Here is a 57,149-nt window from a genome sequence, read left to right as displayed (position 1 = left end):
TCCACACCGAACACCAACACCGCATCCCGACCCGCCACGAGACACCGAACAGGGGAGTACCCTGACACCGCACCTCCCAGAGGCGACTATGAACCAAGGAGAAACGACCACATGGACCACCAACCGCCCATCGGCGCACACGTATAGGTTTCCGGCGGCCTAGTCCGCCGCAGCCTGGCCGAAGCAGCGGAAACCGAATCCGAAGTCATCCAAGTGTTCCTCGGATCCCCACGCGGATGGGCACCACCCCGCATCGACCAAGAAACAGCCGACCAGTTCCGCCACCGATGCTCCACCCAAAACCTCCCCGTCTTCGTACACGCCGCCTACCTGATCAACCTCGCCTCACCCAAACCCGACACACTCCAAAAATCCATCACGACACTCAAAACCACACTCACCGCCGCCGAACAAATCGGCGCACAAGGAGTAGTCGTCCACGCCGGATCCTCCATCGACGGCGACCGCCCCGCCGCCCTCGAACGACTCGCCACCGCCTACGCCACCGTCCTCGAAGACACACCCCAAAAAACCCGACTCCTCGTCGAACCCACCGCCGGCGCCGCCAACGCCACCGCCTCCACCCTGAAAAGCACCGCCGAATACCTCCACGCCATCGACCGCCCCGAAGTCGGACTCTGCCTCGACACCTGCCACCTCCACGCCGCCGGCGAAACACTCGACGACGCCGACGCACTGCACAAAGCACTGACCGAACTGACCGACACCATCGGACCCGACCGCATCGACCTCATCCACCTCAACGACAGCAAAGACCCGCACCGATCAGGCCGCGACCGCCACGAGACACTCGGACACGGCACCATCGGCGAACACGCACTGCGCAACATCATCACCAACCCCGCACTCGCCACCGTGCCCATGGTCGTCGAAACTCCCGTCCCACACGCACCGGACGTCGCCTACGCCAAACGACTGCGCTCGCCGACATAGGGAAACCCCATCCATCGACCACACCGCCCGGCCTTGAACCATCGTCGCCCCATTCCCGACCGGTCGTAGAGGCCACGAGAACCTCACCGGCATGATCACCGCACACACCGGATCGAACACGCCCCGGCGCCTCTCGGACTTGCGCCCATGCCCGCGGCTCCGAATGGGACGGCCGGTCGGGGCACGTTCAGCAAGCACTCCACGACCGCTGCGCCCGCGGCCCGAAATCGACGATCCCCAGCTTCAGGCCGAACCAGGCGATCACTCTCGCCGGCAGCGGTTTCGGTTGGCCATGCCCATGGACGTCGCCGGGCGCGCCATCCCCTGGACAACGAAGCAAGAAGACGAACCAGAACGCGACACGGCCAACTCGAGCCTCGACGGCTCCTAGCGAAATTGCCAGTCGATCATCACTGAATCACCCGCGTCGGTGCCACCCGCTGCCTGGTAGGCGGCCATAGCAGCCCGATTGGTGCGCTCGGTGAGGACCCACATCCCGAAACATCCACACTCTCGAGCGAGCGTTGAGAGGGCCTCGATCAGAGAACGCCCGACGCCCTGACCTTGATGCGACTCGACGACGCCGAGCTCGTACAGGAACATCTCAGTGCCCTTGTCGGGGTGAGTGGTCTCCACACCCGAAATGAAACCGACACCCCTCTCGCCGTCGAAGGCGACCAGAATATGGTGACCGGGTTCGTCGAGAAACCGTTGTGCGGCCTGTGGAATGACTTCCTGGTCGAACGCCGCCTCCGCAGCCCGGATATCAGCCATGCTCGTCGCGCGTTTGATGAACATCCCGTGTTTCACCGGGACACAGTAACAGCCGGCCATGCCTAACACACCTGAGTTTCCGGCGACCGAAGTCCAACATGATGTCACCCGCTCGCCAGGGCCGGATCGCTCCGAAGGTTGCGGGGCCGGCGTCGCGCACAGCGCCACACCGGCCGCCGTCGTCTCAGTGCGCGTCGGCGTCGAGTTCCTTGTGGTGGAAATTTCCGTGGTCCCAGCGCTCGCGCGGACCGGTCCCGCCGCTTTGCCAGGGGTGCGGGCCGGCAGGCGGCCGGTAGTTGACGCCGAGGGCCGCCAACCGGTCGAGGTGCGTGCGGTCGATGCGGTCGGACACCGGCGCGTCGGCGCGGGCGGCCCGGCTGCTCCAGGCAGCGTCGGCGAAGGCGGCCAGGCGAGGATGGAGAGAGTACTCGATGTCGCGGAGGGTCGGCAGGTACTCGGTGAAGATCTGGCATTGAGCGCCCAGGACGTCGCGGTCGTCGAGGCCGGCGGGCACGGGATCCCAGGCTTCGAGGCCGGCGATGTCGGTGTGCCCGTGGATGCGCAGCGGTTCGCGCGCATCATCCGATTCGTAGTGGTCGAGGTAGGCGTGCGTTTCAGGGCCGATGATGACCTGGTGTCCCCGCTCGACGGCGCGCTCGGCGTATCCGGCGTTGCGCCAGACGGTGACGATCGTGTCGGACGGAGCCCCGGCGGCGAGGACCTCGTCCCACCCGGCGATGCGGCGCCCGTGGCCGGCGAGATGGTCGGCCACGGCGTGCACGAACCAGCCTTGGACCCGGCGGAGGTCGTCGGTGCCGAGCTCATCGAGGAGACGTCGGGCGCGCGGGCTGCGGCTCCACTGGTCGAGGGGAATCTCGTCGCCTCCGATGTGGATGACGGGGGAGTCGAAGACGCCGACGACGGTGTCGAGGACGTCGCGAGTGAAGGCGAGGGCCGTCTCGGTGGGTTCCATGACTTCGGAGAAGACGCCGAAGGTGGTGGCGACGGGGCGGTGTCGACCCGTGCCGATCTCAGGATAGGCGGCGAGCGCGGCGCGGGTGTGTCCGGGCAGGTTGATCTCGGGGACGAGGAGGATGTGCCGGCGGCGGGCGTAGGCGTTGATCTCGCGGAGGTCGGCGAGGCTGTAGTGGCCTCCGTGGGGTGTGCGGTCGCCGGGGTTTTCCTGTAGGGCGTGCCCTGTGGTGGTTTCGGTGCGCCAGGCGGCGGTGCGGCGGAGTTCGGGGCGGGTGGGGATGTCGATGCGCCAGCCTTGGTCGTCGGTGAGGTGGAGTTGGATGACGTTGATCTTGTGCAACCAGGCTTGGTCGATGAGGGTGAAGAGGTCGGGTTTGGGGATGTAGTGGCGTGCGGTGTCGATGGTCAGTCCGCGCCAGGGGAGGCGGGGCCGGTCGGTGATGGTGGTGTGGGGGAGGGTGCTGTGTTCGATGGGTGCGCGGCGCAGGGCGTGCGGTGGGAGGAGTTGGAGGAGGGTGGTGGCGGCGCGGGAGACGCCGGCGGGTGTGGTGGCGTTGATGTGGATGCCGGTGTGGTCGATGGTGAGGGTGTGGTCTTCGTCTCCGGGTTGGGGAATGGCGGTGGGGTCGTGGTCGGTGGTGGAGGTGAGGGTGATGGCGGGTTGGTCGGTGGGTGTGGTGGTGACGGGGATGTGGTGGCCGGTGCCTTGGTGGAGGCGGGTGGCGAGGAGGTGCGCGGTGTCGTGGTCGCGTGGGTGTGCGGTGATGGCGGTGAGTGCGGTGACGTCGAGGTCGTGGCCGTGCTGTTGGTGGTGGGTCGGTTGGGGGATGAGGTCGTGGGCGGTCTTCATGGCGGGTCTCCTGTCCGGTGTCGCCCCTTACATTAAAGTTAATTTACTATTAGGGTGTGGAGAACGTCAACCCTTGCGCCCCGTGAAATTTCTGCCGGCCGAGCGCAGGGCTCACCACTGGGTGGTGGCCGCCCTTGGGCCGTAACGGGTTCGCTTGCTCTCCGATCCCTGGCCGCGAGTGGGACACGGGCATGGCTGATGAGGAGTCGGGCAGGGCGTTGGGTGAAAGGACTGTCCGGAGCGGAACGTCACTGTAGTAGTGGCGTCCGTCTTTTCTCACGGTCGTCGGCCCGCTCCACGTCTTGAGGGTGTGCCGCGGCCGCCAGGGGACTGGGAAGGTCAGGCCAGATTCCCGACGCCCAGCGCGATCAGGCCTGGCTGCTCTGTCCCGGTTGCGGGCAACGTCGGTGGGGTCGGTGCCACCGTCATCGCGTGGACGAGCCTGGTGCGCGGCGGGTTTTTTCGGGGGTTTCACACGTCTGTCGGGGTGATCGCTTACTGCGGTGAGAGTGACCAATCCGTTTTGCGACTTTGGTCCGAACGTGCTGTGATACCTTTTTTCGGATCGGACTGGGAGGGTGGCGAGGGTGAACAGAGACGGCCGATTTCTCCGAAACGCTGAGGAAGAAGAGGCGCAGCAGACCGCTACGCCGTCCGGGGAGGCGTCCGACGTCTTGGCCTCTTGGCTGCGGGGCGCGGCGGTGGGGGACAAAAAGGCCTTCACGGCATTCTACGGCGCGACCGGTCCACGCGTCTTCGGTCTTTGCATGCGGATATTGAAGAACCATGCTCAGGCGGAAGAAGTCGTGCAAGAAGTCTATTTCGAGGCCTGGCGGATCGCTGCGCGCTTCGACGCGCGCAAAGGTTCGCCCGAAGCGTGGTTGATGACAATGGCCCACCGCCGTGCCGTCGATCGAGTCCGGGCGTGGCAGGCGAGCGAGAACAGGGACGCCCGCTTCGCCGCCGAAGCCGAAACCGTCGACGCCCTGTCGGCAGCCGATAGGGCGTTGGACGATCTCGAGCACCGCCGGGTTCGCCGGTGCATGAAGACTCTGACCGAGCTCCAGCGCCGAGCCATTGGCCTCGCCTACTACCGGGGGCTGACGTATCGACAGGTCGCTGAGCTTCTGCAGGCGGCGTTGCCGACGGTGAAGACCCGCATCCGGGACGGATTGTCCAAACTACGCGACTGCCTGGGGGTGGCGAGATGAGCACCGACGTCCATTCACTGATCGGCCCCTATGTACTCGACGCCGTCGACGATGACGAGCGCGAGCTGATGGAACGCCACTTGGCCGAGTGTGATGTGTGCGTTCAAGAGGTACGCGAGTTGCGGGAAACGGTCACCCGCATGAGTGCCGATGTGACGACGACGCCTCCCGACCGGGTAGGGCGTTCGATCCTGGAAGGCCTCGACGCCATTCGGCAGGAACCACCGCTCTCCGAGCACAGCGTGGTTCGCTCCTACCGCCGTCGTTGGGGGCGGAGGACACACCGAACCGCGAGAATCTTGTCCATGGTCGCCGCCGCGATGGTGATAGCGATCGTCTCATCGTTGCTGACCACATGGCTGACCACCCCGCCGCTGGAGGAGAGCGACCGCATCGCCGCCGTCCTCGGCTCCCCCGACGTGCAGATCGCACAGGAAAACCCCGAGTCGGGGGGAACAGTGATATACGCGTACTCTACCGCGCTCGACCAGGGCGCGGCCATCGTCAATCAATTGGGAGAGCCCGGTGAGAACCGGACCTACCAGTTGTGGCGTATCGAGGGAGACGACGTGGCGTCGGCCGGAGTCCTACACGCAGGGGACACCTCGGCACGATTCCTGCTCACGGGATTCTCCCCTGATACGGTGCTCGGAGTGACCAACGAGCCGGCAGGTGGCTCGGCGAGTCCCACACTGCCGACAGTGGCGACAGTGTCGCTTCAGTGAGCACCACGGGGCGTCCCGGACTGACACCTGGGACGTCCCCGTATCTCACTTCTCTCCGCCCAGTCGTAAAATTTTCTCCCCCACCGCGCGCCAGTCATAGAGACTCCATTCTGGTCAGTGTTGAAATCAAGGAGAACCGGCGCACAACTGTCCTGGGGCAGACCGCCTCGATACACTCGTTGTCGAGTGGTTCAGTTTTTGAGGGCGGCCTGGGCTCCCTTCCAATCTGCGTACATGGGGTCTCGTGAGCGTTGTCCGAGCGCTTTCTCTCCAGAATTTCAAGCTCCTGTCTGGAGACTCCGCACTGTCCCGCCGCTCCTAAGGAGCGCAGCGAGTGCCACGGGCCGACCCTGTAAGCGATCGAACCGCTCCGCTACCGGTACGGACGGGGCGGCGACCCCGTCAAGCTCTGTCTCTTACCGGGAACCAAGCCGGACGAAGTCCCCTCAAAGATTGGCCTGACAGGCACTGACCTGGTGCCCCGGCACAGCGACAACCCGTCCCGCAGAACAAGGCAATCCTTTTTCCGGACCATGCCGAACTAGGGGTATGAGACCGAAAATCTGTGGAGGGCTGGCAGGCGTGGCCTGCGGCGGCGCCGCGGTCGCCGTGGGCCACCTGGCCGCTATGGCTTTCGCCAGAGAAGCCTCGCCGGTGCTGGCGGTTGCCGCCGTGGTCGTGGATGCCACGCCCGAACCGGTCAAGCACTTCGCGATCGAGACGTTCGGCATCTACGACAAAGTCGTTCTACTCGCCGGTATAGCGGTTATCCTGGCAGGTCTCTCCATCTTGGTGGGCATCCTGGCTCTCACGCACCCCGTCGCCGGTCCGGCGGCGCTTTTGGCCATGGGAGTGGTGGGAGCGGCCGCGGCTTTGTCAAGGCCCGCGTCAGAGCCATGGTGGGCATTGCCCTCCGTGGCCGGGACCGCCGCGGCGATGTTCGTCTTCATCTACCTGTATCGGCCGGCCGCTCCGGTCTCTGAGGGGGGTCCGGGAACGACGGTGGATCGCAGAAAGCTGCTGATCGCCGGTGCGGGTGTCGGGGCGGCCGGAGTAGCCGGCGGACTCCTGTCGACCGCCTTCACTCCCGACGGCGGACGGCCACAGGTACGTCTGCCCGATCCCGCCTCGACCGCCGCCGACCATAAGACGTTCACCGATCCCGGCATCGCACCGTTTCACACTCCCAATGCTGATTTCTACCGTGTGGATACCGCATTGACCGTACCGCGACTCGATATAGCCGACTATCGCCTGAGAATAGGCGGACGGGTGGACAACCCCCTGGAATTCGAGTACCGCGACCTGCTGGACATGAGGTTGATAGAGCGCGACCTTACCCTCACCTGCGTCTCCAACCAAGTCGGCGGGACCCTGGTCGGAAATGCACGTTGGCTGGGCGTGCCGCTGGAGGACCTCTTGGCCCTGGCCCGCCCACACGAGGGCGCCGACCAGGTCGTCGGACACTCCGCCGACGGGTGGACGTGCGGAACCCCCACATCGGTGTGCATCGACGGGCGCGACGCGATCCTGGCCGTGGCCATGAACGGAGAACCGCTGCCCTACGAGCACGGATTTCCCGTCCGCATGATCGTCCCCGGCCTCTACGGCTACTGCTCGGCCACGAAATGGCTGGTCGAACTCGAACTGTCCACGTTCGAGGACTTCGACGCCTATTGGGTACGACGCGGTTGGGCACCCACGGCACCGGTCAAAGTTTCCTCCCGCATCGACACCCCCAAACCCCTCGCCGAACTCTCCGCGGGAACACGCACCGTTGCCGGAGTCGCCTGGGCACAGCAGCGCGGCATTCGCGGAGTCCGCGTACGCGTCGATGACGGACCGTGGACCGCCACCGAGCTAGCTCCCGTCATGGGAACCGATACCTGGCGGCAATGGCGGTGGCAATGGGACGCCACCCCGGGCCGCCACCGTCTGGAAGTCCTGGCCGTCACCCACGACGACGAGACACAGACGGCCGAAAGAAAAGACACCTTCCCCGACGGCTCCACCGGCCGCCACTCTCTTGTGGTGACCGTTCGGTAGAAGGGGAAGGACCACATCACGATTATTGGAGGAGAACATCATGGCCACCACATTCCGAGCCCGCATGGCCGGCGCGCTACTGGCCGCCTCAGCGCTCTTCGCTACCACTGCCTGCAGCGACGATGGCGACGACAAGACCGAGGAGGAGTCCAGTGAAGAAATGACCGATCAACAACCGGCACCCGAATCCGAGGAGTCGACCGACACCGCCGCCGACGACGTGTTCGGTACCGCCTGCTCGGCCGTGCCGGAAGACGGGTCGGGCAGTTTCGAAGGCATGGCCCAGGACCCCGTCGCCACTGCGGCGAGCAACAACCCGGCCCTGTCGACACTAGTGACCGCTGTCGGCGAAGCCGGGCTGGGCGACACGCTTAACTCTGCCGAGGACATCACCGTGTTCGCCCCGGCCAACGACGCCTTTGAGAAGATTCCGGAAGAAGACCTCAACGCCGTCCTGGCTGATAAGGACAAGCTGACCGAGATCCTCACCTACCACGTCGTCGGGGAGCGCGTCGACGCCGGTGAACTGGGCGAAGGATCGCCTTACACGACGCTCCAGGGAGGAACCATCGACGTCTCCGGCAGCGGTGAGGACTTCACCGTCAACGGCGATGCAGCGGTCGTCTGCGGCAACGTGCAAACGTCGAACGCCACGGTCTACATCATCGACACCGTCCTGATGCCCTGACCCGCACCAAGTTCGTTGCCGCGGCTTTCAAGCCGCGGCAACGGCTATGAATGAGCCCTGGTTATCACCATGCCGGTTGGGAAAATACTCCATCTTCAAGCTGGTTATCCGGCCCGAAGGGGGGGAATTCCCCGCCCTGGAACCGGGCTCCGAAGGTCGCAGCCGAATTCCAACCGCAGCCAACACCAGGATCGATCTCACGCTCGATTCCGACTCACTTCCGGTCAGCCCATTGCAGCGGTGGACAGTTTTTCAGGTTGATCCCCTCCCTCCCGCTCTGCTTGAGTGCGAGCCGCGTCCAGGCGTGCGAAGATCGTTCCTCCGGAAACGCCGATCCGGCGGGCGATCGCCGAGATCGGGTTGTGGGGGAGCAGCTGCGGCAGCGACCACTTTCTCCGGTGTCATCACAGGTGGACGTCCCACGGCCGGGCCCCGCGCCCGGGCGCCGGCCAATCCTTGACAGGAGCCTTCGACGATCAACTCGCGCAGGGACTGGGAGAAAGCGGTGAAGACATGTAAGATCAACCGGCCGCCTGGAGTGGTGGTGTCGAGGTTTTCGTGCAGTGTGCGAAAGCCTATGTCTTCACTGCGCAGGTGTCCGACGGTGTGGATCAGGTCCGGCAGGGAGCGGGAGAACCGGTTGAGGGTGTGCACGACGAGCGTGTGGTTGCGAAACTAGGAGCTGGCCTGGACAGTTGGGCCACTGAGCCTTTCCGTGCAAGGTAACCGGTGCGCTCTGTGATCCTCCTTCGGGGCCTGATCCGGTGGAAGGCGACGAGGCAGGCCTTCATGACCGTGCCGATCTGTTCGAGATCAAGGCCGACTTTGTCCAGGCACTTGAACATGACCTTCAAGTCGGCGTTGGCCTTCTCTTCCAGCGCACGAGCGGCGCCATGAACTCGATTGAACACACGGCGTTCGATGGCCAGGTCGGCGTTCTTCGGCTTCTTGAACGGCGCGACGACGCTGTCGATGCTCTCGAACTTGAGATACCCGAGGTCGACCAGGATATGCAGTCGCTGCTCGTCAGCGACGCCGGTGTTGACCTGCCGCAGCGCCTCGTCCAGGCCATGGTGGGTGGCGGCGGTGGAGTCGAAGACGCGCCCGGGCAACGCGTCGGAGACCCACAGCGGGTAGCCATCGGGAGCGGAGAGGACCTGCTCGTTCACCCCGTGACGATGATGCTTTCCCGACCAGTAGAGGTCAACGCCCTTGGTCGGTCCCTCCTTCTTGTAGGAGCGGGTCGGGATAAGGGTGCCGTCGAGGATCAGGTGCTCATCGCCGGCCGCTCGGGCCGCCGCGATCGCCTTGGACAGGTCCGGAGCCTGGTCGGCGAGAACGTCGAGCCCTTCCCACAGGCGGTCATAGGCGCAGGTCTTCTTGATGTCGTTGTCACGAGCCAGCTGTGTGAGCCGAGTACCGTCGACCAGCCATCGCAGCACGAAGACGGCCTGCTGAAAACAGGTCAGCGCACGCGTGCCGGTTCGGGTGCCGATGCGGTGGCGGTGGGCGCGCAGTTGGAAGGAGAACCACGTGACGGCAGCACGAGGGACAGGTAGGACAGCGCGGTATGCGACACTGGAGGACACGGGAACCTCTTCGTGGTGTTGTTGATTAGCCAGAAACATCGTCCACGAAGGGGTTTCCTATTTTCCTACCAGGGGTTCATCACCGGCTGTGTTGACGTCCTTGCGCGGAAGAGCTCACTGAGCCAGGAACGATCAGTTCACCGATGTCCTCCGAGGGGCCCGGGCCCCTCGGACCAGGTAGGAATCGGAACACTTCCAGCACCCGCCGGACTGACGATGTCGACGACGTGGATGCTTCGGATTCCACCGAATTCCAGGGTGGGACTGGTACGGGCGTTAAAGGGTTCTGACCGGTGTTGAGACATATCCACTGGAGAGAGATGCGGGTGGGCCTAAACCTTAAGTGATCACGGGTTTTACGTTCGGGGTCTCGGTGCCGATGATCATCACCGGTACCGCTGCCCGGCGGAGGACGGCGTCGGCGACGTTGCCCATGATCGCCTTGGACAGCCCGGACCCGTGGCGTCCGACGGCGATCAGGTCGACGTCGCGCTCTTCGGCCAGGAGCAGGATCGTGTCGGCAGGGTCGCCGGCGGCGACAGTGCAGACCACGGCATTCCCGCCGAACTGCTCGGCCTTGGCAGTCAGTTCGGCGGTGGTGGCAGAAACAAGCGAAGCGGCTTCAGGGTCGTCGGGCTCGGCCTGGTCGAACCCAACCACGCGCACCAGTAGCAGCCACGCACGGTCGGTCCCGACGATGCGGGCCACTGATCCGAGCGCCCTGTCCGACTGGGCCGACCCGTCGAGTCCCACCAGTACACGGACGCGGTCGGACTCCTCCGAGTCGGTGCCGCTGCTGGCGATAGTGCGGGGTGAGCGCTCGTACCGCTCCGAAACGGCGGCGGCGAAGGCGGGGCCAAGGACGATCGCCAGCAGGATCCACCTGGGATCGCGGTATCCGTGCCGCGCCATCCACCACAGGGCGACGAGGCCGCTGGTGACCCACACTGCGACGAACACGATGATCGTCCACGCGCTTGAAGACATGGTTTCATGCTACGTGCGGCCGGGTGCTCCGCACCGGGGTTTCGGTATTCGTCAGATGTCGCCGACGCCCCTCGATAGGCGTCGCAGCCGTTTCTCGAAACCGACCACCAGACTCGTCACGAGCCCGGTGGCCAGGATGAGCAGCCAGGTGTCCGCTTTGAGCGGGGCGGTGCGAAACAGGGTGTTCATCGCTGGAAGGTACGTGATGGCCATTTGGCAGGCAGCCTGGATGGTGAGTCCGAGGAGGAGCCATTTATTGGAGAAGAGCCCGACGCGCCACGCCGAAGAGGTCATGGATCGGCAGTTGAACAGGTAGAATGCCTCGACGACGACGAACACGTTCATGGCGGCGGTCCTGGCCTCGGCGAGGTCGGCGCCGTGTGCGAGCTCCCAGTGGAAGAGCCCCCATGATCCGGCGACGAGGAGGCCGGACACCAGGAGGGTTCTCATGACCAGCGCTCTGGTCAGCAGAGGTCTGGCCGGGTCGCGGGGAGGCCGGGACATGATGTCCTTTTCCTTGGGTTCGAAGGCGAGCATCAGGCCCAGCGCTACAGCAGTGGTCATGTTGATCCACAGGATCTGGGTGGGAAGGATCGGCAGGGCCGTTCCGAACAAGATCGCGGCGAGGATGACCATGCCCTCGCCGACGTTGGTCGGCAGTGTCCAGGCGATGAACTTGACGAGGTTGTCGAAAACGCCGCGCCCTTCCTCGACGGCGGCTTCGATGGTGGAGAAGTCGTCGTCGGTGAGCACCATGTCGGCGGCGTCCTTGGCGACGTCGGTGCCGATGCTGCCCATGGCGATGCCGATGCCGGCGCGGCGTAGGGCGGGCGCGTCGTTGACGCCGTCGCCGGTCATGGCGACGATGTGTCCGCGAGCTTGGAGAGCTTCGACCAGGCGGAGTTTCTGTTCGGGGGCGACTCGGGCGAAGACGGTGGCCCGGCCGGCGGCTTCGGCGGCCTCTGACTCCGGCATGGAGGCCAGGTCCGCGCCGGTCAAGACTCGGCCGGGATTGCGCCCGTCGACCAGGCCGACCTGGGCGGCGATGGCGGCGGCGGTCCGGCCATGGTCACCGGTGATCATCTTGACCGAGATTCCCGCGGTATGACAGGCGGTTATGGCGGCGGGGACGGTGGCGCGGTGCGGGTCGACCATGGCTTGAATACCGGTGAAGACCAGGGTTCCCCGCAGTTCTTCCTCGGCGAATCGGGCGCGACCGGAGAGGCCAGGGGTTTGTACCGCGGTGGCGAGGACGCGCATCCCCTTGTCGGCGAGTTCGGAGACCTTCTGCATCGCGGTTTCGCGGTCCAGGGGACGGGTCTGTCCTTCGGCGTTCATTTCCGTGTTGCAGAGGTCCAGGATCTTTTCAGCGGCGCCTTTGGCCAGGACAAGGTACCCGCCGCCTTTTTCGTGGAAGAGCCCCGCCATGTACTGGCGTTCGGAGCTGAAGGGGATGGTGGCGGCGCGCGACATGAGGGCATCGACGGCCTCGGTCTGGAGGCCGGCCTTGGCGGCGGCGATTAGCATGGCTCCTTCGGTGGGGTCGCCGACCACGCTCCAACCTCCGTTGACCCGGGTCAGGGCGGCGTCTCCACAGGCGGACCCTGCCAGCAGAGTCCACCGCAGAGCGCGGTCGGCGTCCAGGTCGGCGCCTGACCCGTCGGCGCCCAGTAGGTCGCCTTCCACTGCGAGCCCGGAGCCGGTGACCTCGTAGCCGCGGTCCGGGGTCCAGACCGTTTGGACGGTCATCTGGTTCTCGGTGAGAGTACCGGTCTTGTCGCTGCATATGACGGTGGTGCTGCCGAGGGTCTCCACGGCGGGAAGGTGGCGGATGACGGCGCGGCGGCGCGCCATGCGGGCCACACCGATGGCGAGCGTGATCGTCACGGCAGCGGGGAGCCCTTCGGGAATGGCGCCTACGGCCAGTGCGACAGCGGCGGTGAACATCTCTGCGGGTTCGTTGCCCCGGTACAGTCCGATCGCGAAGGCGACGGCGGCGAGCGCGAGGATGCCGACGGACAACAGGCGGCTGAATCCGGCGAGTTTAGCGGTCAGGGGTGTCTGGAGCGGCACGGCGGCTCCGACGAGCCGGTGGAGGTGACCCATTTCGGTGTCTGGGCCTGTGGCGCAGGCGATTCCCTGGCCCTCACCGGACGTGACGAGCGTTCCCGAGTAGGCCATGCTGAGTCTGTCGGCTACCGGCGCCTCCTTTGAGACCGCCTGGTCGCTCTTGACGACCGGAAGGGATTCACCGGTCAGTGCCGATTCGTCGACCTGTAGCTCCTCCAAGCGTGTCAGGCGCAGGTCGGCCGGGACCTTGTCGCCGGCCGCGAGGCGGACGAGGTCTCCCGGAACGAGGTCTTCGGAGGGGATCAGATGCTCCTGTCCGCCGCGCACGACTCTGGCATCGGTGCGGATCAGGGACCGAAGGCTCTCCAGTTCGGCCTCGGCCTTGGACTCCTGGATGAGGCCGATGACCGCATTGACGGCGACGACGCCGAAGATCACCGACGAATCGACGATCTCGCCGAGGAAGGCCGTGATGGCACCAGCAGCGAGGAGCACGTAGATCAAGGGGTTGTGGAGTTGACCGAGGAGTCGTTGGAACAGTCGGATCTTCTTGGCGGCAGGGAGGCTATTCGGACCGAAGTCGGCGAGGCGAGCGTTGGCCTGGGCGTCGGTGAGTCCGGACCGCATGTCCGTATCCAGCGACCGTGTCACGTCGCCGACGGAAAGCCGGTAGTATTCCGGCGCTGCCGCGGCCTCGTTCGAGCCCGCGGCAGTAGCGTCCCCTCGCTCCGGTTCGCCCATGCTGCCAGTATCGTCGACGTGGTGCGATTCCGAGGGTGATCGCGATCCTCATACTCCAGCTCACAGCCGCTCGGGTGATGGACGACGATGAACTTTCACTCGTGGCTCCACGTGACCTTGCTGATCCGAGCCTGCCTGCGCGACCACTCTCCGCAACGGAGGCGATGAGAACTACTAACGGCCCAGCCTGCACTGTTCCCGGCTTCTAACCGGTCGCGACCTGCGATGCGATGGCGCATTCGCTCATAGGTGGCGTCGTCGATATCGCCGGAGGCATAGCGCCGATCGAGCACGTCGAGCGCCGACTCGCGTTCCGCCGGGTCACCGGCGGAACGGGCGTCGTCCTTGCGGTCGCTCCCGGATTGAGCCAGTCGCACCAGCCCCCAGACCATAGCTCCGAGTAGAACGATCCATACCAGGGGAAACAGCATCATCCAGCTCCAGGTTCCCCAATCTCCGTACATCATGTGAAACACCCCGACCCGTTCACGACCTGTTGTCTTTCATTCTCCTCCTGATCAGCCTCACGGTCAGAGGATCGCGGCCGCGCTGGCGCGATCCCAGGACGCCGGGAACAGCGGACGGTATTGAATCTCAGGGGCCCGTGCGGAAGGTCGTTCCGGGCGCCACAGTATTTCGTTTCTCGGCCGACGAGGGCATGGTCAAGAAGATTGTTAGTATCTTTCGAAGTGATGAAGCGTGTCGCGTCGGTAGAATGAGGCTGTTCCAATGCTGCAGGCCAATGATCGGAGGAGGTGCTTTCGATGGACAGGTTGACAGGCAGAGTCGCGCTGGTGACAGGAGCCGCCAGCGGGATCGGAGAGGCCACCGTACAACGTCTGGCATCCGAAGGCGCGGCGGTAATCGCCACCGACGTGAGTGACGAACACGGCGTGCTGGTGGCCGATCGGATTTCATCCCAAGGCGGACGCTGCGTCTACCGGCATCACGACGTCACCGACGAGGAGCAGTGGAGCGGTGCTGTGGAACTGGCCGCTGGATTCGGCGGACTGGACATCCTCGTCAACAACGCCGGTATCGCCGATCTCGCCACGATAGAGGAGACCGCGCGGGAACAGTACGAGCAAGTCATTGCGGTCGACCAGACCGGCGTGTTCCTCGGCATGAAGGCAGCCGGGCCGAAACTGAAAGAGTCCGGGCACGCCTCCGTGGTCAACATCAGCTCGATCTTCGGGACATCGGGCGGCTTCGGTACCGGCCCCGCCTACCATGCGGCCAAGGGAGCAGTGAGGACAATGACCAAGAACGCCGCCCTGCATTGGGCCGGCGATGGCGTACGGGTCAACTCGATCCATCCGGGGTTCATTGACACTCCGATGCTCGACGTGGTTCGAGGCACCGAGTTCGAGCAGGAGATGGTCGCTCTAACTCCGCTTGGCAGAATCGGGCTCCCCGCGGAGATCGCGGCGTGCGTGGCCTTTCTCGCCAGCGACGACGCCTCCTTCATTACCGGTGCCGAACTGTACGTCGATGGCGGATTCATCGCCCGATAAGCAGGTGTGTTCAAGCCTGCGCTCATAGCGCATAGAGCGTCAATTTTTCGCGATTCCATCAATGGTGCCCAGCCGCAGGATGGAAAATGTGGCTAAAGCCGCAGGCGAGCCGTCTGCTGACGGCTCCGGCGATCCGAGGGGAGCCTTGACATGGACATTGCGCGCGCCTGGTCGGCACTCGTAGCTCTCATTGCCGCGATCGCCCTGGCCAGCGGCGCGGCGTCCGCGCACGGAGGCGAAGATGCCGACCCGGATCCGGCCTACGAACTCGTCCGGCAGTCGCTTTCGCTGATGGTCAACACCCCCGACGACGCTGAGGGCATCGCCAACCGGGTCGATGAGGCCCTCGTGGCCGAGGACACCGAAGGTGTCGACATGGCCCTGGTCTCCCGGGCCTCTGAAGAGTTGGACAACGGTGATATGGCTGTGGCAAGAGAACTGCTTGAACGCTCGATAGACATCAGACCGTCACCAGAAGGATCGCCGCCGTCTCACGAACCGGCTCCCAATACGTCCCCCGTCGAGGATCCAGCGGACACTCCGGCGGTCTTGGACGAGTACCGATCTGACCGGTCGCTGGACGGCCTCGAAGGAGTCCTATTCGCCGCGTCATTCGCCGCCATTGTGTCCGGGGCAGCCCTGACCTGGCGAATGCGCAAGGAAGAATGGACCCGCCACTATCGCAGCGAACAACCCACCGAGGAGGAACGATGACGGGCCATTCGGGCGCCAATACACCGACGAGTGAGAACGCCCGAAAGCGACGTGGGCCGTTCGGCGCGCTCGACGAGCGCCTCGGTGTCGACGCGTTGCGCTACGCGGTTCCCGATCACGCCAACAACCTCGGCTGGAGCTTGGGCGGAGTCAGCGTGGTCACCTTTGTCATTCTGTTGGTCACCGGCGTCTACCTGGCGCAGTTCTACAACCCGAACACCGAGTCGGCCAATCAATCCGTCCGCGAGATCTCTACCGAGGTCTGGCTGGGCGAATTCTCCCGGTCGCTGCACTTCTGGTCAGCCAACGCGATGGTCCTCGTCGTCTTTCTTCACCTGCTGCGAGTGGTGCTCCACGGCTCGTACAAGCGGCCCCGCGAAATGAACTACCTGGTCGGAACGGCAATGTTCGCCCTGGCCGTTGCCGCTGTATTCACAGGGACCGTCCTCAAATGGGACCAGCAGGGGTTCGAAGCGCTCCAGCACAACATCAAAGTCGCCGAGCTGCTCGGGGGACTGGGCTTCTGGTTCACTCCAGAAGCGTCAGAGAACCTGCCTTTGCTTGTTCGCCTGTACGTAGCCCACATCATGCTCATTCCCGGGCTGATCATCATCCTGTTGATGGTGCACGTCCTGTTGGTCAAACAGCACGGGATCTCATCGCATCCCAAGAATACCGGGGCCAGATCCGAACGCCATGAACCGTTCACCTATCATGTTCGCCGTGTCGGGGCCTTCGGATTGATCCTCCTAGGTGTGCTCGGGGTGCTGGCGCTTCTCGTACCGCCGATCGTCGGCCCCACACCCGTGGAAGGAGTGGAGGTCACCAAGCCGCCGTGGATGTTCTGGTGGCTGTACACGTTGGAGAACTGGTTCGGACAGGGCGCGATCCTGTGGGGGAGTGTCGTGTTCGCGCTTTTGGTGGCAATGCTCCCGTTCGTCGACCGCGGCCCTGAACGTTCCTGGCGGAAACGCCCGATCGTCATCGGTGGCGCCGCGTTGGTCTTGGTGGTCTTGATCGTGTTGAGTATTCTGGTGTTCTTTGTAGAGCCTGGCCAGAATCTATGAGCAGCGGAGTTGCTTCGCCGTGTTGTTCGGGCCGCCTCGTGGCCGGATTATGACACGCCTCGTCTTCCTGCCATTCGAAGCCAGCGTTGCCCGCTAGCCCGTATAGCGGGCCGTTTGAAGCACGAAATCGTCGTGTCTGGAGTTAATGGGCTTAGAATACTCCACAGGAAGGCGGTGGCCGATTGAACACTGGGCAAACGTTCGCTCTGGTCGCTGCCGTATTGATGCTCGCGGCGGTTGTCGGGCTGCTCGCCGGCAAGTTCCGACAGCCTCTGATCGTCGCTTTCATCGGCGTGGGGATCCTCGTCGGTCCGGTTGGAACTGGATGGGTCGCCGGCGTACACGAAATCGAGCTGTTGGCGCACCTTGGCGTGACGCTCCTGCTGTTCCTAGTGGGGCTGCGACTCGATATTCACCTCGTCCGATCCACCGGGCCGGTGGCACTGGCGACAGGCCTGGGACAGGTGGTATTCACCGCTACCATCGGCTACATCATTGCTCTGGCGTTGGGAATGGGACAGGTCACCGCCCTCTACGTTTCGGTTGCGTTGACGTTTTCTTCCACGATCATCATCGTGAAACTGCTGGCTGACAAACATGAACTCGACGAGGCCCACGGCCGCATTGCCGTGGGCCTCCTCATCGTCCAGGACCTTGTGGTCATTCTGGTCATGATCGGGCTGACCGCCGTTTCCCAGAAGACCACTGACAATCTGGCGGTCGACCTCCTGGCGGTGATCGGCAAAGGCATCGGGTTGTTCACTGCCATCGGATTGGCGATGCGCTACTTCATCCCCTGGATGCTTCATCTGATGGCGAAGTCGTTCGAGCTTCTGGTGCTGTTCGCTGTCGCATGGGCGGTCTCTGTCGCATCGGTGAGCGCATGGCTCGGTTTCAGTACCGAGATAGGCGCGTTCTTGGCCGGAGTGTCACTTGCCTCGACACCGTACCGCGAAGCCATCGGCGCCCGCATGGTCAGTCTGAGGGACTTTCTCCTCCTCTTCTTCTTCATCGGTCTCGGAGCTCAATTGGAGTTCAGCGATACCGCACGCCAGCTTACAGAAGCGGGAATCCTCTCCCTGTTCGTACTCATCGGCAACCCGCTGATTGTGCTAGTCGTCATGGGGCTGATGGGGTATCAGGCCCGGGTGTCGTTCCTTGTGGGACTGACAGTGGCTCAGATTAGCGAGTTCTCCCTGATTCTCGCGGCGCTCGGTTTGAGCCTTGGGCACATCGACTCGGCCACGGTCAGTTTGATAACCGTGGTTGGACTGACAACGATCGGCGCGTCCACCTATATGATCCTCTACTCAAAACCACTGTTCGCCAAGCTTGAACCGTGGCTAGGTGCCTTCCAACGTCGAAAGGCCCGCCATGGATCCAGCCCGTCGGCAAGTTCAGGAGCTGACGTCCTGGTCTACGGCCTGGGGCGTTTCGGAAGTCGTGTCACTGAGCAACTCGCCTCAGCCGGTCGAAGTGTTATGGCCGTCGACCTAGACCCTGACGTTGTCAATGCCGGGAACCGCCGCGCGGTCACAACGATTTTCGGCAATGCAGAAGACATAGATTTTCTTGAGTCTCTCCCACTTGGCGAAATACGGTGGGTCATCAGCACAATTCCATCCGTGGATGTAAACCTGACGCTGCTTCACGCACTGCGTCATCACGACTACCAAGGACGGATCGCCCTGACCGCACTGTCCGCCCACGATGCCCACCGACTGGAGCAAGGCGAGGCCGACGTCATTCTCCGGCCCTTTTCAGCGGCGACGGCGACTCTGCTCGAGCACATCGCGGCAGACGCTGAGGGCGACGAGGAAAAGTAATACATACCAAGACTGACCAGAAGTGTCCGGTCAAACGCGCCGCCGGTTCACCATCCGCCGGCATCAGCCGTATAGTTGCCGCCACCGATTTCTCTGCCGCTTCAAACTCGGCTGTCTCGCGGGCGTGTAGTCTCGCGCGATCCCACGACGCTCGACTCGCACTCATTCACGTGGTGTCCGAAGACATCAGTGGTGAGCTGATCGATACAGCTCGTAACACCCTGGCCAGGACGGCAGCCGAATTCGGCTGCGCACAGGCAGACAGTCACGTCGCTGCAGGAAAGGCCGCCAGGGAAATAGCCAAGGCAGCCGAAGCTCTCGACGCTGACATGGTCGTCCTCGGCGCTCATGGTGAACATTGGTCGAAAGACCTGTTCACAGGTTCAACTGCCGAGGCTGTAGCTGATATCTGCGAACGTCCGGTTCTTATGGTCAGATATCGGCCCGCAGAACCGTACCGGTTGATGCTGGTCGGCATGGACCTGACCGGAAATGCCGTCGCGGCCGCTCAGTTCGCGATGAGGGTCACTCCTCGAAGTCGAATCGTCATCGCGCATGTCGCCATCGTGCTCGGTGAAAACCTCCTGCGCATCAATGGTGTCAGCGAACAAGAGGTCGATCAACTTCGCCATACGCAAGTTGTGGAGCTTCGTCCGAAGGTCGAGATGGGAGCAGAGCAGTTTGGTGCAGAACTGACCGCCACCATCGTGGAGTCCGGCCATGTCGAACTACGACTTGCAATGATTGCTGCGGACATCGGGGCGGACCTGCTCGTGGTCGGAAACCGTCGGCGGTCGAAGCTGGAACGCTCGCTATTAGGCAGCGTCACACGCAGTTCCATTCAACGATCGTGCTGCGACGTTCTCATCGTCCGCACAACCTGAATACCGGTTCCTCGGAGGACGGAGCTTTGCCCACAAATCCCACATCATCTGTGTCGTCGCGACGTCAACGATGCGACGTCCAGGTCCCGACCAGGGCGTGCTGGAGTTCCGGTTATGGTTTGATTCCGAGGGCGGGGAGGACCTGTTCGGGGTTCTTGGCGTTCTGTCGGCAGGCTTTGGCGATGTTGACAGCTCCGCTCAGTCGGAGGGCGCCGATGGCCAGGTTGCGGAGTCCGGCCAAGGCCCGTGGAGCGTTGCCGGTCGAGACGGTGGAGGCGTCTTCGCGGAAGGTGCGGTCTCGCACGTGGTGGGAGCGGTTTTCAATCGTCCAATGTCCTCTCGTGTAGTGGTTGATGTGTTCGGGGATGGCCAGGTGGGCGGGCAGGTTGGTGACGGCATAGACGGTCTCTCGGGTTTTCCTTCTTCTCTCTGGGTTTGCGGCGACGGTGCAGGCGGATGGCGATACTCGTTCCGGGCAGTCGCAGGGCCTCGACCGATTCGTCGACGCAGGTGATCTTGACTGACCGGGACTCCTTGCGGCCGTGCTCTTTGCCTGAGGCAGTGTGGCCGATGGGAATCGTGTTCCAGGGCAGGGCTTCAAGCTCCTGGTATTGGAGCTCTTGATTGCGCTTCACGATGGCGACGTAGTAGGCGTTCTTCTCTTCGTGGACCCAACGCAGTAGCTCTTTTACGGTGTGGAGGGCGTCGAAGGTGAGGACGGTGCCGGTCAGGTCGAAGGGTTCGAGTAGGGGTTTGAAACCGGTCGTCTCGTTGGTTTTCTTGCCGACTTCCTGTTGGGCGTAGGTGATCCCGTCGTCGTGGGTGACCAGGGACAGCAGGTGGCGGCGGTCGTTGCCCCGGGTTTTGGATCCTTTGAGGGATTTGCCGTCCAGTGCCTTCGCTGCCAGGGGCCGGCGCTTGCGCGGTGTCGGATCGGAGTCGTCCTGGTCCTTGTCTTGGTTCAGGGTGATCTGGTGGCGGTCGATCAGCCACTGGCATAGCGCCTGGTCAAGGGCTTCGGCGTCAATACGGGTGAGGATGGTGCTGATACAGGCGCGGGAGGGTGAGCGGCGTAGCCGGAAGGGGTGGAACCGGAATCCCAGCCGGTGGAGGACGTCGGCGCTCAGCGCTTCGGCCCATTCGGCGATCTCTGAGATGGTGGTGGCCCCGCAGGAGACGGCGGCAGCGGCGATGGCCAGGACCGATGCCAGCGGGTACCATCGGCCTCTGCGTGAGCGGGGATCAGGCACTGTCTCGAGGTAGCGTCGCAGGTCGGGAAGGTCGTCACGCTGGAGGTCACCCGCCTGCGACAAGACAGCGGGAACTTGCGAAGATGAGGACGAGGGCACGGCTTCTCCTTGAGCACCATACGAACTAGACACTCATATGATGCGGGGAACCGTGCCTGCTTCTATCTGCACCCCAACCGATCACGCTCTGTCACTTCAGGATGAAGCAGGAACTCCAGCACGCCCTGGGTCCCGACCGCATCCTTTTACCGAACGCTCAATTTCAGCCACCCCGCGCAGATGAGGAGACCCGATCAGCAGGGGAGTGGTCGCCAAAAGCAGGAATCACACCCCGTTTGACCTGGAATGACGCCCTGAGAAGGCCGTAGAAGCCCCAGGAGCGATTGATGCACACCCGAGAGTAAGGGTCTTCTGTGGCATGTGGAGCCAGAGAGGCTCTTGCCGGGCGTTGGGCGCCAGGCATCGCCGGCCGACGCGACAGATCGAAGCAGCAATGGAAACCGTACGTCCGTTGTGACAACTGCCTGAGATTTTGTGCCAACTTGAATGAGATCTGTGCCAGGTCAGATGAGACGCAACAACTCGGCCTCTGGTTTTTCTATTAATAATTACTTACCGGAAAATCAAAATAATAAATAGAAAATAAGGCTTGAGCAGAGAGTCCAAGTAACTTACGAGAAGTGTAGTTCCCGCAAGTTATGTATGATCGGCCCTGGGTAATGCTGCGTGCACGACGGACTGTCTCGTGGGTTCACGGGCGATCACCTCGGCGGCACCCTCGGAGCACTGGTCGGACGAGGGCGCCGCAGCTATTGGCCCGGGATCCCGCGCTCTCGTCACTGGAACCTGGCCAGTGGCACGAAGTTGTAATACACCCGTGCCGTGGGCGCGAACGACGCGTTGCGCCGCTGGGCTGCCTCCAGTGGCGGATACAAGGCCACGAGCATCAGCGGACGCGTTCACTGCTGCATGGCGACGGAGTCCGACTTGGTGCGCCTTCCGATGGCATGACCGACCGCATCGACAACCCGGCCGCTGGGCGCGGCACCGTCGTACTGCCGGTGTCCTGGTTGCAACAAGGCGCCCCTCGGGCGCACCAACAGCCATAGTGGACAAGTTGCGAGCAAGGCGCACCATGGGCGCCAACAGGGTTCATTCGACCCTTGGTCGGGTAAGGGTGCTCCCCTGTTCGTCGCTCTCCGTGGATCTCAGAGTGTTCATGCTGGTCAGAGGTGTTGAAAATCGGGGTTTCCGGCACGGGGCTTGTCGGCCTCCCGGTAGTATCCACGAAAAAAACAACGCTAAGGGTTTTGGGAGGGTCTGACTCCGGCGAAGCCGGAGGTGAGAGCCTTCTGTAGCTTGGCTCCTCGTGAGTACAGAACGAATCTTCACCAATGAGGAGCTCCAGCAGCTCCGCGGTTTTCCCGAGATCACCCACGCCGACCTGATCAAGTACTTCCGGCTCACTCCATCGGAGATGACGTTCCTTCGGCAGTTCCGCCGTCCCTCCAACGTCATCGGCGTGGCGGTCCAGCTCTGCACACTGCCGTGGCTCGGGTTCGTGCCCGACGACGTCACCGCCGCACCGGAACAGGCGGTCGCCCGTCTGGCCGACCAGCTGGTGATGCCGGTGGCCGAACTCAGGGACTACGGGACGCGCAAGCAGGCCCGCACCGAGCATCTGCACCTGGTCGCCGACTATTTGAAGTGGCGGGTGATCAATGAGGACGGCTGGAAAGAGCTCGACGAGATGCTGTTCTCCCGGGCGATGGAGCACGAGTCGCCCAAGGACCTGTTCAAGGTCGCCTGTGAGTACCTGATGGCGGTCAAGACCGTCCGGCCGGGAGTGACGACGCTGCTCAAGCACATCGCCACGGCCCGCGAGGCCGGGACGAACGCGACCTGGGAGCGGGTGGCCCACCTGGTCTCCCCGGAGCGGGCCGAAGAGCTGGACGCGCTGTTGCGCTATGACGCCGGCCTGGGTTCGAACCACTTGACCTGGTTGACGATGCCACCGATGCAGGCCAACCCGGCCGGGGTGAAGATGGAGCTGGCGAAACTGGATTTCCTGCGGCGCCTGGACGCCGACACCCTCGACCTGTCCGGTCTGCCGAAGGAGCGGCGCCGGTCCCTGGCGTTGAAGGGCCGCAAGCTCACCGGCCAGCAGTTGGAGCGCCGCGACGGACAGCGGCGCTACCCGATGCTGCTGACGGTGTTGGTCGAGTCGGCGATAGAGGTCCTCGACGACTCGCTGACGCTGTTCGACCAGGCGTTGTCGGGCCGCGAGTCCTTCGCCCGGAAGAAACGAGATGAGGCCCTGGCGGAGCGGGCAAAGGCCGGGGAAGGCCGCCAGCAGCTGTTGAACGAGATCCTCGAGATCCTCCTGGACACCAGCGTGGACGACGAGAACGTGGGGACGCTGATCCGCACCGGTATCGGGATGGAACGCATCCGCGAGGCCCACGCGGTGAAGTTCGATCGGCTGCCGCGCGACCACGGCCTCTTGGCGATGCTCGGCTCCTCGTGGACGTACGTGCGGCAGTTCGCTCCGATGGTGCTGGAGGCAATCCGGTTTTCCCCGGCCGTGGAGGCGACCGAACCGCTGGTGAAAGCCGTCGACATGTTGCGGGAGTTGAACGCGACCGGCGCGCGGAAAGTCCCCGATGGCGCTCCGGCCGACTTCGTGCCCGCCAAATGGGAGGGGTACCTGAAGCAAGCGGTGAAGGACAACGACACGACCGCCCACCGCCACTACTGGGAGCTGTGCGTCCTGCTGGCGCTGCGCGACGGCCTCCGGTCGGGCGACGTGTACGTGCCCGGCTCCCGTCGCTACGCCGACCCGTCGTCGTTCCTGATCACGCCCGAGGAGTGGGAGACGAAACGGTTTGACTTCTGCCTGTTGACCGGCATCCCCCGCGACGCCGACGACGCCCTGCCGCACCCACTCCGGACTCGTCGCCGTCAAGTACCACACCCCGAGATTCATTCTCGTATCCCAACTGCGCCAAGCGCTCGACGTCCCCACGCCCGCCGACCGGCACCCCGGCGACGCGTGGGAGGCCGACCCCGCTCTCGTACCCGCACCCCGCCTGCCAGCCGCCCGACGGATGATCCGGGTGGGGTACGCCCGCTGCTCCACCGCCTTCCAGGAACTCCAGCCACAACTGGAAGCCCTGACCGAGGCCGGGTGCGCGAAGGTCTTCTCCGAGAAGACCTCCACCCGCGTCAAAGAACGTCCCCGGTTCACCGAGGCGCTCTCCTACGTCAAGGAGCTCAAGCAGTTCCTCGGCGACGGACAACAGGTCGTTCTCACTGTCCACGAGCTCAAGCGCCTTGGCCGCGGCTCGGCCGAGCTGATCTCCACCGCCGACCTTCTGCGTGAGGCCGACATCGGCCTGGAGATGCTCACCGGACCGCTGCGCGGCGTCCACGACCCCTCCGGCCACGGCGCCGCGCTCTTCGCGTTCTTCGCCGGCATGGCCGAATCCGACCGCGACTACATCCGCGAGAGAACCCTCGAAGGCCAGGACACCGCCCGGCAGGCAGGAAAGCGCGGAGGACGGCCGTTCGTAACCGACGCGAACATGGCCGACTACGCCCGCGAACTGCGCAAGAAGGGCGTGGAGGCCACCGAGATCCAGCAGCGCCTGGTGATTCCCTCCGGGAAGAACAAGGGCCAGCACCCGTCCATGGCCACCGTCTACCGCCTCATCACAGGCACACCGAAGGGCGAGCCCACCGAGGAGTGAGGGCTCCGCGGAGACGCAGGATCCCTTAGCGTTGTTTTTTCGCAGATACTAACGTCCCAGGTCAGGGCGCAAGTTTCGAGCCTCGTGCGGCCTCTGGAGCCAACTTGAGATTTGTGTTAGTTGCAACACACTCGATCTACGTGGGATTTTGCTGAGGCAACGTCATGACGGAAGTTCGAAGAGTCAACGAACGCTTACGTTTTGGGCCCCTGGCCAGGCTTAGCGTTGTTTTTTTCGTGGATACTACCGGGAGGCCGACAGGGAATACGCCAGCGCTAGTCCGGCGATGGCTGTGGGGTTGTCGGTGATCGTGGGGGCCAGGAGCGGGAGCGCGATGAAGGTGATGCCGTCGGCGAGGTTCGAGGAAGCGTTGCCGAACCAGATGCGGCGGTAGTCGGTTCCGGGTTTCATCCTTTGGGCTCGGCGTGTGGTGGGGCATGGGTGGTCGGGGTGGTCATGGCGTGATGGTGTCAGGGAATGGCCGCGGAGGCGACTGCTTTTCGGTCGGGTGGGCGTATCCGGTGAGGGGTTCGATGTCGAGGAGGGCTGCGGTCTTGGTGTAGACGGTGGCGGCGAGGGTGTCGTTCCGGGCTTGGAGTGATGGGGTGTCCGGGTTGGACTTGGTGAAGAAGCCGCCGCTGGGTTGCGGCGGGGTCGGGGCGGTGGCGAGCTGTACGGGGGTTTGGACTCCCTGGTCGGGGGTGGTGGCGAATGGTCGCAGGAGCGGGGCGGTCAATCGCATCACTCCCCCGGCGTTGCGGTTCATGGCGGTGCCTTTGACCATGCCGGGGTTGGCGTTGTAGGCGCTCATGCCGTGGGGCAGGCGGTGTGCGAGTGCTCGTGTGGCCAGGAGTCCGAGGAGTTTGCTCGTGGCGTAGACGTTGATCTGGTGGTAGAAGCGGTTGCTCCATGAGGTTCCGTCGACGTCGGGGTCGGCGGGGTCGAGTTTGCCTCGTTTTTCTACGAACGAGGACATGTTGATGATCCGTGCTTGGGGTGTGAGCGTTCCTGTGGCCAGCAGTGCGTGTGTGAGCAGGAACGGGGCGTGGTGGTTGAGTGCGTAGGTGCGTTCGGCGCCATCGGTGGTCCGTTCGTATCGGGGGAAGGCGGCGCCTGCGTTGTTGATGAGGTTGTCCACGGGGTGGCTGCCGGCGGCGAGTTCGGCGGCCAGTGCTCGTACTTGGGAACGCTGTTCGAGGTCGCAGCTGTACGTGGTGACCGGGGCTGAAGTGTGGAGGCGTTCGGCGGCTTCCCGGGTGCGGGTCGGGTCGCGGCCGATGAGGACGATGCGGTGTCCGGCTTCGGCGAGTTGGTGTGCCATTGCCAGGCCGAGTCCGGAGGCGCCGCCGGTGATGACTGTGGTCGTGCCGTTCATTGCTGTTCCTTTTTCGGGGTGGTCGTGTCGTCGGTGGCTTGGCGGAGCAGGGTGTGCAGGCGGAGTCTGCTGTCGCAGTCGAGGCGGGCGAAGGGTGAGTGCTCGGTGGTGTGCTGGATGACGCGGTCGCGCAATGCGCATCCTTCGGGGGTGAGTTGGATGATCTTCACGCGGCGGTCGGTGGGGTGGGGTGCGCGGCGGACCAGTCCGCGTTGTTCCAGTCGGTCGATCATGGATGTGGCGGTGGAGGCGTCGCATTGCAGGCGGTCGGCGAGTCGGCGGGCGGTCATCTCGGGTCCGCGGCTGAGTCGCCACAGGGCGTCGGTCTGGGTGTCGGTGAGTCCTGCTTCTCGGGCCAGTTCCTTGAGTTCGGTGTGCACGTGGGCGCGTATCGCGAACAGGTAGTCGTGGAGTTCTTCGTTGAGTTGTCGATCGTCCATGACCGCCACTATACATGGAAAGTCCAATGATTGGTATTTCCATGCTCTGTTCACGGTGACCGGTTCTCGCGATCGGGTCAACAGGCTCGCGGCTCAGACGTTCACCACCGATATCGCCAAACTCTCCTGCTGCGCTGCATGACCTGATAACAGTCTTGTCTACCTCTCATGCGAGCTCGGGGCAGTTTTGCCGGTCGAATTTTCCTCGCCACAGGAGGGGGCGTGAGCCCACCTGATCTGTAGTTCGTCAGGGAGGGCGCGTGGGATCATGAGAACGTTTGCAAGACGGAGCAGAATGAAGATTCTCAGGTTCAGCACCAACAAACCCCACTCATCTACCGAAATAATTCGGCGTATCACCGCGTACTACTAGGTCATATAACGAGGCTTTTATGGTTGGTGGCGCATTTTGCGCGAATCCTGGTCCCACCTCTTTGCGGCGATCCCACACGGTTCTAACGCGTCGGTCCGGGTGTTACCATTAGCCAATGCCTGCGCTGCTCAATCCCGATGAACCGATGCCGGTCCGGTTGATGTCCACGGTCTGGGCCGACCGCTCCGGTCTCCACGACGACCTGGAGACCGTCGATGGCCTCCGCGAATGGCTCGCGGCCACAGGAGACTCGGACCCGGAGGTCGAAGTGTCCCCCAGCGAACGGGACCTGGAACTATACCGGCGGCTCCGCGATGCCCTGCGCCGCCTGGCCGCGCTGCGAACCGGTGATACCCGTGAGGCCGCGGTGTCGCCGACGCGGGAAGTGTGCCTGGCGGTCGAGGACGTCAATGCCGCGGTCGCGCAGGCGCCAACGTGGCCGCTGCTGGCCTTTGAAGACGATGAGTTGGTTCGCCGCTCGGCGGGTGAGGCCCCTATGGCGGAGCGTCGCCTGTCGTCGATCGCCGTGCGGGGCATCGAGTTGTTGACAGGCCCGGACGCTGCAGATCTGCGGTCGTGTTACGCGCCTGGCTGTGTGCTGTACTTCGTGAAGGACCATCCGCGGCGTGAGTGGTGTTCGGCCGGCTGCGGCAACCGTGCTCGCGCGGCGCGGCACTATGCGCGCCATCGGAAAGGCTTATCTGTAGTTCGCGGCCGTGGAGCCCCGTCTGTTCTCGTGAACGGGCGGGGCTTTTTCATTGGAGAGATCACAGCATATATAACGGTTGTAAGTGTTGCAAGCGTTAGGAACTCGCGGTAGCTTTCTATCTAATGGAAAAACCATTAGACCCTGCGGGGGTTTACTCCCCCGCCTGACTCCTACCGGAGGACCCCATGGGCACACCGACGCTCCAGACCGGCCATATCGGATTGAACGTGACCGACCTGGCCCGATCGACCGAGTTCTACCGCAAAATCTTCGACCTCGACGTCTTCTCCGAACAGGCCGAGGGTGACAAGAGGTTCGCCTTTCTCGGCCACGGCGGAGACATCGTCCTCACCCTGTGGCAGCAGAGCACCGGCGCGTTCGCGGCCGACAGGCCCGGCCTGCACCACCTCTCGTTCCAGGCCCCTGATATCGCGACCGTCCACAAAGTTGAGGGCACCCTGAAGGAGCTGGGCGCGGACCTGTTCTACGACGGGATCGTCCCGCACGGCGAAGGCGCCTCCTCCGGCGGCGTGTTCTTCGCCGACCCCGACGGCATCCGCCTGGAGGTGTACTCCCCCGTTGGGGCCGATGCCGCCGAGGCCCCGACGGCCGGCGCGCCGACGTGCGGATTCTTCTGATGCACCACGAAGGCGAGATAGCCGTGCAAGAACGCGCGGGAGTGGCCAAAGTCCTCGGCTCGGCACGGGTCGGCGCGGCCATCCCGCCGGTGGCCGCCGATTTCCTCGAACGGCAGCGTCTGGTCGTGATCGGCGCCGCCGACGATGACGGTGCCCTCTGGGCTTCCGCGCTGAGCGGGCCGGCGGGATTCGTCGCCGCGGACGGCGATCGCACTGTCGTCGCCGACCGGTACCCGGTCGGCGGCGATCCACTCGCGAGACTGTTCGAGACCGGCCGTGACGTGGGGATGATCGCGATCGAGCCTTCCACTCGCAGGCGGATGCGGATCAACGGCACTGCTGTGCGCACCGGAGAATGCCTTGTCGTCCACACCGAACAGGTCTACTCGAACTGTCCGAAGTACATCCAGGCCCGCACGCCCGATGATGGCCCCGGCGTTGGGACGGTCCCCGGATCGGCTCAGACGAGCTCGACGCTCACAGCCGCACAGGAGCGGTGGATAGCGCAGGCCGACACGTTCTTCATCGCCACCGCCGCGCCAGGGCTCGGCGCCGACGCCTCCCACCGCGGAGGCAACCCCGGGTTCGTGGCCGTCACCGGATCCGGCGGCCTGAGCTGGCCGGACTACGTCGGCAACTCGATGTACATGACACTGGGCAACCTCGAGCTCGACCCGCGCTGCGGCCTGCTGTTCCTCGACTGGGAGCGCGGCCGTGCGCTGCACTTGACCGGGCAGGCGCGAGTCGACTGGGATCCCGACCGAGCCGCGGCCGTACCGGGCGCGCAGCGGATGGTCGACTTCGCGCTCGACCGCGCCGTCCAGATCGACGGCGCCTTGCCGACGCGCTGGTCCTTCGAGGAGTACTCCAAGTTCAACCCGGTGTGAGAGGACTGGAACGCGTGGGATCTGAAGCGGCCTCCACGCGACGAACAGGGCGGTATCTCCGGTCGGGTTGGTGTTCTCGCGCCTGGAGGCGGGTGGCGGCGCCGACTGTGAGAGCGGCGAGAGGCCAGGGACGGCAGGTTCTGTAGGCGGCCGCAGGGCGGGATTAGCCGGCTGTCCGACTGGGACGGTCGCTGAGGGGGACGTAAGGGCGGGGTGTGGGAGCCGGTTTCGGTCCCACACCCCGTTGTTCTTTCTGTTCAGAGGCGGCGCCTTCGTGTGGCGGCGAGCCACAGGAGTCCTCCCGCGGTCAGGAGTGCGGCGGCGGTGAGAGCGCTCTTCGCTGCGGACTGTCCTGTGAGAGGTAGGGCGGAGTCGTCTCCCGGGGCCGGTTCGGCTTGGCGACGGACCAGGTAGTCCTCGACCTCACCCGGTCCGCCGGCACCGTAGTGGCGCCGTTCGACTGATTGCTCCGCACTGCTGTCAGTGCCGAATAGGCGTAGTCGCAGGAACGTGGTGGTGCCCTGTTCCAGGGGCCGGTCCCATTCCAATGTGGCGCTCGTGGCGCCGGGCGGGACGGTGGTCTCGACTTTCTCAGCGGCTTCGAATCCGCCGTCGACGGAGAGATCGAGCCAACCGGTCAGGGTCGCGTCGGCCCCTGTGGCGTTGTGGACCTCCACCGTCACACGCGGGTTCTGTTCGTTGACGGTGAAGTCCACCGGGTTGGCCGTTCCGTCGTGGGACGCCCAGGCGTCGGCGCGGTCGTCGGGTTTCCCGTCGGATGCCCGGTGCACTGTTCGCCCTATGTAGAGGTAGTCGACCGTTTCGTGGTGCGCTCCCTGGCTCGCGTTGAGCGTGTTGTAGGAGTCCGGTGCGTCGCCCCAGTTGGTCGCTGGTGTCCGAGGCGGGATGACTGTGGCGCAGTCGGGGTCTTCGGAGTCCGACGGGCAGTTGGATCCGTCGGCGGACACGGCGTTGGACATGGTGAACTCGCCGGTGGCGGTCACGGTGACGGTGTAGGTGACGGTGGCCTTCTCCCCTGCCGCGAGGCTGCCGGTCCAGGTGAGGACCGGTTCGGTGTAGGACACCGCGCCGTGGTCGGCTTGGGCGTCGCCGTTGTAGTCGGCGTGGTTGATGACGCCGGTCAGGTCGTCGGTGAACTCGGCGTCGGCGAGGTCTCCATTGCCGGTGTTCTCGGCGGTGATCGTATAGGTGACGGTGTCGCCTTTGTCGACCTCGGTCGTGTCGGCGGTCTTCGTCAACCGCAACTCCCCTAGCGGGACCTCGGTGGTGCAGTCGGGGTCGGTCGAGTCGGGCGGGCAGGGCCCGCCGTCGGGAGTGACCACGGCGTTGGCGAGGACCTTGTCTCCGGCGGGCGGCGAGTCGACGGTGACGGAGTAGGTGACTCGGACGGTCTGCCCTGTGGCAAGGTCGCCTTCCCAGGTGAGTTCGGGTTCGGTGTAGGTGACGGTGCCGTCGTCGGCGGAGGCGTCTCGGTTGTAGGCCGCGTCGTCGATGACGCCGGTGAGGTCGTCGGTGAAGGTCGCGCCCGGGTAGGCGACGGGTCCGGTGTTGGCGACGGTGACGGTGTAGGTCACCGTGTCGCCGGCCTGCGCGGAGTCGGGTGCGGCTGTCTTGGTGATGCTGTAGGAGCCGACCGGCACTTCGGTGCCGCAGTCGGGGTCGGTGGAGTCGGGCGGGCAGTTGCCGTCCTCGGCGGTGGTGACCGCGTTGGCCAATGTGCCGTCTCCTGAGCCGGCGGCTTTGACGGTCACGGAGTAGGTGACGGTGACCGTTCCTTCTGCCGGGACGTCACCTGTCCAGGTCAGGGTCGGCTCGGTGTACGAGGTCGAGCCGGACGTGGCGGAAGCGTCGGCGTTGTAGTCGGCGTCGTCCAGCACATTGGACAGGTCGTCGGAGAGCGTCGCGTCCGGGTAGGGCACTGGTGAGGAGTTGGTGATCGTCAGCGTGTAGGTGATCGTCTCCCCTTCCCTGGCGCTCTCGGCGCTGGTGGTCTTGTGGACGTGCAGTTGTGGCAGCCGTTTGGTCTCTGAGCAGTCCGGGTCGCCCGAGCCGGGTGGGCAGGTCGAGTCCTCCGGGCCGGTGACGACGTTGTCGAGCAGGCGGTCGGACTGGTCGCTGACTGCGATCGTGACGGTGTAGGTGACCGTGGCGGTCTCTCCGGCAGGGAGATCACCGGACCACGTCAGCGTCGGCTCGGTGTAGGACACGGTCCCCGATGTGGCGGAGGCGTCTCGGTTGTACGTCGCGTCGTCGAGCACGTTGGACAGGTCGTCTTCGACGGTGCCGCCGGTGTAGGCGGCGGTTCCCGGATTGGAGATCGCGATCGTGTAGGTGACCGTGTCGCCGTTCTTCACGTACTCGGGTGTGGACGACTTGGTGATGGCGAGCGCGGCGATTCCGGTCTCGGTGGTGCAGTCGAGATTGGTCGCGTCGGGCGGGCAGGATCCTTCGGGGTCGGTGACGGTGTTGGTGAGTGTCAGGTCGCCTTCGGGTGGCGTGTTCACGGTGACGGTGTAGGTGACCGTCACCGTGGCGTTGGCGGGGACGTTGCCCGTCCAGGAGACGTGCGGTTCTGTATAGGTGACTTGTCCGTTGGTGGCGGTGGCGTCGTCGTTGTAGGTTGCGTCGTCGATGACGCCGGTGAGGTCGTCGGTGAACTCGGCTCCGTTGTAGTCGGTGTCGGTCGGGTTGGTGACGGTGACTGTGTAGGTGAGGGTGTCTCCCGGTTTGGCCGTCGCGGGGTCGGAGGTCTTTCGTACCGTGTATGTCGCCAGTGGTGTCTCGTGGGTGCAGGCCGGGTCGGTGGAGTCGGGTGGGCAGTTGGAGTCGTCGGGTCCGGTGAGGGTGTTGGTGAGTGTGCCGTCTCCTGAGCCGGCGGGTTTGACGGTGACGGTGTAGGTGATGGTGGTGGTCGTCCCGGCGGGGACGTCGCCGGTCCATGTGAGTGTGGGTTCGGTGTAGGTGACGGTTCCTGTTGTGGCCGTGGCGTCGGTGTTGTAGGTGGCGTCGTCGAGGACTTCGGTGAGGTTGTCGGTGATGGTCGCGTTGTCGTAGTCGGTGTCGGTCGTGTTGGTGATCAGTAGTGTGTAGGTCAGTGAGTCGCCGGTTTGGGCGCGGTCGTGGTCGGAGAGTTTGGTGATCGTCAGCCCCGGTGTGGGGATGGTGGTGGTGCAGTCGGGGTCAGTGGAGTCGGGTGGGCAGTTGGATCCCGGTACGGTCGCGGTGTTGCGCAGTTGTTGGTCTCCTGAGCCGGTGTAGGTGACGGTGTAGGTCACTGTTGCCTGTTGGCCTGTGGCGAGGTCGCCGGTCCAGGAGACGGTCGGTTCGGAGTAGGTGGCCGTGCCGGTGTCGGCTGTCAGGTTGTCGTTCCAGGTGGCGTTGGTGAGGACGTCGGTGAGGTCGTCGTTCATAGTGGCGTCGTCGTAGGCGGTGGTGCCGGTGTTCGTGATGGTGACGGTGTAGGTGACGGTGTCGCCGATGGTCGCCGATGCGGGTGTGGCGGTTTTGGTGACGGTGAGTGCTTTGATGTTCTGGGTGGTGGTGCAGTCGGGGTCGGTGGCGTCTGGTGGGCAGTTCGAGCCGTCGGGGCCGGTGACGGTGTTGGTGAGTGTGCCGTCGCCCGAGAGTGGCGAGTTCACTGTCACCGCGTAGGTGATGGTGACCATTTCACCGGGTTCGATGTCGCCGGTCCATGTGAAGGACCGGTCGGTCGCGTCGAATCGTGATTCCCCTGTGGTCTGGGTGATGTCGTTCGCCCAGGTCGCGTCGTCGAGTACGGGGGTGAGGTCGTCGGTGAAGGAAGCGTCCGGGTAGGGGGCGCGTCCGGTGTTGGTGACGGTGACGGTGTAGGTCACCGTGTCGCCGATGGCTGGGTTCGTCGGTGTGGCCGTTTTGGCCAGGGCGAGGCGCGCGACCGGGGTCTCGGTCGCGCAGTCGGGGTCGGTGGAGTCGGGTGGGCAGTTCGAGCCGTCGGGGCCGGTCACTGTGTTGGCGAGTAGGTTGTCGCCGCCGGTGTTGGCGACGGTCGCCGTGTAGGTGATGGTGGCGGTCTCTCCGGCGGCGAGGTCGCCGGTCCAGGTCAGGGTCGGTTCCGTATACGAGACGGTGCCTGATGTCGCTGAGGCGTCGTCGTTGTAGGTCGCGTCGTCGAGGATGCCGGTCAGGTCGTCCGATACGGTTGCGTCGGTGGCGTCGCCTGTGCCGTTGTTGGTGATCTCCACGGTGTAGGTGATGGTGTCGCCGGGTGCGGCGTTCTCGGCCGAGGTGGTTTTTCTGATGGAGATGTCGCTGGTGTCGGTCAGGTCGGTGGAGGTGGCGCACGAGGCGAGGTCGGTGATCGGCCATGATCCGCCGCTCTCGGTCTGGATGGTGCCGACTTGGTTGTCGTGGGCGTAGCGGCCCACTTCTTGTGAGGCGCCTGTTTCGGGGTCGGCGCGGTAGAGGATGCCGGAGTAGTGGCCGAAGTAGACGTAGCCGTTGAGGTAGGCCATGCCGTAGTTGTTGAAGCCGTGGCCGGAGGCGGGGCCGGTGATGCGGACGACCTGTGCGGCTGTTCGGGTGGCGGGGTCGAATCGGTAGAGGTAGGTCGCCGCGCCGTAGGAGATGCCGAAGTAGGCGCCGCCTTTGCTGTCGAGGAACATGTCGGGCACGATGCTGCCAGCGTTGAAGACCGTGTCGGCGGGGTCGGCGGCGGTCATGGTCGTTCCGCGCGCGTAGACGGTGGTTTCGCCGGTTGTGAGGTCCATGGCGAACAGTCGGGGTGCGCCGCCGTTCTGTGCGCCCCACAGCATGCCCGATGAGGGGTCCATTCCCAGGCCGCCCCAGTTGGTGCCGGAGGGGAGGGCACGGGTCTGTCCGTTGTAGATTTCGTCGGTGGCGGTGTCGGTGCCGGAGACGTGTTTGTACAGGGTGAGGTTCGACGTCGTGTAGTTGGAGTAGAACGCGGTGGTCGCGCCGGTGTCCGGGTCGGGTCCGACGGCCATGTTGGTCGACCAGTAGTCGGGGGGCTGGTTTCCGGTTCGTTTCGACGTCACGGTGTTGTTGATCGTGGCGTTGTCGTCGGCGTCGTTCGCGAACTGTGCGCTGGAGCGGAAGTTCGAGTAGTACAGGTGGTCGCAGGACATGCGGGCGGGGTCGTTCTCGCTGGTCAGTGACCAGGCTGCTTCTTCGCGTCCGTTCGCGGCGGGGCTTGGTTCGGCGGATCGTTCCGTTGCCTGCGGCTCGGGCGTGTTCCCGGTGCCGCCGGCCGGGCAGGACCAGGCGGTGAGGACGTCGGTCGGGGCCGACAGGTCCGAGAGGTCGGTGCCGCCCCTCGCCGGGGGTTCGAGGTCGTAGCGTATGTGTTTTTCCTCGTCGGGGGCCAGTTCGCCTTCCCAGTGGAGGATGTCGTCGGTGAGGGCGACGGTGCCGCCTTGCGGGGTGCGCACTCCGCCCCAGTCGTAGTCGTCGAGCACGTCGGTGAGGTCGTGGGTGATCGCGAGGCGTTCGACGGTCTGGTCGGAGTCGTTCCGCAGGCGGAACGCGCCTTCGCCGCCGCCGTCCTCGCGGGAGGTGAACTCTCCTGGTGATGCGGCCAGCCCGGGTGCGCCCGGCGAGCAGTCCGGGGCGGTGGGGTTGGCGAACGCGGGGACGGTCGACTGGCCGGTTCCCACGAGGGCGAGGGCCGCGGCCGCGGCACCTGCTCTCGCGATGAAAGGTGGTTTTCTCATCGCTCTCCTCAGCGCATGGCGAGTGGCCCGCCCAGGAAAGAGCAGGGCAGGCTCGTCTTCTGGCGGAGCCTGCGACATCGCCAGGAGACGACAAGGGTCAACAGCCCGGTGGGAAGGGCGCGGCCTGATCCGCCGCACGATTCCATGATGGACCGACTGACGCTAGCACACGTGCGGCCTTCCGGCGGGCAACCACACGGCCCGCCGCGGTTTCTATCCTGTCGACCAGAGAACGAGCGCGCCGCCGGCCAGCACCAGGTAGACCCCGACGGTCACTGCCAGGCTGTAGCGGATCAGCATCGTGTCCTCGCCTTTCTCGCCCTCCCCCGCGATGGCGAGGGTGAGCAGGATGATCGGCATGGACGCGAAGACCGTGTGCCCGGCGGCGGAGTTCTGGACCGCCGAGAACAGCAGCGGCTGTCCCAGTTGCCCTCCGACGTTGGCCTGCAGCGGCATCATCAGCGCGTTGCCGCCGACTCCCGATCCGGTCAGGTACCCCGAGGCCATTCCCAACAGCACGGACGCGAACAGGAAACCCAGCACCGTGGTGACCGGGAGGGCCCGGCCGATCGTGTCGACCATCGAGCTGTGGACCATCAACTGCGCCATGAACGTGAATCCGGCCAGAGCGGTGACCGGTTTCCACGCCCGCCTGCCGGCCTGTCCCGCCAGATGTCCGTCGACCGCTCCCCTGCCGAGGATCAGCACGGTCGCCAGCAGCGCCAGGCCCGGTGAGGACAGGACGTCGAACGACACGTCGCCCGAACGGACGGTCAGGGCGTCGTGCGGGACTCCTGCGGCCGGCAGCAGCCTGACGAGGGCCACCAATCCGAACAGCAGGGCGTAGGGCCTCACCGCCTCCCAGGGCGGCAGCGGTATGCCGCGCCGTCCGGAGAACAGGAGCAGTCCGACGGCGGTGGTGGTGATCCCCGCGCCGACTCCGGCCAGCTCGACGACGCCGGTCGCGTTGAGTCCCAGCAGCGCGGTGGAGAACACGCCGCCGAGCAGCGCCCCGGACGCGACGGCGCTCGCGCGTTTGCCCTGTTGGGCGACCATGGCCGCTGACAATGCCCCGAACAGTGGGAACACTCCGGCGCTGACGGCGGCCGTTGCCAGGGACAGGTCGGTGGCGGGCTGCCCGGCGAGGGATGAGCCGACGATGGTGGCCAGTCCCAGGGTCCCCCACGGCATGATGTTCATGCTCAGGAGGGATTGTTTGACCGCTGTTGGGCGGTCGGTCATGGCCAGCAATAGCGGCACGGTCACCAGTAGGGACACGCCGAATCCCGTCAGGGACTCGAGTGCGGGGGCGAGGGCCACGACCACGAGTGCCGATTTGTGCGGTGGGGACATCGGCAGGCTGCGGGTCCATTCGATGAGTGTCCGGTCGACTTTCCGGCGGGCCAGTTGCTGGTTGAGGTAGAGGCCCGGCAGGATGACCGCCGCGGCACTGAGGGTGATGAGCGCGGCCGCGGCCGAGGCTCGTCCCCAGCCGTCTGGGCCGGTGGCGAAGGCGGGAACGGCCAGGAGGAGGACGGCGGTGGCCGCGAGACCTGAGAGTGAGGCCAGGTGGGCCGGGCGGCGCAGGAGGGCCGTCAGGCCCAGGACGATCAGCAGCGGTGAGACCGCGGCCAGTGTCGTGGCCATTTAGGCGGTGTGCTCCTTGTCCGTGCGGAAGTGGTCGAGCCAGAGGTCGTACTGTCTTTTGCCGGCGTCGGCCGCGAGGTGGGCGCCTTGGAGGACGCGGTGGATCTCTGCCGGGCTCAGGCGTGGGCGTTGGAATCGCACGCCGTCGGCCAGTTCGTCGGCGTGGCGCGGGTCGACGGCGACGTGGGCGGCGAAGTAGATCCGCCGGTCGGCCTCGTCGATGGCGAACCGGTCCATCGCGGTGAGGATGTGGGTGAAGTGCGGGGCGACCCAGCTTTCGAACACGAGGAAGCAGCCGTAGGCCTGTTGGGTGTAGGCGGGGCGCGACAGCAGCATGGCGTTGGTGTTGGAGGTGATCTTGGCGAACCACGGGTGGTTTTCGCGGTAGTCGTAGAACCCTTCCCAGCCGTTTTCGCTGCGGTCGATGAGGCGGCGCAGCCAGAAGGTGTGGAAGTTCTCCAGTCGGCCGCGGCCGCACTCGTCCCAGAGGTTGGCGGCGACGACGGCTTTCTGGGTTCCTTGGAGTCCGACGGTCAGCAGCGCGACTTCGTCGTCGACGATCTCGTTGCGGATGGTCTCTCCGCGCAGGAACTTCTCGAGGTGTCGTCGCGGCGCTTCGGCGGCGAGGTAGTCGAACAGGGGGTGGTCGACGCCGGGGTTGGTCGCGGCGAGGTGTTCGAGGTGGTCGGCGGCCTCTTCTTGGGTTTCGTACCGCGGCACGTGGGGGAACGGCAGCCAGTGGCGGAGGTATTCGCGTTCCAGCCGCACGCGGGCGGAGAACATCGAGACTTCGAGGCCGTCGTCGGCTGTCTCGTGTGCGGGGCTGTCGCGGTAGGTGAAGGTGTTGGGGTAGATCTCTGCGAGGGTCTGGTGGAGGAATCGCCCGTGGGCGTCGTCGCGCGGTCGCAGTGCGGTGAGTGTCGCTTCGCGGTCGTTGTCTTCGGCGCGGATGAACGCCTCGGTGTCGTCGTCCCAGCCGTCGAAGGCGGGCACCGGTGGGAAGTAGTGGCCGTAGAGGCGCTCTACCGTGTCGCGGGCGGGGGCGGCCAGTCGGTTGCCGAGGATGGACTTCGCCTGTTGGGCCGCCTCGTCGTCGAGTGTCTCGTCGTAGGTCATGTCGTGTGCCTCCTGTCGCGGGTCAGGCGAAGAATCCGGGTACGGCGACGGCGGTGCCGTCGTTGAGGGAGCGGTCGAGCACGTAGTCGCCGACGGCGATGTCGAGGACGCCGAGCCCGAACGGTGAGAACACGACCGGCCGGTCGGGCCTGGGCCGGTCGCGTCCGGTGAGCACGCCGCCGAGTGTCCCGTCGATGAAGTCGCGGTTGCCGGTGGCCTGTTCGGCCCTGTGCGGGGTGGTGTTCGCTTTGAGGCAGTGGTCGATGTCGTCGAGGATGTTGGCGGCCTCGAGGATCGTGTCGGGTGCCAGGTCGCGCAGTGAGATGTTGAGGACCAGCTGGCCGGGGTGGAACCGGTGGTCTTCGGGCACGTACGCGCTCGCGGCGGTGGTGGCGAAGATGACGAGGTCGGCGTCGAGTGCCTGTGTGAGGCCGACGGTGCGCACCGGCCAAGCGTGGTCGCGGTGTTTGTCTTGCAGCAGCCGTCCGGCTCGGGCTTCGTCGAGGTCGTGGCAGGCCAGTTCGGTGACTTCGATGTCGGTGGCCGCCAGGTGGTCGAGGACGGTCGCGGCGATGACGCCGGCGCCGATGACGGCGACGCTTCTGGCCCTGTTCCCGCCGAGGGTCTGTGCGGCGAGCGCGGCGGAGGCGGCGGTGCGGTGGGCGCTGATGTGGGCTGATTCGAGGCAGGCGAGGGGGCGGCCGGTTTCGTGGTCGTTGAGGATGAGGACGGCTGAGGCTCGGGGGAGTCCGTGGTCGAGGTTGGCGGGGAAGCTGGATATCCATTTGATGCCGATGCGGTGGGTGTGGCCGGCGAGGTAGGCGGGGAGGGCGATGACGCGGTCGTCGGGTTTGTCGGGGAAGCGGAGGAAGTGGCTGTCGGGGTTGACGGTGTGGCCGGCGTCGTGGGCGCGGTAGGTGTTCTCGATGATGGTTCTGAGGTGTGCGGGGTTGTCTTCGAGGGCGGTGCGGCATGCGGTGGCGGGGACGATGTGGAATTCAGACACAGGTTTTCTCCTTGTCGGCGAGGTGGGGGTGTTGGGCGAGCCATTCGTCGGAGTAGACGGTGGGGAGGTATTTTTCGCCCATGTCCGGTGAGATGGCGGCGATGCGCGCTCCGGTGGGGAAGCGGGTTCCGTGTCGGCGGACGGCGGCGAGGACGGTGCCGGTGGAGCCGCCGGCGAGGAGGCCGTAGCGGCGTGCGAGGGTGCGGCATTCGGTGATGGTGTCGGATTCGGGGATGAGGACTTTGTCGAATTTTTCGCTGTCGCGGTAGATTTCGGGGCGTCGGCTGGCGCCGAGTCCGGGGATGTAGCGGCGTCGGGGCGGGCCGCCGAAGGTGATGGATCCTTCGGTGTCGACGGCGATGATGGTGTGGGTCTGTCCGGTGGTGCGGCGGTATTCGAGGCATCCCATGAGGGTTCCGGAGGTGCCGGTGCCTATGAAGAGGGCGTCGATGGGTCCGAGTTCGTCGTCGAGGGCTTTGGCGGTGGTGTCGGTGTGGGCGCGGGTGTTGGCGGGGTTGGCGTATTGGTTGAGCCATATGAGGTCGGGGTCGTTGTGGAGGGCTTTGTGGATGTGGTCGATGCGTTGGTGGAGGAAGCCTCCGGCGGGGTCGGGGTGTTCGATGACGGTGAGGCGGGTGCCGAGTGCGGCCATGGTGTTGAGGGCGGAGGGTTGGGCGTTGGCGTCGGTGACGATGGTGAGCGGGTAGCCTTTGGCGGCGCAGGCGATGCTGAGTGCTATGCCGAGGTTGCCGGAGGAGGATTCGATGATCTTTTTTCCGGGTGTGAGGCGGCCGGTTCGTTCGGCGTCGTGGAGGAGGGCGGCGGCTGTTTTGGCTTTGATGGATCCGGCGGGGTTGAGGCCTTCGAGTTTGAGGTAGAGGTCGCGTCCGGGGAGGAAGTCGTCGAGGTGGACGAAGATGTCGTCGGTGATGATCTCGCTTGCGTCGTGGTACAGCATGCTGTCTCCTGGTGTGTGGAGAGCGTGGTGCGCGGAGGCGGGCAGGGTGGTGTGGCCCGGGGCGGGGTGGCGCTGTGCTGTGTCGGCCGTTTCGGCGTGGTGTCCGGGTGGTCCTTCGGGCGGGTTCGGTCCGCGCTATGTCACCTCTCAATATAGCGATTTATGTGGTTCGCGCAACCCTCGGTTTTCTCTCCGCAGGGAGCATGGCGGGGATGGCCTTCGGGGTGCGGAGGCCGGCTCTGGCGCGTCGGGGCGGTCGATGGTTCAATTGGTAGATTGTGGTCGGGAACACTCTCTAGGGTGTGTGCGGTGTCGGCACCACTCCCCTGGAGGGCGTTTCGTCCACCCGTCCCTCGTCTGAAGGAGAACCGTATGTTGAATCTCGCCATGATGCTGGAGGACAGTGCTCGTCGCCTGCCCGACCGCGACGCCGTCGTCTCGGGCTCGACGCGCCTGTCCTACGCCGCCGTGGAGGCCGCCGCGAGCCAGGTCGCCCACGTGCTGGCCGAGCGGGGCATCGGCCGCGGCGACCGGGTCGCGCTCTCGTGCCCGAACGTGGCGTACTTCCCGGTCGTGTACTTCGGGATCCTCAAATCCGGCGCGGCGGTCGTCCCGCTCAATGTCCTGTTCAAGTCCCGCGAGGTCGCCTACCATCTGGCCGACTCGGGCGCGAGCGCCTACTTCTGCTTCGAGGGCAGCGAGCAGCTGCCGATGGGCGCCGAGGGCCGTGCCGGGTTCGAGGAGACCGAGGAGTGCGAGCATTTCTTCCTCATCACGGCCGACCCGGCCGCCGCCTCGCCCATCAAGGAGGCTCAGACGCTCGGCCAGGCGGTGGCCGACTCGCCTTCGCGGTTCGCCGCCGCATCCGTCGAGGCGACCGATACGGCGGTCGTTCTCTACACCAGCGGCACGACCGGACGCCCGAAGGGCGCGGAGTTGACGCACGCGAACATGATCATGAACGCCGTCACCTGCCATAAACTGTTCGGCGTCGCCGAGCACGACGTGCACCTGGTGGCGTTGCCGCTGTTCCATTCGTTCGGGCAGACGGTGCAGATGAACGCCGGTTTCGGGTGCGGGGCGACGTTGGTTCTCCTCCCCCGGTTCGACGCCGACGAGGCGTTGGCTCTGATGGAGCGCGAGCGGGTGTCGTTCTTCGCGGGCGTCCCGACGATGTACTGGGGCCTGTTGTCGGCGCAGACGTCGGGGCGCGACCTGGCCGCGGTGGCAGAGAACCTGCGGATGGCCGTCTCGGGCGGTGCGGCACTGCCGGTGGAGATCATCCGGCAGGTCGAAGAGGTCTTCGACGTGCAGATCCGCGAAGGCTACGGGCTGTCGGAGACCAGCCCGGTGGCGTCGTTCAACCATCCCGGGCGCAAGCCGGGCCCGGGGACGGTCGGAGAACCGGTCTGGGGCGTGGAGATGAAACTGGTCGACGACGAGTGGAACGAGGTGCCCGAAGGCGAGGCCGGCGAGATCGCCGTGCGGGGGCACAATGTGATGAAGGGCTACCTCGGGCGGCCGGAGGCGACCGCGGAGGTGCTGCGCGAGGGCTGGTTCCGCACCGGCGATATCGGACGCCGCGACGAAGAGGGCCGTTACATGATCGTCGACCGCGCCAAGGACATGATCGTCCGCGGCGGGTTCAACGTCTACCCGCGCGAGCTGGAAGAGGTCATGATGACCCACCCGGCCGTCAGCCTGGTCGCGGTGATCGGGGTGCCGCACCAGCGTCACGGCGAAGAGGTCAAGGCCGTCGTCGTCCGCGAGTCGGGGGCCGACCTGAGCGAGGACGCGCTCGTCGACTGGTGCCGGGAGACGATGGCCGGCTACAAGTACCCGCGCCTGGTGGAGTTCCGCGACAGCCTGCCCATGACCGCCACCGGCAAGGTCCTCAAACGCGAACTGCGGTGAGACCGAGGGTGTGCCGGTTCTGCCGGGGACGCCGTCTCGTAGGGCTCCCGGTGGCGCGGGACGGGTAGGTTGGGGGCCTGTCACTGTCGTCCATTGTGCAGAAGGGTTACGGTATGCGCCGTCCTTGGAATGAGTTGGCCCCCGTCGAACTGTCGCACCCGGTCGCGTGCCTGCGACCGGTCGTCGAGGAACACCGCGAGGCGTTGCGCGAGCTGGCGCGCGATGAGTCGATCTGGGCGAACTTCACCTCGCGGCCGTCGACCGACGAGGATTTCGCGGCGTTCTTCGACACCATGCTGTCCGACCAGGCCGCCGGCAAGCGGTTCACCTTCACCGTCATGGACGCCCGCAGCGGCGCGGTGGCCGGCAGCAGCGCCTACGCCGCCCTCGACGAGAAACACGACCGCCTGGAGATCGGCGCCTCGTGGCTAGCCCCGGCCTTCCAGGGCACGGGCGTCAACCAGGCGGCGAAATACCTGCTGCTGCGCCACGCCTTCGAGGTCCTGCGATGCCGGCGCGTGGAGTTCAAGACCGACGTGCTCAACGTGCCGGCCCGCCGGGCGCTGGAGTCGATCGGCGCGACCGAGGAAGGCGTGGCCCGGTCGTTCAACTACATGCCCTCGGGGCGACGTCGCGACGCGGTCTACTACTCGGTCCTGGACTCAGAATGGGACCAGGTCGCCGAGACGATCCTGGCGCACCCGCGCCTGAAGGACTAGATCGCTTCGAAGACATTGTGGCGGGCGGCCGGCAGCCGATGCCGAAGGCCGCCCGCCGCACGAGGTCGACACAGCCGGAAGCCGGTGCGACGGCGCACCCAACCCGACGGTGACGACGCCGTCGGGCATCGCCCCGGCCGCTGACACGCAGTCACACCCGCCGGCCACACGATTCACAACCGGTGGCGGACAACCCTGTCCGCCCCCGGCTCCTCACCTCCGGGGCCGTCACTGTTGGACGTCGACACCCACAGCTCGCCCCCGACGACCGCCACGGCACGCAACCGCCCGAAGCGCCCCTCCCACATCGCTGACACACCCTCGACCCGCTCGCCGTCCACATCGACCACCCACAACCGCTGCCCGCGCAACGCCGCCATATAAAGAGTCCCATCGCTAAAGGCCAGGCCCGACGGTGACGCCTCCGACGTCGACCACGACCGCACCGGGTCGACCGTCCCCTCGACCTCACAGGCCCCCTCACACGCCGGCCACCCGTAATCACCGCCCGCCACGATCAGATTGAGCTCGTCCCACGTGTTCTCCCCCAACTCGGACGACCAGAGCCGCCCCTCCCCGTCCCAGGCCAGGCCCTGCGGATTGCGATGCCCCAGCGAATAGACCTCATTGCCGAACGGATTGCCCTCGACCGGCTCGCCCTCACGGTCGACACGCAGGATCTTGCCGTTGAGCGACCCCGGATCCCGCGCGAGACCCGGGTCCTGGGCATCACCGGTACCCGCATAGAGATACCCGTCAGGACCGAACGCGATCCGGCCCCCATTGTGAAACCGGCTCTTCGCGATCCCGTCGACGACCACACGATAACCCGACAGGCTCTCCCCGTCGAAGTCCATCACCGCGATCCGATTGCCCTCAGAAGCGGTGTGCATGAAATACACGTCAGTGACGGCCGACCCGTCCCAGTCGGGCGCGAGAGCGACACCCATCAACCCGCCCTCACCACCGGTCGCCTCCACCTCGGGAACCCTCCCCAGAACGGTCCGGTCCCCGCCGTCCACCTCGACCCGGGTCACCGTGAACGCCTCCCGCTCGGTCACCAACACGAAACCCGGATCCCCACCCGGTTCGGGAGCGATCCCCCACGGAATCGACCACCCCTCGGAAGCAGAAGCGCCCCCGCCACCGCCGCAAGCGGCCGCGACGAACACCAGAACGAGGAACACGGCAATGCGGACGGGTTTCATGGAGCCCTCCCGAAACAAGTCGACACCCTCACCGTAGAAGACACCACCACACCGCGCAAGCGAGCCCACCTCACAAGCCGCGCCACCCCAGGTCCGACAACACCAGACCCAGACACTCCACACAACGGCCGCGCTCGCCGGTCAACCCGCGAAAGGCACCCGCGCCACCACCGAGTACTCGGCACCCTCACCGGACAGCCGCGACCGGTACAACACCGCCTCCTCGGCACGCCACGCCGAACCCGCGAACTCGCCCAACCGCTCCACCTCACGCGACAGATCCACACGCCCCCGGACACGGGCAACCGTGACATGCGGAAAGAAACGCCGCCGCTCCACCTCCAACCCCACACGGCGCAACGACCGGCGCAACGCACGAACCAGACGGCCCAACCGCTCCACATCCCCCGCCAGGCCCGCATACACCACACCACCGCGCGCCGACCCCAACCGCCCGCCACCGGCCAGCACCAAATCCAAACCGGACACACCCGCACACACCGACTCCAACGACGCCACGACCTCCCCGCGCGAACCCACCGGAACCCAACCGAGGAACACCAACGTCACATGCCACTGCCCGGGATCGACCAACCGCACCGCATCCCCCACACGCGTCAGACCCGACCGCGACCGCGCCGCCGCCAAACCATCCTTCACCACCGGCGGCAAATCAAGCGCGACGAACAACCGCTCACCGGCCTCCACCGGCCCCCTCACCGGCCCAGATCGCGGCGAAACCACCGCAACGGCCCCTCCGGACCCTCATCGTCCACACCGCCGGGACGAAACCCCGCACGCAACGCCACACCCGCCGAAGCCTCATTGTCCGGATGCGACCGGATCACCGCACCCGACGCACCATGCGCACCGGCCCAGTCGCAGGCCAACAACACCGCCGCAGTGGCGATACCGCGCCCCCGCCACGGCGGGTACACGCAATAGGCGATATTGGCCTCGCCCTCGCCCAGAAACGGAAGCCCGAACTGGACGTCGACCGACCCCACCAGCGTCTCCTCCGCGCCGTGGCGGATACCGAAATTACGCACCTCGGCCTCCTCGGCCCACCGGCGCTCGCAGTCGGCCAGGTAGGCGCGCAGGCCCTCGCGTGTGGCGGGGGCCTGCGAGAGCCACCGGACGATCTGGTCGTCCTCGCCGGCCAGGTGCGCTTCGAGGTCGGCGGTGGTCAACGGTGTGAGGCTGATGGTCATCGCTACTCCCGGCCCTTGGCGGCCCCGTACTGTTCGTCGAGGTAGGCTTCGTGCTTTTTCGCGTCGCGGATGCCCGAGAGGGTCGCGGTGACGACCATCGCCGCGATGAGGAGGACGCCGATGGTGAACGACGCGATCATGACTGGTAGTGACACGCTGTCCATGATACGCCCGCCGGCGCGGACGCGGGTCTCTCCATTCGGAGGGGCCGGTGTAGCGCCGGGCGTAGGGCCGGTGATGAGATCCTGGAGGCCGTAGGAGCGAGAGGAGACGACCATGGAATGGCCCCGAGGAGTCGCCGCGCCGGCGCGGCGGGCGTTGGAGGCGGCGGGAATCACCGACCTCGAACAGGCCTGCCGCTACGGCCGCGCCCGGCTGGCCCGACTGCACGGCATGGGGCCGCGAGCGCTGCGGGCGTTGGAGGAGGCCGCGCACGAGCGCGGACTTTCGTTGCGGCCGTTATGGGATTGTGACCACCGCGCTCACAGGGACGGTCACCGGCGCGGCTACAGTGTAGGGATCGATCCCCGGTTCCAAGGAGTGGCAGTGTCCGAACAAACCCCGGAAAAGCGCCGGCACCCCGTCCGTATCGTCGTCGTCTCCCTCATGGTCGTGGCCGTGCTCGCCCTCGGCGGCATCGGCGCGGCCGGCTGGTACTTCTCCGGTGAGGTCATAGACGTCGACCACTCTCCGGCCGAGTACTCCCTCACCGTGACGGGAGTGGAGGACGGCCGGGTGACGCTCCCGGCCGACGAGGACACGCTGCGCCCCGGCACGTGGGGCCTGGAGTGGGATGGCGGGCGTGCCGTCATGGGTCCGGTGCGGGCGATCGAGGGCACCACCGTCACCCGCGAGGTCCTCGCCGTCCTCGAGGGCGACCTGGCCGAGGGCCTGGCGGTGTCGGTGGACCGCTACACCTACGGCGATGACCCCGAACAGGCTTTCGGGATCGACTACGAGGACGTGACCGTCTCGGGGCCTTTGGGCGACTATCCCGGCTGGTACGTCCCCGGTGAGGGCGACACGTGGGTGATCGCCGTCCACGGGCGCAACGCCTCGCCGCGCGAGACGTTGCGGGCGCTGCCGGCGATCGTCGAGGCCGGGTTCCCCTACCTGGCCGTCACCTACCGCAACGACGAGGGCGCCCCGGCCGCGCCCGACGGCAACCACCACCTGGGGGCCTCCGAATGGGAGGACGTCGCCGCGGCGGTGGACTACGCGCGCGGCGAGGGCGCCGAGGACGTCGTCCTCTACGGGTGGTCGATGGGCGGGTCCCTCGTCGCCGAGGCCTACCGCAACATGGACTCCTCGCCGGTGCGGGCGATGATCGTCGACTCCCCGGTCATGGACTGGGACTCCACCCTCGACATGCAGGCCGACGACCGGGACGTGCCCGGCGTGGTCACCTGGAGCGCCAAGAGGATCGTCGAGTGGCGCTCGAACCTCTCCATAGACGGGCTCGACCAGCGTTCCTGGGCCGGAGAGTTGGACGTGCCGATGCTCGGTTTCGTCGACACCGCCGACGAGACGGTCGACCACACCGCGACGCTGGAGTTCTTCGACGCCGCACCGCCGGACCTGGTGGAGGTCGTCGAGACCTCCGCGGGCCACACCGCGTCGTGGAACGCCGACAGCGAGGCCTATGAGCGGGCGGTCGTGGAGTTCCTGGGGCGTCTGCGCGCCTAGAGTCCGGACACGACGAGGGCGACGGCGCTGAACTGCGCGGCCCACGCCGCGACGGTGAAGGCGTGGAAGACCTCGTGGAACCCGAACACGTCGGGGACGGGGTCGGGGCTCTTGCGGGCGTAGACGACCGCGCCGAGGGTGTAGAGGACGCCTCCGGCCAGCAGGAGCGCCACCGGTAGCGTCCCGGCCGAGTCGACCAGTGCGGGCAGGACCGGCAGGATGGTCCACCCCAGGGCGATGTAGAGCCCCGTGTACAGCGCGCGGGGAGCGCCGGGCCAGAACACGCGGAACACGACGCCCGCCCCGGCCCCGGCCCACACCACGGCGAGGATGACCGTCCGCGTCGTCCCCGACAGGGCGAGCGCGGCCACCGGCGTGTAGGTTCCGGCGATGGCGAGGTAGATGTTGGCGTGGTCGAGCCGTTTCAACCGCAGCGCGGCGGCGGGCGAGACGTGTGAGCGGTGGTAGAGCGCCGAGACGCCGAACAGGCAGGCCGAGGTGGCGGTGAACACCGCGGTGGCCAGGCGGGCCTCGACGGTGGGCGCCAAGGCGGTGAGGGCCAGCCCGGCGGCGAGGGCGAGCGGGAGGGCGACCAGGTGGAGGACGCCGCGGTAACGCGGTCTCATGTCTCAACGATAGGCGCCGATCGCCGCGGTGTCGGTGGTCGCGCGCCTAGAGCCGACCGGTGGGTAACCCTACCGTCGGCGGTGGAGTTCGCACGGAAGGACACAGACGATGGACGCGATAGAACAGATCGGCCGACTGTGGGAGTTCGACCCGGACGGGCGGATGGTCCCCACCGACCGCGAGCGCCTCGAGCACGCGACGGCCCGAGGCCTTGAACGGTGGGACGCTCTCGACTGGGGGTCGCGGCGCACCGTCGCGGTGGGGGCGATGATCCTCGGCGACCACGACCGGGCCCGGCGGCTGCTGCGGGGTTTGGCCGACCAAGCTGACGGCGACGCGCGCCGGGTCGCGGTGTTGGTGAACCTCGCCGACGCCCACCGCCTCGACGGCGACGTCGCGGGCGCCGAAGCGCCCATGCGGGAGGCGCTGGCCCTCGCCGAAGGCCTCTCGCGCCGGCTGTGGGCGTTCGCCGCGCAGCACTGGGGGAAGTTCCTCATCGACGCCGGAAGGCCCGAGGAGGCGGTCAAAGTGCTGGAAGAGGTGCTGCGGGTGCGCCGCGGTGAAGGTGAGGCCGACCTGGTCGCGTCGACCGAGCTGGCATTGGCGGTGGCTCGGAAGCGATGAATTGCCGCCGCGGTGGTCGTCTCCATGGATAGAGTCGATCGCGAGGAGGATACCGATGACGACAGTGGACAAGGTCAGCACGTGCCTGTGGTTCAACGACCAGGCCGAGGAGGCGGTGGAGTTCTACCAGTCCCTCCTGCCGGGCCTGGTGGAGATCACGGAGACCAGCCGGTACGGGTCGTGGGCTCCCGACCACGAGGGCAAGGTCCTCGAGTTGTGGTTCACCATCGCCGGGCGGTCGTTCGTCGCGCTCAACGGCGGCGAGGACGTCGAATACGACCATGCGATGAGCCTGATGGTGGACTGCGACGGCCAAGACGAGGTCGACCGGGTGTGGGAGGCGATGCTGGAGCGCGGCGGCAAGGAGATCCAATGCGGTTGGATCGCCGACCCGTGGGGCGTGAACTGGCAGATCATCCCCAACGGCATGGAGGACTACATCACCGGGCCCGACCCCGAGGGCGCCAAGCGCGCCGTCGAGGCGATGTTCGGAATGAAGAAACTGGTGCTGGCCGACCTGGAACGGGCCTACAAAGGCCAGTGACGTGAAAAAAAAAGGGGGGCCGCGGCCCCCGGTGACGACGAAAGAAGGGGTCCGTGGCGTACACCGCCGCGGACCCTATATTTCATTGCCCGTTCAGGGCGTGAACGTGATGGCGAGCCTCTCGGCGACGTCGGCGGCGGTGTTGGCGATGCCGTTGGTGCCGTCCCGGTCGCCGGCGAAGTACAGGCCCACCGCCCGGCCGTCGCCGGTCACCACGACCGACCCCGAGTCCCCGCCCTGCCCGAACGGCCGCCCATCAGTGCCGGTCAGGGAAATCTGCCCCTCCAGCTGACGGACGCCGAACCCGGGACCATAGTCGACGCGCACACTCGCCTCGAGACCGTCGACCATCCCAGTCGTGGTGTCAGTGGTGCGTCCGCTCTTGCGCACCTCCATCCCCAACTCGGGCACGGCGACACCGCAGAGCACACCGATCCCCCGCACATGCCGGGTGATCTCGCGACCGGTCAAACTGACCACGGCCGCGTCCACACGCTCGTCCAACCGAGAACGCACCAGCGCACCGACCTCGTCATCGGGACAGGACCCCCCGTCCAAACGGGACGGCTGCACCATCCTGTCGCCCTCGCCCCCTGCATCGTCGGCGACGGCGACATGCCAATTGGTCAACCCGACGAGGTCACCACAGGCCGAGTCGACCACGACCGCACCGAGCGTCCCCGCGACCGGCCCGCCCCCGACATCCCGGCACGGACCCACCGACACCCCGCCGACCAGCGCATTCCACCGCACCGTGTCAGGGCCCTTCAACTCCAGACGCCGCTCGACCACATCAGTGGCCACACCGTCCAGATCGCCCGGCACGAACTCCCCCGCCGGAATCGGATCACCCTTCGCCTCCACCCACACGCGCACGCACACCTCGTCAGTGCGCAACCGGCCCGCCCGCCACCGGTAACCCACATCGACGGCACCCACCCCGGAAAAACCGAGCAGACGGTCCTTCTGCGCCTCCTTGACCCGCAAGGCCTGTTCGAAACCCATGACCTCTCCCTCCCCAGATCGCTATGACGGTCATCTCTCCAGGGTGGCAGGGAAGCCCTTGCCGGGCAAGGGCTTCGAACGAGGCACAAACGAACGCCCGCACCAGAGCGGGCACACCACGCTAGGCGCTCTGACCGCTCACCTCGAGCTTCCACACCCGCAGGTCGTCACCATAGCGATTGCGGGCCACCTGCGCGGCGTCAGCCTGATGCGGCAGAGCCCGCACCTCCATACCGCAGTCGCAGTCGGGCCTCTCACAACCGAACCGGTCGGACTCCGACAGCTCACCCCGCTTGCGGACACGCTCGCTCACGACGTTCAAGAACACCTGCCACTCCTGCAGACCGCCCTCCAAGCCCGAAGAGGAGTCCAGATACAGCTCCGGCAGTCCCTTCTCCGTCATACCGAGAGAATAGACACGGGCGTCATCGTGGTCCACACTCACGAACGTGACACCGTACTCGGCGATACGCGAATCGATCTCGGCGGCCATGTCCTCGGGGGTCCGGCCATCGCAGATCTGGCACATGGGCTGCTCCATTCTAAAAAGGGTCGAGGAATCAAGACCCCACGATTGTCCGGCCCCCCGTTCAACACCCGGCGGAAATCCGGGCGCGCCCCGGCGAGTCGACACCCCCACCCCTCCCCGCCACCTGTCACACCCGTCCGGTATCAATGATGACGACACGCCCACACCGACCATTGAGGAGCCACCATGCCCCTATCCGACGACGACATCGCACACCTCGAACAAACACTCGCCAAAGGACGCCGCCCCAGCATCGTCTTCACCGACCAAGCCGGCCAGATCGCCGGCCAAAAAGGCAAAGTCACCCACATACGACCCGACCACGACGGCGACTACCTCACCGTCCGCTTCGGATCCGACACCCTCACCTTCACCCCCGACGAACTACGCCTCCCCGCCAAAGGCGAACTCGCCAAAAAACCCAAACCCGCCGGCCCCACCGGCGCCCCACTACTAGAGAACACCGGAGACGACCAACCCATGCACAAAAAACCCACCACACCCACCCCCACACCGACCCCGCAACCCACACCCGTCCCCACCCAGACCACCCGCAAAACCACCAAAAAACGCCCCAAGACCAAACCCAAGGCCGACCTCACCCTCACCCTCGCCCACACCGACGGCCAATGGGCCCTCACCGTCACCAAAGGCACCAAAACCCTCGTCAAAGACCGACCCATCGACCACCGCCACGCCATCGACACCGCCCGCGCCACCGCCGACCCCGACACCGAAAAAGCCGTCGACGACATCCTCACCGACCTCCGCGACGACGTCGAAGCCCGCGCCCAAGCACTACGCGACCAACTCAACCGCCTCGAAACCGAAGCCAAAAACCTCGAAAACCTCTAAGAACGCTCCCGCCACTGAGTGAACGCGAGGACGGCCTCCCGCGTCGTCGACACACCCAACTTCGACCGCGCCGCCGCAATCCGCCGATTGGCCGTCCTCAAAGCAACGAACTCCGCCTTCGCCGCCGCCGCAATCGTCGACCCCGACGCCAAATGCTCCAACAAAGCCCGCTCCTCCTCACTGAGCAACGACTCCTCCACCACACCCGACTCCGGCTCCAAACGCCGCAAATCCGCCTCCAAAGCCTGAGCGAAATCCCCCCGCGCCCACGCGATCACCCCACAACCACGCGACGCCGCCATCACCGCCTGCGCCAAAGCATGATCATCCGCCACCGCACCCGTGCACACAATCCGCTTATCCTCCAAACCCCACTGACGCCACGGCAAAGCAAAACCCTCCCGCACACGCCAACCGGCCCGACGCGCCGACCGCACCGACCCCGCCGCCTCATCCGGCGACGAACACACCTCCAACGGCACCCGCCGATCCGACGACTCCATCAAACCCCCCGACCACGAGAACGACGAAACTTCACCGCCGCCTCCGTCCTCGTCTTCGCACCCAACTTACGCATCGCACTACGAATATGCGTCTCCACCGTCTCCTGAGTAATCCCCAACGTCTCCGCAATCCGACGCGTCGGATGACCACCCGAAATGAACGTCAAAATCTCCTGCTCCCGACTCGTCAACTCCAACCCCCGAGCCGACCGCTTATCACGACGCACCCCCAAACGCCGCAGAGCACGCTTCACCTTCCCGTCCAACACCGCCAAACCCGCATCCGACGCCAACTTCTCCGCCTCCAACAACACACCCGTCGCCTCCTGCGGACCCATATGATGACTCGCCGCCAACAGAGACCGAATCTTCTCCCGCAGACTCACACCCTCCCAATCCTCAGCAGCCGACCGAAAAGCCGACCCCGACGGAGAATGCCACGCCGACAACGTCCGACCGATCGGATCCGGCCACGACCGCGCCACCGCCGCCGACGTCGACTCACCGGTCTCGAACGCCACCCACTGCCGCGTAATCTGCAACAGACCGTCCGCCAAATCACCACCCAACCCCGACGACGCCGAACGACCCTTCCCGTCCAACCACGCATACTCCGCCTCAATCCACGCCACCAGCGGATGCGTATGCGCAATACCATCCAAATGCGACGCCGCCGCACCCAGATCACCCGAATCGGCCGACGCCAAAGCCACCGTCGCGGCCAACAGAGTCGCGATATCACTCGGCAACGGACCCCCGCGCGCCCGCCGCACCGAATCGATCAAACGCTCAAGATCGGTCGACGTCAACGCGTTGGTCAACGCCGCCATCGCCAGAAACCGCGCCTTCCACGTCACATGACCCGTCCGGCCCGCCTGCTCCGCGCTCGCCAGGGCCTGGCGTTTGGCGTCGACCAGGCGCGCCCGTGACAGTGACCGGTTCACCGCTTTCCACCGGCACCAGTAGGCGACGGTGTGGGCGCCGTCCAGTTCGGCTGAGGCGGCCGCTTCCCACAGGCCGTGGCCGCGGGCGGCCGCCAGGGCGGCGTGCAGTGCCGCGTCGCAGGGTTCTTCGCCCCACCGGGCCTCGACTTCGTCGGCGAGGGAGCCGGGGTCGGAGACGGTCAGGAGGCGTAGCGCCCAGGTTTCGGGGTGGTCGTCGTCGAGGCTGTCGACCATCGCGCGTGCGGCCATGGGGTTGGCCAAGGTGAGGTGTGCGTACACTTTCGTGCGCACCGCTTCGGGCGAGTGGTCTTCTTCCAGCAGTGTCAGTGCCAGTTCGGCCTGGTGGTCGCGTACGGCCGCCTTGGCGGCGGCCAGGGCGTGGGTTCCGTCGACCGCTGCGGCGAGTGTCAGGGCGGCGGTCGCTTCGCGGGTGTCGGCTTCGGCGGCGGCGAGGGCTGTTTCGAGTGCTTTCTCGGTCATGCCCGCCGCGTAGGCGTGGCGGGCCGATTCCAGGCCGGTCGTGGACTCGGCCAGTCGTGCGTGCAGGTCTCGCCGGGGTCCTTCTTCCAGGGCGCCTGCCGCGATGCGTGCCGTCCAGGGGCTGGCGGGGGAGGCGAACTCGCCTTCGAGTACGGCCAGGCCCGAACCGCGTAGTGCCTCTACGACCGGTGTGCCCAGCAGGCTCACGTGTGCGGGGCGTCCGAGCAGGCCCAGTGTGGCCAGGCCGGTGCGGACTTTCGCGTCCATGCCGGCCAGGGCGGAGGCGATGGAGAACGCGGCGCCCCGTTCGGCGGTCTCTCCGACTCCTGAGCGCGCCAGTGTCACCAGTGCCAGGGGGTTGTCTCCGGCCGCCTGGCGTACTTGTGTGCGTTCGCCGGCGCTCAGTGTCGGGGCGGCTTCGGACACCAGTCGTTCGGCCTCGTCGCCGTTCAATGGCGGGAGGGCGTGGACGGTGGCGTCTTCGCCGAACTCGACGCCGAGGTCGACGCCTGAGGTCAGTGCGGCCACGACCGGTACGTGTTCGGCGATCAGCGGTAGGGCCGCCACGCTGAAGGGGTCGGCCCATTGCAGGTCGTCGACGACCAGTACTCGCCCGCGTAGGCGCGACACCGCCGCGGCGGCGAGCATTGCCACCGAGTCGGCGGGCAGGCCGGCGCGGCAGGCGCGGATCAGGACCACGCCGGCCGAATGTCTCAGGGCCGCCAGTCCGCCGGTGGTCACGGCGCGGTCCCCCACCGACCGTGCCACTTTCCGCAGCAGGAACGTCCGACCCGACCCCGGGGGGGCCGCTGACCACCGCCAAGCCCGGACGCCTCGCCGACTCGGCGAGCGCCTCCACCAAGGCTCCTCGATCGGGGTGTTCCAGCACCGGGCCTCCTCGAAAATCTTGTGGCACGAATCAGGGATGCGACCGCTGTCCGCGGCACATAACGTTGGGGACACCATCATTCTATTGCGTCGCAGAAAACCGGAAAGGACGGGTTGGTGACAGGCTCATTGGCGCTCAAGCTCAAGGAGGCGGCCGGCACGGTCATCCCCTCGCTGACCCCCGCATCCGCTACTGTCGCAGAGGAAGTCGCCACTCGGCTGTCTCAGCCGTTGACCGTCGCCGTGGCCGGGAGGCTCTCGGCGGGCAAGTCCACTCTCGTGAACGCTCTGATCGGTCAGCGTGTCGCCCCCACCGCGGCCGGGGAGTGCACCCGGGTGGTCACGCGGTTCCGTTACGGGCCGGCCGACCGTATCGAGATCGTCGACAAGTCCGGTGCGCGCCATCCGGTCCCGTTCGACGCCGACCATATGATCCCCGCTTCGCTGCCTTTGCCGGCCGATGAGATCGACCATATCGACGTGCAGTTGGCCTCGGGTATCCTGCAGAACCTCAATGTCGTGGACACTCCCGGGCTGCAGTCGCTCAACCAGGACATTTCCCGCAAGACCACCGACGCGCTGATCGACGCGCCGTTCTCCGAGGCCACCGATGAGGATTCCCGGTCGGCCGTCGCTTCGGCCGAGGCGATCATCTATGTCTTCACGCAGGCGGTGAAGGCCGATGACATCGAGACGCTCGAGGCGTTCTCGTCGGCGTCGCGGTCGGTGCAGGGCACGCCTCTCAATTCTCTGGCGCTTTTCAACAAGATCGACAAGCTCTCCCCTGAGCCCGGGTCGGATCCCTGGCCGGTGGCGACGCCTTTGGCCGCCGAGCAGTTGGCTCTGTTGCGCCGTGTGGTGTGCGACATCGTCCCCATCGTCGGATTGTTGGCCGAAACGGCCGAGGCGGGGCTGTTCACCGCCGCCGACGGGGAGGCGTTGCGCGCTCTGGCCGGTATGGACGACACCCAGTTGACTCTTCTGACGGCCAGTACGGAGTTGTTTCAGAACCGGCCGGCGCCCGTCGACGGGTCCGTTCGCTCCCGGCTGTTGGAGCGACTCGACCTCTACGGCATCCATTTCGCGATCGCCCAGCTCAAGCACAATCCCCGCATGTCCACCGGCGAGCTGGTGCGGCTGCTCACCGCCGCTTCGGGGTTGCCGCGGCTGCGTTCGACCCTCCAGCAGGTCTTCGCCGCCCGCGCCGACGTCATCAAGGCCGGTTGGGGTCTGGCGCGGTTGCGCACGCAGGCCGCCCGTGCCGGGGAGAGCGACCGCGACATTCTCAACAACCTCATCGAGGACATCGTCGCCGACCCGGCCTATCACCGTCTCAAGGTCCTCCAGGCGGCCGGGTCGATCACCTCTGGGCACATTCGCCTCGACCCGGCCATGGAGGCCGAGGCCGCCCGCCTGGCGCTGTCGTCCGATCCCGAGAAGATCCTGGCCATGCCCGGTGCCCCCACCGAGAAGCTCGCCGCCGCCGCGATCGCCGCCGCTGGACGGTGGCGGGCGTTCGCCAACGGCGCGGCCACTCCGCCTCAGGCGCGCGTCGCCAACGAAATGGTCCGCGGTTTCAGCCTTCTGGCCCGCGGCCTGCGCGACACGGCCGGAAAGGCGTGAGACCCATGGCATTCCGCACCACCGGAGCGTTCCTCGGGGCCGGACTCGGCCTGGCCGCCACCCTCACCGCCACCGCGGTGACCGCCGGCGAGGGCATCGACTGGGCCGTCGCGGCCACCGGTGCGGCGGTCACGGCGTTGACCGTCACCGGTTGTCTCAGCCTCCCCGAGCGCGCCGCGGTCGCCACCACACCCGCTAGCGCGCCCCCCGTCGGTCCGCCGCCGGCACCGGCGGCGGACGAAACGCTCAAACTGCGCCCCGACACCGCCGGCGACCGCGACACCGTCGTCTCCTCCCTCCTGTGGATCCGCGAACGCGCCCAGAACCCCTCCACCCTCCAGCACATCGACCGCACCCTCGCCGGAGTCGGCGTCACCGCCCTCGACCCCACCGGACAGCGATTCGACCCCGGCCGCCACGAGGCCGGCTCCGTCGTCCCCGCCCGCCACGAGAACGACGACGGCCTCATCGTCGCCCTCGAATCCCCCGGATTCACCGACCGAGGGCGCCTGCTGCGCCACCCCGTCGTCACCGTCGCCAGAAAGTGAACCCATGACCGACACCGCCGACAAGGCCACGGACAAACCCAAGACCGGCAAGAACACCGAAGCGATCGCCGGGCTCAAGGCCCTGTGCTCCAAAGCCGCCGGCGCCGCCACCGCCTCCCTGCGGTCGGTCGACGCCCAGGCCGCCGCCGAGGTCTCCGCCGTCGCCTCCTGGCAGCCCGAACGGCCCGTCACCGTCGTCGTCGGCGAAACCAAACGCGGCAAGTCCTCCCTGGTCAACGCGCTCCTGGGCACCCCCGGTCTCTCCCCTGTCGACGTGCGGGTCGCCACCAACGCCTACCTCGAGTTTGCCCACGCCGAGAAGTCCTCCGTCCGCGCCTGGATACCCGGCCAGAACGACCCCGTCGTCCTCAGCGTCGGCGACCTCCGCAACTGGGCCACCAACCTCGGCACCTACCCGCCCGACTACGACCTCCCCCGCCGCATGCTCGTCGGCCACGACGCCGCCCTGCTCAAATACGTCTCCCTCGTCGACACCCCCGGCACCGGCGGACTCGAACCCGACCACGCCCAGATCGCCCTCGAAGCCGTCGGCCGCGCCACCTGCCTGCTCATGGTCACCGACGCCTCCAGCCCCATGACGAAGAACGAACTGGACTTCCTCGCCAAGGCCTCCACCCGCGTCAACTTCGTCATCTTCGTCCTCACCAAGACCGACACCTACCCCGGCTGGAAGGAGATCCTCGCCGAGAACCGCGCCCTCATCGAGGCCCACGCCCCCCGCTTCCGCCACGCCCCCCACTTCCCCGTCTCCTCCATGCTCGCCGAGAAGGCCCTCGCCTCCAGCGGCGAGATCCGCACCGCACTGGCCAAGGAATCGGGCATCGGACGCCTCCAGAGGGCCCTCGCCAAAATGGGCCAGGCCGGCGGTGCCCTCCTGTCGGCCAACGTCGTCCGCGCCGCCCGCACCGAGTTCGCCCGCCTCACCACCAAGGCCACCGAGGACATGAAGGCCTACGACCCCGACCCCGCCAAGGCCAAAGAACTCAAAGCCGAGAAGAAACGCGTCCTCGAAACCCGCCAGACCGAGAACCGCCAGGCCAACCTCGCCCTCCAAGTCGAGACCAACCGCGCCAAAGTCGAAATGACCGCCCAAGCGCGCGAACACCTCACCGCCCTCCAAGAACAACTCATGAAAGAACTCGAGAAGGCCGACAAAGCCGCCCTCGAAGCCCTCCCCCAACGCATGGACGTCGCCCTCCAGGCCCTCGCCTCACGCCTCTCGGCCGAACTCCACCACCGCTTCATGCTCCTCGCCGACCGCGTCCTGCGCCAAGTCTTCACCGACGACGAAATGCACCAGGCCACCAGCCAAATCCAAACCGGACTCCGCGCCGCCGCCCTCGGCCGCGCCACCAAGGACTCCAACCCCGACGGCGCCCTCATGGTCGCCTCCGTCGGCGGCATGGCCATGATGGCCGGACGCGGCGCCATCGCCGGACTCTCCTCCGGCGCCGCCGCCGTCGGACTCGGCGTCGGAGCCGGCGTCATGTCCGTCGCCCTCTCCGCCACCGGCATCGGACTCGGCCTCGCCGCCGGAGCCTTCCTCCTCTCCCGCCGCAAAATCGCCGGCAACCGCCAAGCCGCCAAAACCTGGGTCCGGGAAGTCCTCACCGACGCCCGCGCCTCCCTCAACGAAGAGATCCAACTGCGCTTCACCGAAGTCCAGTACATCTTCTCCTCCACCCTCGACGACGCCATGCGCCGCCGCGGCAAAGAATACGACTCCCG

Annotated in this window: 48 protein-coding genes and 3 pseudogenes (1 of these 51 only partly in view); 26 read left to right on the top strand and 25 right to left on the bottom strand. The window is 66.0% G+C overall.

The features are described 5' to 3' along the window. Positions 1 to 174 precede the first annotated feature (174 nt). Complete coding sequence (locus ACFTE1_RS08960) at positions 175 to 954, top strand: deoxyribonuclease IV (protein WP_380624653.1); 780 nt, start codon at positions 175 to 177, stop codon at positions 952 to 954. 387 nt (positions 955 to 1,341) lie between these two features. Here the strand turns inward: ACFTE1_RS08960 and ACFTE1_RS08955 are convergent, their stop codons facing one another. After that, entirely contained in the window at positions 1,342 to 1,764 is a 423-nt protein-coding gene (locus ACFTE1_RS08955; protein WP_380762682.1) for a GNAT family N-acetyltransferase, read from the bottom strand. Positions 1,765 to 1,912: 148 nt separating this feature from the next. After that, positions 1,913 to 3,553 (bottom strand): beta-N-acetylhexosaminidase, encoded by a 1,641-nt coding sequence (locus ACFTE1_RS08950; RefSeq protein ID WP_380624497.1) that lies wholly within the window; start codon positions 3,551 to 3,553, stop codon positions 1,913 to 1,915. Positions 3,554 to 4,140: 587 nt separating this feature from the next. On the opposite strand from ACFTE1_RS08950, the gene sigK reads away from it, so the two are divergent. From sigK to ACFTE1_RS08930, 4 genes are all read left to right on the top strand, one after another. Further along, positions 4,141 to 4,764 (top strand): ECF RNA polymerase sigma factor SigK, encoded by a 624-nt coding sequence (sigK, locus tag ACFTE1_RS08945; RefSeq protein WP_380624495.1) that lies wholly within the window; start codon positions 4,141 to 4,143, stop codon positions 4,762 to 4,764. Beyond that, positions 4,761 to 5,489, top strand: coding sequence for an anti-sigma factor (locus ACFTE1_RS08940; RefSeq protein WP_380624493.1), 729 nt, complete (start codon positions 4,761 to 4,763; stop codon positions 5,487 to 5,489). Before sigK ends, ACFTE1_RS08940 begins: the two co-directional genes overlap by 4 nt. A gap of 549 nt (positions 5,490 to 6,038) precedes the next feature. Then, positions 6,039 to 7,535, top strand: coding sequence for a molybdopterin-dependent oxidoreductase (locus ACFTE1_RS08935; protein WP_380624491.1), 1,497 nt, complete (start codon positions 6,039 to 6,041; stop codon positions 7,533 to 7,535). Positions 7,536 to 7,575: 40 nt separating this feature from the next. Further along, complete coding sequence (locus ACFTE1_RS08930; protein WP_380624489.1) at positions 7,576 to 8,223, top strand: fasciclin domain-containing protein; 648 nt, start codon at positions 7,576 to 7,578, stop codon at positions 8,221 to 8,223. Positions 8,224 to 8,475: 252 nt separating this feature from the next. Here ACFTE1_RS08930 and ACFTE1_RS08925 read toward each other — a convergent pair whose 3' ends face one another. The 5 genes and pseudogenes from ACFTE1_RS08925 to ACFTE1_RS08905 form a co-directional block, all read right to left on the bottom strand. Next, positions 8,476 to 8,877: a recombinase family protein gene (locus ACFTE1_RS08925; RefSeq protein WP_380624487.1), complete on the bottom strand. Its 402-nt coding sequence runs from the start codon at positions 8,875 to 8,877 to the stop codon at positions 8,476 to 8,478. A gap of 110 nt (positions 8,878 to 8,987) precedes the next feature. After that, a pseudogene (locus tag ACFTE1_RS08920) lies at positions 8,988 to 9,812 on the bottom strand (transposase family protein); the annotation flags it as partial. 339 nt (positions 9,813 to 10,151) lie between these two features. Continuing rightward, positions 10,152 to 10,799 carry a universal stress protein gene (locus ACFTE1_RS08915; protein WP_380624485.1) on the bottom strand — a complete coding sequence of 216 codons (648 nt, stop codon included), beginning with the start codon at positions 10,797 to 10,799 and terminating at the stop codon, positions 10,152 to 10,154. 51 nt (positions 10,800 to 10,850) lie between these two features. After that, complete coding sequence (locus ACFTE1_RS08910) at positions 10,851 to 13,610, bottom strand: cation-translocating P-type ATPase (RefSeq protein WP_380624483.1); 2,760 nt, start codon at positions 13,608 to 13,610, stop codon at positions 10,851 to 10,853. Between the two features lie 95 nt (positions 13,611 to 13,705). Next, a complete protein-coding gene (locus ACFTE1_RS08905) occupies positions 13,706 to 14,077 on the bottom strand; it encodes an SHOCT domain-containing protein (RefSeq protein ID WP_380624481.1) in 372 nt (123 codons plus the stop codon). A gap of 297 nt (positions 14,078 to 14,374) precedes the next feature. On the opposite strand from ACFTE1_RS08905, the gene ACFTE1_RS08900 reads away from it, so the two are divergent. The 5 genes from ACFTE1_RS08900 (at position 14,375) to ACFTE1_RS08880 (ending at position 19,615) form a co-directional block, all read left to right on the top strand. Further along, positions 14,375 to 15,124: an SDR family NAD(P)-dependent oxidoreductase gene (locus ACFTE1_RS08900; protein WP_380624479.1), complete on the top strand. Its 750-nt coding sequence runs from the start codon at positions 14,375 to 14,377 to the stop codon at positions 15,122 to 15,124. Between the two features lie 150 nt (positions 15,125 to 15,274). Further along, the gene (locus tag ACFTE1_RS08895; protein WP_380624477.1) at positions 15,275 to 15,838 is read left to right on the top strand and encodes a hypothetical protein; all 564 of its coding nucleotides are present in this window, start codon (positions 15,275 to 15,277) and stop codon (positions 15,836 to 15,838) included. Next, positions 15,835 to 16,905, top strand: coding sequence for a cytochrome b N-terminal domain-containing protein (locus ACFTE1_RS08890; protein ID WP_380624475.1), 1,071 nt, complete (start codon positions 15,835 to 15,837; stop codon positions 16,903 to 16,905). Before ACFTE1_RS08895 ends, ACFTE1_RS08890 begins: the two co-directional genes overlap by 4 nt. A 182-nt stretch (positions 16,906 to 17,087) precedes the next feature. Then, a complete protein-coding gene (locus ACFTE1_RS08885) occupies positions 17,088 to 18,731 on the top strand; it encodes a cation:proton antiporter (RefSeq protein ID WP_380624473.1) in 1,644 nt (547 codons plus the stop codon). Next, positions 18,731 to 19,615: a universal stress protein gene (locus ACFTE1_RS08880; protein WP_380624651.1), complete on the top strand. Its 885-nt coding sequence runs from the start codon at positions 18,731 to 18,733 to the stop codon at positions 19,613 to 19,615. Before ACFTE1_RS08885 ends, ACFTE1_RS08880 begins: the two co-directional genes overlap by 1 nt. Positions 19,616 to 19,727: 112 nt before the next feature. Here the strand turns inward: ACFTE1_RS08880 and ACFTE1_RS08875 are convergent, their stop codons facing one another. Both ACFTE1_RS08875 and ACFTE1_RS08870 read right to left on the bottom strand, forming a co-directional pair. Further along, positions 19,728 to 19,919, bottom strand: a complete 192-nt coding sequence (locus tag ACFTE1_RS08875; RefSeq protein WP_380762679.1) for a hypothetical protein — start codon at positions 19,917 to 19,919, stop codon at positions 19,728 to 19,730. Positions 19,920 to 19,935: 16 nt separating this feature from the next. Continuing rightward, on the bottom strand, positions 19,936 to 20,865 hold the full coding sequence (locus tag ACFTE1_RS08870; RefSeq protein ID WP_380762676.1) for an ISAs1 family transposase: 930 nt from the start codon (positions 20,863 to 20,865) through the stop codon (positions 19,936 to 19,938). A 1,369-nt stretch (positions 20,866 to 22,234) separates the two neighbouring features. On the opposite strand from ACFTE1_RS08870, the pseudogene ACFTE1_RS08865 reads away from it, so the two are divergent. The 3 genes and pseudogenes from ACFTE1_RS08865 to ACFTE1_RS08860 form a co-directional block, all read left to right on the top strand. Beyond that, positions 22,235 to 22,729, top strand: a pseudogene (locus ACFTE1_RS08865) (DUF4158 domain-containing protein); the annotation flags it as partial. Positions 22,730 to 22,954: 225 nt separating this feature from the next. Further along, a pseudogene (locus tag ACFTE1_RS23670) lies at positions 22,955 to 23,800 on the top strand (Tn3 family transposase); the annotation flags it as partial. A 172-nt stretch (positions 23,801 to 23,972) separates the two neighbouring features. Next, positions 23,973 to 24,614, top strand: coding sequence for a recombinase family protein (locus ACFTE1_RS08860; RefSeq protein WP_380618063.1), 642 nt, complete (start codon positions 23,973 to 23,975; stop codon positions 24,612 to 24,614). A 243-nt stretch (positions 24,615 to 24,857) separates the two neighbouring features. Here ACFTE1_RS08860 and ACFTE1_RS08855 read toward each other — a convergent pair whose 3' ends face one another. The 3 genes from ACFTE1_RS08855 to ACFTE1_RS08845 are packed head-to-tail and all read right to left on the bottom strand — an operon-like array spanning position 24,858 to position 26,429. Next, a complete protein-coding gene (locus ACFTE1_RS08855) occupies positions 24,858 to 25,025 on the bottom strand; it encodes a hypothetical protein (RefSeq protein ID WP_380618062.1) in 168 nt (55 codons plus the stop codon). Between the two features lie 43 nt (positions 25,026 to 25,068). Further along, positions 25,069 to 25,989: an SDR family NAD(P)-dependent oxidoreductase gene (locus ACFTE1_RS08850; RefSeq protein WP_380618061.1), complete on the bottom strand. Its 921-nt coding sequence runs from the start codon at positions 25,987 to 25,989 to the stop codon at positions 25,069 to 25,071. After that, positions 25,986 to 26,429, bottom strand: a complete 444-nt coding sequence (locus ACFTE1_RS08845; RefSeq protein WP_380618060.1) for a MarR family winged helix-turn-helix transcriptional regulator — start codon at positions 26,427 to 26,429, stop codon at positions 25,986 to 25,988. The genes ACFTE1_RS08850 and ACFTE1_RS08845 overlap by 4 nt, the downstream gene beginning before the upstream one ends. A gap of 488 nt (positions 26,430 to 26,917) precedes the next feature. On the opposite strand from ACFTE1_RS08845, the gene ACFTE1_RS08840 reads away from it, so the two are divergent. The 3 genes from ACFTE1_RS08840 to ACFTE1_RS08830 all read left to right on the top strand — a co-directional run bounded on the left by ACFTE1_RS08840 (position 26,918) and on the right by ACFTE1_RS08830 (position 29,036). Next, complete coding sequence (locus tag ACFTE1_RS08840; RefSeq protein ID WP_380618059.1) at positions 26,918 to 27,622, top strand: ABATE domain-containing protein; 705 nt, start codon at positions 26,918 to 26,920, stop codon at positions 27,620 to 27,622. A 74-nt stretch (positions 27,623 to 27,696) separates the two neighbouring features. Next, positions 27,697 to 28,149: a VOC family protein gene (locus ACFTE1_RS08835; RefSeq protein WP_380618058.1), complete on the top strand. Its 453-nt coding sequence runs from the start codon at positions 27,697 to 27,699 to the stop codon at positions 28,147 to 28,149. Then, a complete protein-coding gene (locus ACFTE1_RS08830) occupies positions 28,149 to 29,036 on the top strand; it encodes a pyridoxamine 5'-phosphate oxidase family protein (protein WP_380618057.1) in 888 nt (295 codons plus the stop codon). The genes ACFTE1_RS08835 and ACFTE1_RS08830 overlap by 1 nt, the downstream gene beginning before the upstream one ends. Before the next feature lie 257 nt (positions 29,037 to 29,293). On the opposite strand, the gene ACFTE1_RS08825 is transcribed toward ACFTE1_RS08830, so the two are convergent. The 5 genes from ACFTE1_RS08825 to sbnA all read right to left on the bottom strand — a co-directional run bounded on the left by ACFTE1_RS08825 (position 29,294) and on the right by sbnA (position 39,492). Further along, positions 29,294 to 34,765 (bottom strand): DUF7927 domain-containing protein, encoded by a 5,472-nt coding sequence (locus ACFTE1_RS08825; RefSeq protein ID WP_380618056.1) that lies wholly within the window; start codon positions 34,763 to 34,765, stop codon positions 29,294 to 29,296. Positions 34,766 to 34,978: 213 nt separating this feature from the next. Beyond that, the gene (locus ACFTE1_RS08820) at positions 34,979 to 36,412 is read right to left on the bottom strand and encodes an L-lactate permease (RefSeq protein ID WP_380618055.1); all 1,434 of its coding nucleotides are present in this window, start codon (positions 36,410 to 36,412) and stop codon (positions 34,979 to 34,981) included. Continuing rightward, entirely contained in the window at positions 36,413 to 37,528 is a 1,116-nt protein-coding gene (locus ACFTE1_RS08815) for an iron-containing redox enzyme family protein (protein WP_380618054.1), read from the bottom strand. It lies immediately after the preceding gene. Between the two features lie 22 nt (positions 37,529 to 37,550). Next, complete coding sequence (sbnB, locus tag ACFTE1_RS08810) at positions 37,551 to 38,534, bottom strand: 2,3-diaminopropionate biosynthesis protein SbnB (protein WP_380618053.1); 984 nt, start codon at positions 38,532 to 38,534, stop codon at positions 37,551 to 37,553. Beyond that, positions 38,527 to 39,492, bottom strand: a complete 966-nt coding sequence (sbnA, locus tag ACFTE1_RS08805; RefSeq protein ID WP_380618052.1) for a 2,3-diaminopropionate biosynthesis protein SbnA — start codon at positions 39,490 to 39,492, stop codon at positions 38,527 to 38,529. Before sbnA ends, sbnB begins: the two co-directional genes overlap by 8 nt. A 372-nt stretch (positions 39,493 to 39,864) precedes the next feature. Between sbnA and ACFTE1_RS08800 the strand changes: the two genes are divergently transcribed. Both ACFTE1_RS08800 and ACFTE1_RS08795 read left to right on the top strand, forming a co-directional pair. Further along, a complete protein-coding gene (locus ACFTE1_RS08800) occupies positions 39,865 to 41,406 on the top strand; it encodes a long-chain-fatty-acid--CoA ligase (protein WP_380618051.1) in 1,542 nt (513 codons plus the stop codon). 113 nt (positions 41,407 to 41,519) lie between these two features. Beyond that, positions 41,520 to 42,125, top strand: a complete 606-nt coding sequence (locus tag ACFTE1_RS08795) for a GNAT family N-acetyltransferase (RefSeq protein ID WP_380618050.1) — start codon at positions 41,520 to 41,522, stop codon at positions 42,123 to 42,125. Between the two features lie 173 nt (positions 42,126 to 42,298). Here ACFTE1_RS08795 and ACFTE1_RS08790 read toward each other — a convergent pair whose 3' ends face one another. The 4 genes from ACFTE1_RS08790 to ACFTE1_RS08775 form a co-directional block, all read right to left on the bottom strand. Next, positions 42,299 to 43,333 (bottom strand): PQQ-dependent sugar dehydrogenase, encoded by a 1,035-nt coding sequence (locus tag ACFTE1_RS08790; RefSeq protein WP_380618049.1) that lies wholly within the window; start codon positions 43,331 to 43,333, stop codon positions 42,299 to 42,301. Between the two features lie 141 nt (positions 43,334 to 43,474). Then, complete coding sequence (thpR, locus tag ACFTE1_RS08785; RefSeq protein ID WP_380618048.1) at positions 43,475 to 44,041, bottom strand: RNA 2',3'-cyclic phosphodiesterase; 567 nt, start codon at positions 44,039 to 44,041, stop codon at positions 43,475 to 43,477. A gap of 8 nt (positions 44,042 to 44,049) precedes the next feature. Beyond that, on the bottom strand, positions 44,050 to 44,544 hold the full coding sequence (locus tag ACFTE1_RS08780; RefSeq protein WP_380618047.1) for a GNAT family N-acetyltransferase: 495 nt from the start codon (positions 44,542 to 44,544) through the stop codon (positions 44,050 to 44,052). Positions 44,545 to 44,546: 2 nt separating this feature from the next. Beyond that, positions 44,547 to 44,699 carry a hypothetical protein gene (locus tag ACFTE1_RS08775; protein ID WP_380618046.1) on the bottom strand — a complete coding sequence of 51 codons (153 nt, stop codon included), beginning with the start codon at positions 44,697 to 44,699 and terminating at the stop codon, positions 44,547 to 44,549. A gap of 121 nt (positions 44,700 to 44,820) precedes the next feature. On the opposite strand from ACFTE1_RS08775, the gene ACFTE1_RS08770 reads away from it, so the two are divergent. Next, positions 44,821 to 46,230 carry a prolyl oligopeptidase family serine peptidase gene (locus tag ACFTE1_RS08770; RefSeq protein ID WP_380618045.1) on the top strand — a complete coding sequence of 470 codons (1,410 nt, stop codon included), beginning with the start codon at positions 44,821 to 44,823 and terminating at the stop codon, positions 46,228 to 46,230. Here the strand turns inward: ACFTE1_RS08770 and trhA are convergent. Next, a complete protein-coding gene (trhA, locus tag ACFTE1_RS08765; protein WP_380618044.1) occupies positions 46,227 to 46,856 on the bottom strand; it encodes a PAQR family membrane homeostasis protein TrhA in 630 nt (209 codons plus the stop codon). The two genes, ACFTE1_RS08770 and trhA, sit on opposite strands and share 4 nt — an antisense overlap. A gap of 109 nt (positions 46,857 to 46,965) precedes the next feature. Here trhA and ACFTE1_RS08760 point away from each other — a divergent pair, with 109 nt between their 5' ends. Together ACFTE1_RS08760 and ACFTE1_RS08755 are read left to right on the top strand one after the other, a co-directional pair. Continuing rightward, positions 46,966 to 47,481, top strand: coding sequence for a tetratricopeptide repeat protein (locus ACFTE1_RS08760; RefSeq protein ID WP_380618043.1), 516 nt, complete (start codon positions 46,966 to 46,968; stop codon positions 47,479 to 47,481). Between the two features lie 55 nt (positions 47,482 to 47,536). Then, the gene (locus ACFTE1_RS08755) at positions 47,537 to 48,025 is read left to right on the top strand and encodes a VOC family protein (protein ID WP_380618042.1); all 489 of its coding nucleotides are present in this window, start codon (positions 47,537 to 47,539) and stop codon (positions 48,023 to 48,025) included. A 93-nt stretch (positions 48,026 to 48,118) separates the two neighbouring features. On the opposite strand, the gene ACFTE1_RS08750 is transcribed toward ACFTE1_RS08755, so the two are convergent. Continuing rightward, positions 48,119 to 49,030: a hypothetical protein gene (locus tag ACFTE1_RS08750; RefSeq protein ID WP_380618041.1), complete on the bottom strand. Its 912-nt coding sequence runs from the start codon at positions 49,028 to 49,030 to the stop codon at positions 48,119 to 48,121. Positions 49,031 to 49,151: 121 nt separating this feature from the next. After that, a complete protein-coding gene (locus tag ACFTE1_RS08745; RefSeq protein WP_380618040.1) occupies positions 49,152 to 49,571 on the bottom strand; it encodes a hypothetical protein in 420 nt (139 codons plus the stop codon). A 174-nt stretch (positions 49,572 to 49,745) separates the two neighbouring features. Here ACFTE1_RS08745 and ACFTE1_RS08740 point away from each other — a divergent pair, with 174 nt between their 5' ends. Further along, positions 49,746 to 50,414, top strand: a complete 669-nt coding sequence (locus tag ACFTE1_RS08740) for a hypothetical protein (protein WP_380618039.1) — start codon at positions 49,746 to 49,748, stop codon at positions 50,412 to 50,414. Between the two features lie 18 nt (positions 50,415 to 50,432). Beyond that, a complete protein-coding gene (locus ACFTE1_RS08735) occupies positions 50,433 to 50,663 on the top strand; it encodes a hypothetical protein (RefSeq protein WP_380618038.1) in 231 nt (76 codons plus the stop codon). A 253-nt stretch (positions 50,664 to 50,916) separates the two neighbouring features. Here ACFTE1_RS08735 and ACFTE1_RS08730 read toward each other — a convergent pair whose 3' ends face one another. Then, positions 50,917 to 53,082, bottom strand: coding sequence for a helix-turn-helix transcriptional regulator (locus tag ACFTE1_RS08730; protein WP_380618037.1), 2,166 nt, complete (start codon positions 53,080 to 53,082; stop codon positions 50,917 to 50,919). Positions 53,083 to 53,346: 264 nt separating this feature from the next. Between ACFTE1_RS08730 and ACFTE1_RS08725 the strand changes: the two genes are divergently transcribed. The 3 genes in view from ACFTE1_RS08725 to ACFTE1_RS08715 are tightly spaced (at most 5 nt apart) and all read left to right on the top strand, a layout consistent with a single transcriptional unit that may run on beyond the window. Further along, positions 53,347 to 54,852 (top strand): dynamin family protein, encoded by a 1,506-nt coding sequence (locus tag ACFTE1_RS08725; protein ID WP_380618036.1) that lies wholly within the window; start codon positions 53,347 to 53,349, stop codon positions 54,850 to 54,852. A gap of 5 nt (positions 54,853 to 54,857) precedes the next feature. Beyond that, positions 54,858 to 55,400 carry a nucleotide exchange factor GrpE gene (locus ACFTE1_RS08720; protein WP_380618035.1) on the top strand — a complete coding sequence of 181 codons (543 nt, stop codon included), beginning with the start codon at positions 54,858 to 54,860 and terminating at the stop codon, positions 55,398 to 55,400. A gap of 4 nt (positions 55,401 to 55,404) precedes the next feature. Continuing rightward, positions 55,405 to 57,149 carry the 5' portion of a dynamin family protein gene (locus ACFTE1_RS08715; protein WP_380618034.1) on the top strand. 166 nt of this gene lie beyond the right edge of the window, so only the first 1,745 of its 1,911 coding nucleotides appear in the window; the start codon lies at positions 55,405 to 55,407; its stop codon lies beyond the right edge, outside the window.

The sequence above is a fragment of the Salininema proteolyticum genome (assembly GCF_042685645.1).
In the GTDB taxonomy this organism is placed as follows: Bacteria; Actinomycetota; Actinomycetes; order Mycobacteriales; family Micromonosporaceae; genus Salininema; species Salininema proteolyticum.
Note: the sequence above shows the minus strand (reverse complement) of the source record. Positions and strands in the feature narration are given on the sequence as shown.

Coding starts and splice junctions, on each gene's coding strand:
- ACFTE1_RS08950 (WP_380624497.1), bottom strand. CDS start 3,553: ATGAAGACCGCCCACGACCTCATCCCCCAACCGACCCACCACCAACAG.
- ACFTE1_RS08855 (WP_380618062.1), bottom strand. CDS start 25,025: ATGAAACCCGGAACCGACTACCGCCGCATCTGGTTCGGCAACGCTTCC.
- ACFTE1_RS08755 (WP_380618042.1), top strand. CDS start 47,537: ATGACGACAGTGGACAAGGTCAGCACGTGCCTGTGGTTCAACGACCAG.
- sbnA (WP_380618052.1), bottom strand. CDS start 39,492: ATGCTGTACCACGACGCAAGCGAGATCATCACCGACGACATCTTCGTC.
- trhA (WP_380618044.1), bottom strand. CDS start 46,856: ATGAGACCGCGTTACCGCGGCGTCCTCCACCTGGTCGCCCTCCCGCTC.
- ACFTE1_RS08825 (WP_380618056.1), bottom strand. CDS start 34,765: ATGAGAAAACCACCTTTCATCGCGAGAGCAGGTGCCGCGGCCGCGGCC.
- ACFTE1_RS08720 (WP_380618035.1), top strand. CDS start 54,858: ATGGCATTCCGCACCACCGGAGCGTTCCTCGGGGCCGGACTCGGCCTG.
- ACFTE1_RS08935 (WP_380624491.1), top strand. CDS start 6,039: ATGAGACCGAAAATCTGTGGAGGGCTGGCAGGCGTGGCCTGCGGCGGC.
- ACFTE1_RS08770 (WP_380618045.1), top strand. CDS start 44,821: ATGGAATGGCCCCGAGGAGTCGCCGCGCCGGCGCGGCGGGCGTTGGAG.
- ACFTE1_RS08740 (WP_380618039.1), top strand. CDS start 49,746: ATGCCCCTATCCGACGACGACATCGCACACCTCGAACAAACACTCGCC.
- ACFTE1_RS08830 (WP_380618057.1), top strand. CDS start 28,149: ATGCACCACGAAGGCGAGATAGCCGTGCAAGAACGCGCGGGAGTGGCC.
- ACFTE1_RS08850 (WP_380618061.1), bottom strand. CDS start 25,989: ATGAACGGCACGACCACAGTCATCACCGGCGGCGCCTCCGGACTCGGC.
- ACFTE1_RS08800 (WP_380618051.1), top strand. CDS start 39,865: ATGTTGAATCTCGCCATGATGCTGGAGGACAGTGCTCGTCGCCTGCCC.
- ACFTE1_RS08890 (WP_380624475.1), top strand. CDS start 15,835: ATGACGGGCCATTCGGGCGCCAATACACCGACGAGTGAGAACGCCCGA.
- ACFTE1_RS08860 (WP_380618063.1), top strand. CDS start 23,973: ATGATCCGGGTGGGGTACGCCCGCTGCTCCACCGCCTTCCAGGAACTC.
- ACFTE1_RS08930 (WP_380624489.1), top strand. CDS start 7,576: ATGGCCACCACATTCCGAGCCCGCATGGCCGGCGCGCTACTGGCCGCC.
- ACFTE1_RS08745 (WP_380618040.1), bottom strand. CDS start 49,571: ATGGAGCAGCCCATGTGCCAGATCTGCGATGGCCGGACCCCCGAGGAC.
- ACFTE1_RS08845 (WP_380618060.1), bottom strand. CDS start 26,429: ATGGACGATCGACAACTCAACGAAGAACTCCACGACTACCTGTTCGCG.
- ACFTE1_RS08780 (WP_380618047.1), bottom strand. CDS start 44,544: ATGACCATCAGCCTCACACCGTTGACCACCGCCGACCTCGAAGCGCAC.
- ACFTE1_RS08835 (WP_380618058.1), top strand. CDS start 27,697: ATGGGCACACCGACGCTCCAGACCGGCCATATCGGATTGAACGTGACC.
- ACFTE1_RS08750 (WP_380618041.1), bottom strand. CDS start 49,030: ATGGGTTTCGAACAGGCCTTGCGGGTCAAGGAGGCGCAGAAGGACCGT.
- ACFTE1_RS08815 (WP_380618054.1), bottom strand. CDS start 37,528: ATGACCTACGACGAGACACTCGACGACGAGGCGGCCCAACAGGCGAAG.
- ACFTE1_RS08915 (WP_380624485.1), bottom strand. CDS start 10,799: ATGTCTTCAAGCGCGTGGACGATCATCGTGTTCGTCGCAGTGTGGGTC.
- ACFTE1_RS08790 (WP_380618049.1), bottom strand. CDS start 43,333: ATGAAACCCGTCCGCATTGCCGTGTTCCTCGTTCTGGTGTTCGTCGCG.
- ACFTE1_RS08760 (WP_380618043.1), top strand. CDS start 46,966: ATGGACGCGATAGAACAGATCGGCCGACTGTGGGAGTTCGACCCGGAC.
- ACFTE1_RS08910 (WP_380624483.1), bottom strand. CDS start 13,610: ATGGGCGAACCGGAGCGAGGGGACGCTACTGCCGCGGGCTCGAACGAG.
- ACFTE1_RS08900 (WP_380624479.1), top strand. CDS start 14,375: ATGGACAGGTTGACAGGCAGAGTCGCGCTGGTGACAGGAGCCGCCAGC.
- ACFTE1_RS08895 (WP_380624477.1), top strand. CDS start 15,275: ATGGACATTGCGCGCGCCTGGTCGGCACTCGTAGCTCTCATTGCCGCG.
- ACFTE1_RS08940 (WP_380624493.1), top strand. CDS start 4,761: ATGAGCACCGACGTCCATTCACTGATCGGCCCCTATGTACTCGACGCC.
- ACFTE1_RS08840 (WP_380618059.1), top strand. CDS start 26,918: ATGCCTGCGCTGCTCAATCCCGATGAACCGATGCCGGTCCGGTTGATG.
- ACFTE1_RS08905 (WP_380624481.1), bottom strand. CDS start 14,077: ATGATGTACGGAGATTGGGGAACCTGGAGCTGGATGATGCTGTTTCCC.
- ACFTE1_RS08820 (WP_380618055.1), bottom strand. CDS start 36,412: ATGGCCACGACACTGGCCGCGGTCTCACCGCTGCTGATCGTCCTGGGC.
- ACFTE1_RS08795 (WP_380618050.1), top strand. CDS start 41,520: ATGCGCCGTCCTTGGAATGAGTTGGCCCCCGTCGAACTGTCGCACCCG.